This window comes from Notoacmeibacter marinus (genome assembly GCF_002238045.1).
Taxonomy (GTDB): domain Bacteria; phylum Pseudomonadota; class Alphaproteobacteria; order Rhizobiales; family Rhizobiaceae; genus Notoacmeibacter; species Notoacmeibacter marinus.
The window spans coordinates 396,841-451,622 of the sequence record NZ_NBYO01000003.1; the positions used below are offsets into that span (position 1 = coordinate 396,841).

A 54,782-nucleotide genomic window follows, 5' to 3' on the forward strand; every position below is an offset into this window, starting at 1 on the left:
CCCAGATCGTCCTGGAGAGCGATTCGCCAAGCGCCTCGTCCACCTCGTCGAAGACGGCGCGCGCTTCGGGCACTGCGTCGGCCAGGTCCTTGCCCATGCCAACAGTCTGGCTTCCCTGACCGGGAAAGATAAAAGCTGTGCCCATGGTGACGCCATCTCCGCAAACTGGTCTGCAATCTGTTGTTGCGGATTGCCGAAAGGTGAAGCAAAGGTCAAGCGAAAGGCCGTGGCAGCCATCGTCGCGCCAAAGCTTCCATCCCATTCCGCCGGCGAAATGGGGCGAGTGGGACAAATCGGCGATGATCCGTCACCGCCTCTTGCTCATTGGCCGGTCTTTCTGTATGGAGCCGCACTTCAGCCGGTCCTGTGCCGGGGGTTAATCGAAGGGCTGCCCTTTGTGGCGGCAGGTGACGGAATGTCCACCGACCTTCGCTCCCGTCTCCGCTCTCGACCGCTTCGTGCAGCGCCTTTCCCGCCGATTTCTCGGCATTCCGAAAGGTCGCAGAGGCTTTAGCCGCGCGGGTCCGGTGGTGTGAAACGAAGGAAAGGCAAAGCCGATAATGGCCCTTTACGAACATGTATTCCTGGCCCGCCAGGACCTTAGCCAGAGCCAGGTCGACGACCTCGTTCAGCAATATACCGGCATCATCGAGAATGCCGGCGGCTCGGTCAGCAAGACCGAAAGCTGGGGACTGAAGTCCCTGGCCTACCGGATGGATAAGAACCGCAAGGCGCACTACACCCTGCTCAATATCGACGCGCCCGCCGAAGCCGTCCAGGAAGTCGAGCGCCAGCAGCGCCTGTCGGAAGAAATTCTCCGTTCGCTCACCCTCAAGGTCGACGAATTGGAAGAAGGCCAGTCCGCGATGCTTCGCAAGGACGATCGCAACGATCGCCGTGGTGGGCGTGGTGGCGGACGCGACCGCGATCGTGACCGCGGCCCGCGCCGCTAAGACGCCGACGAAAGGAATTTAAGACATGGTCGATATCAACCAGCTTCCGACGCGCCGGCCGTTCCATCGCCGTCGCAAGACCTGCCCGTTCTCCGGCGCCAATGCGCCGAAGATCGACTACAAGGACGTTCGCCTCCTGCAGCGCTACATTTCAGAGCGCGGCAAGATCGTGCCGTCCCGCATCACGGCGGTCTCCGCCAAGAAGCAGCGCGAACTGGCCAAGGCCATCAAGCGCGCACGCTTTCTGGGCCTTCTGCCCTACGTGGTGAAGTAAGACGATACACCGCGCCGGTTCGCCGGCGCGGTCTTCCGCCTGCGGCGACCGGCGCCGTGGGTCTTTCAAACCAAACCCGAAGTTGGGACCGGGCGCGTTCCGTTCCCTAACTGCCAGAGGCAGGACAGCGATCTCGTGAAAACGATACTTGCCAATCCGCATCTTGTCGGCGCACTTGCCGGCCTGACGTCCGCGCTCGTCGCGGCATCGCCCTTTGGCGGAATGGCCTTCCTTACCCTGCTGTCTCCGTTTCCGCTCATGGTCGCGACCCTCGGCTACGGTTTTGTCGCCGGGTTGAGCGGATCGGCCGTCGCGATTTTCGGCATCGCCGCCTTCTCCGGCGTTACGCCGGCCATCGGCATCGGTCTTCTGGTCTGCCTGCCCTGTGTCCTTGCCGGAACGCTCGGTGCGCTGGCCCGCCCGGCGAACGAGCTTGGCGGCCCGGACGAAACACTGGTCTGGTTTCCGCTGGCCGATATTCTGATGGCGATCTGCGGCAGCGCGGCCCTTGCGTTCGTTGGCCTTTCGCTGATGGACGGCCTTGGACTGGAGTTGGCCGACGAGGTTGCCGCAGCGCTTGCGGAAAGCTACCGCCAGGGCGATGTAGCGCTGCCGGAAGGCTTCGAAGCGCAACTGGCCGCGCTATTGCGAAACATGCTGCCCATCGTTCAGCCCTGGGGTTGGGTGCTCGTGCTGCTGTCCAATTTCTACGTAGCGCTTCAAGTGGCGCGGCGGGCCGGTCTACTGATGCGTCCGAAGGATGACTGGCCGACCTCGCTGCGCCTGCCGCGCATCGCGCTTGTTCCCTTCCTGATCGCGCTCCTTGCCAGCTTCATGCCGGGATTGACCGGTTTTCTGGCGGCAGGCGTCGCCGGAGCCTTCGGCGCGGGCTTCGCCGTCGGCGGGTTTGCCATGCTTCACCAGTGGAGCCGGCAACATAGCGCCCGCTTCTTCATCCTCTTCGGCACCTATCTCTCGGTGCTGCTTTTCGCTCCGCTTCTGGCGGGCTTCGTCATTGCCGGTCTGTTCGATACGAAACGCGCTTCGCCGCTTTCTCCGCGGCCGGTGGATTAAACACAAACGAAAAACGACCTTACGAAAGGAAACTCAAATGGAAGTCATTCTTCTGGAACGCGTCAACAAGCTGGGCGGCATCGGCGACACCGTCACCGTCAAGCCGGGCTTTGCGCGCAACTATCTTATCCCGACCGGTCGCGCGCTACGTGCGAACGAAGTCAACAAGGCGCGTTTCGAAGCCGAACGCGCACAAATCGAGGCGCGTAACGAAGACCGCAAGTCCGAAGCGCAGAAGGTTGCCGACGAGCTGGACGGCAAGACGCTGGTCGTCATTCGCTCCGCGGCCGAGACCGGACAGCTCTACGGTTCGGTTTCCTCGCGCGACATTTCCGAACTTCTCAAGGAAGAAGGCTTCAAGGTCGGTCGCAGCCAGGTCGATCTGAACCAGGCGATCAAGGCCATCGGCCTGACCGATGTGCCGGTCGAGCTGCATCCGGAAGTGCGTGTCGCCATCACGCTGAACATCGCCCGTACGACGGACGAGGCCGAGCGCCAGGCGCGCGGCGAAGACCTCACCAGCGCCGAGGCGATCTATGGCGAAGACATCAACGATGCGGCGCAGCCGGACGAGTTCTTCGAGGAAGACGCCGACTACGACGACGAAGCCGTGGCGGATGCCGAGGCGTCGGATGAAGGCGAAACCGACGACGCCAGCTGAATTCGCTTTTGCTGTTCAAACATGGAAAACCCCGGCATCGGCCGGGGTTTTCTGCTTTCTGGGCGCCGATATTGATTCCGCCGCCAGCACGAACATAATAATTGCCTTAAGTATCAATCGGCATGACCGGACGGTCCGGAGCGGAATGATGAAGGGTCCAGTCCACGGAATAGTGGAAAGAAATATCGTCAGGCTGGTCGACGGGATGATCGGGACCGGCACACTGATCGCTACGCTGCCCGGCGGAAAGACATTCCGTTTCGGACCCGGCGGCGAGCCGACGGTCGCGCTGACTATTCACGATCGTCGCGCTCTGATGTCCATCATCGTCCATCCGGACCCCGCTTTTCCGGAAGCTTATATGGATGGGCGCGTGACCATCGAGCATGGCGATCTTCTCGACTTCTTCCAGCTCCTCGCCCCAATCGAACGGCCCGCAACCTACCCGATCCCCGCACGCATGATGCGCTACGCCCGGTTTGCGGCGCGGCGTCTGTCGCAATGGAACGGTTTGTCCGCTTCGCTACGCAATGTGAAGAAGCATTACGATCTGTCGCCGGCGATGTATCGGCGCTTTCTCGACGCCGACATGCAGTATTCCTGCGCCTATTTTCAGAACCCGGACCTGTCGCTGGAAGAGGCGCAGATTGCCAAGAAGCGTCACATCGCCGCCAAGCTGATGATCGAGCCGTCGATGAACGTGCTCGACATTGGCTGCGGCTGGGGCGGCATGGCGCTGACGCTCGCCGATGAATGCGGGGCGAACGTCACGGGCGTTACCCTGTCGGAAGAACAGCTCGCCGTTGCCAAGACGCGGGGCGCGGGGCGCGACGACGTCCGTTTCGAACTACGCGACTACCGGACGCTGGACCGGACCTATGACCGTATCGTCTCGGTCGGCATGTTCGAGCATGTCGGCATCCGCAATTACGGGACGTTCTTCCGAAAGGCGCACGATCTGCTGGCGCGGGACGGGGTGATGCTGCTGCATACGATCGGCCGTAGCGAACCGCCGAACGTGACCTCCGGCTTCATCCACAAATACATCTTTCCCGGCGGCTATATTCCGGCGTTGTCGGAAGTGTCGTCCGCCATCGAACGCGCCGGGTTGACCATAACCGATGTCGAAATTCTCACCACACATTATGGGGATACGCTGGCCGAATGGCGCAAGCGCTTCCACGCGGCGCGCGACGCGGTGCTCGATGAGTATGACGAGCGCTTCTTCCGAATGTGGGATCTTTATCTGGCCGCTTCCGAAGCGGCGTTCCGCTTCTACAATATGGTCGTGTTCCAGATTCAGATCGTTCGCGACAAGACGGTCGTACCGATGAGCCGCGATTATATCGGGCAGCGTGAACGGGAACTGACCCGCGCAGCCGGGGCGCGATCGCGGTACGACGTATCGAGCGCCGCGGAGTAAAAGGGCCGACGGGTTTATCCCCGTTGTTCCCGCTGTTTTCCTATCGCGCATTTCTCCGGTCGCCAGATCTCGTTAACGACGCGCTCACTGCCAGCGCATGCTAGACGACTCACCTCCGATCGGAGAGAATCGACAACTTACGTGACGAGTAGGAGAAACGACCGATGGCCGAAGCGGCGCGGCATCTTCAGCCTGTGGACGGCGGCGGAGCCGATGGCGGTTACCGCCAGGCGCCGAACAATATCGAAGCCGAGCAGGCGCTGCTGGGCGCCGTTATGGTCAACAACGACGCCTTCTACCGCGTCTCCGACTTTTTGAAGCCCGTCCATTTTCACGATCCGCTTCATCGCAAGATCTACGAGGTGGCCGGCGAACTGATCCGCATGGGCAAGAGCGCCAATCCGGTGACGCTGAAAACGTTTCTGCCCGCCGATCAGACCGTTGGCGAGATGACTGTCAACCAGTATCTTGCCCGACTTGCGGCCGAAGCCGTCACCATCATCAACGCCGAGGATTACGGGCGCGGCATCTACGATCTGGCCACACGGCGGGCCCTGATCGGCATTGGCGAGGAGATGGTCAATGTGGCCTTCGACGCGCCAGTCGACGCACCGCCGCAACAGCAGATCGAGGACGCGGAACGGCGGCTGTTCGAACTGGCCGAGACCGGGCGCTACGATGGCGGTTTCGAAGCCTTTTCCGATGCGCTGGCAAGCGCCATCGACATGGCCGGCGCGGCCTATCAGCGAGACGGGCATCTATCCGGCATTTCCACCGGCTTCATCGACATCGACCGAAAGCTCGGCGGCCTGCAACCGTCCGACCTCGTGATCCTGGCCGGGCGTCCCGCAATGGGCAAAACCACGCTCGCCACCAATATCGCCCACAATGTCGCCGCCGCTTATGAGCCGGCACCGCAGGCGGATGGTTCGGTCAAACCGGCGCAGGGCGGCGTGGTCGGCTTTTTCAGTCTGGAAATGAGCGCCGAACAGCTGGCCACGCGTATCATCTCCGAGCAGGCGCGCATCTCGTCGTCCAAGATTCGGCGCGGCGAGATCACGGAGGCCGATTTCGACAAGCTCATCGCCTGTTCGCAAATGATGCAGCGGACACCGCTCTTCATCGACCAGACCGGCGGCATCTCCATTGCCGCCCTTGCTGCCAGAGCCCGTCGGCTGAAACGGCAGCGTGGTCTCGATGTCATCGTGATCGACTATCTTCAGCTGATGCAGGGCTCCAGCAAGAGCCAGGGCAACCGGGTGCAGGAACTGACCGAAATCACAACCGGGCTGAAAGCGCTCGCCAAGGAGCTGAACACGCCCATCATCGCGCTTTCCCAGCTGTCGCGTCAGGTGGAATCGCGCGACGACAAGCGCCCGCAACTCTCCGATCTCCGCGAATCCGGCTCGATCGAGCAGGACGCCGACGTGGTGCTGTTCGTCTATCGCGACGAATATTACCTGCAGAACCGCGAACCCGAATTCGGCACGCCGGAACATGAGGAATGGCAGCAGAAATTCGACCGCGTGCGCGGCAAGGCGGAACTGATCATCGCCAAGCAGCGCCATGGCCCGACAGGTACGGTCGATCTGGCATTCGAGGGCGAGTTCACGAAATTCTCCGATCTGGCGGATGACGACCGGCTGCCGGAACGGTTCGAATAGCGAACATCGGAGCGTGCCCTTCCCCGCCGAGATACCCGATCTGGAAGGCACCCGCCTCGTCATCGACCGTTCGGCGATCCGCCGAAACTGGCAGACATTGCGGGACTGCGCACCCGGAAGCGAATGCGCCGCGGTCGTCAAAGCCGACGCCTATGGTCTCGGACTAAGCGAGATCGTTCCGCATCTGCCCGAATGCCGGATCTTCTTCGTCGCCACGCCGCAGGAAGGGCTCGCACTTCGCCCGACCCGTCCAGACGCGACGATCTACGTTCTTTCCGGTCCATGGAGCGCCGCCGTTGCTACGGCCATGGCCGAGGCGAAGCTTCGTCCTGTCATCAATACGCATGAGCAGTTGAAGCGTTGGAGCGAGACCGGGCAGCCTTTCGCGCTCCATTTCGACACCGGTATGAACCGGCTGGGCTTTTCGATCCAAGATGCCGGGAGACTGGCCGGATCGAGCGGTCCTGATCTGGTTCTGAGCCATTTGGCATGCGCCGACGAGCCGGAGCATCCCGCCAATACCGAACAGAGAAAACGATTCAACGCGATCCGCGAACACTTTGAAGATGTTCCGCTTTCTTTGGCCAATTCCGCCGGCGTCTTTCTTGGCTCCGACTATCACTACGACCTGACCCGACCCGGCATTGCGCTTTATGGCGGATCGGCCGGACCGAGAATGACGGGTATCGAACGTGTCGTGGATCTGACAGCGCGGATCATTCAGGTTCGTCAGGCCCGAAGGGGCGAACATGTCTCCTACGGCCAGACACACCGCCTGACCCGCAACAGCCGTCTCGCCGTGGCCGCCATCGGTTATGCGGACGGTTATTTTCGCTCCGGTTCCGGCAGCGGCGTGCCGCTGCGCGATGCCCTGCCCGATGGCGCAATGGCAGCTATCGATGGCGTCGCTGCGCCGCTTATCGGCCGCACGACGATGGACCTCAGCATTTTCGACGTCACCGACCTGCCCCCGGGTTGCTGCAAAGAAGGCGACTGGCTTGAGATTATTGGGACCACGATTTCTCTGGAAGACATCGCCCGGCGTACCGGTACGATCGGCTACGAGGTGCTGACTGCCCTCGGCCAGCGACATCGGCGGAGCTATATCTGATCGTCGGACGGCAGCGTGAGCCGGTTGCCATGGGGCCGTGTCCAGATGAAGAGAAGGACGCAAAGCAATGTCAGCCCCTGAACGGCCAGGAGCCTGATATCCAGATCCATCACGATCGACAGGGCGAAGACGGCGGCGATGGAAACCGTCGCCAGTCGCTTGGCGCGCAATGAAATAGCGCCTTCGCGCCGCCAGTCCGCGATGGGCGGACCGAAACGCGGATGGGCGACCAGCCAGTCATGCAGGCGCGGAGACGAGCGGGCAAAGCAGAACGCCGCCAGAATCAAGAAAGGCACGGTCGGCAGAAGCGGCAATACGACGCCTACGAGGCCGAACGCCAAGGCCAGCAATCCCGCACATCTCCAGAACCAGCGCATCCGCCCTCGCCTCACCAAAAACCGGACCGTCAGACCCAATTTAACAATGCTATCTGCCATGCAGCGTCGGCTTTTCAACACGCGACAGAAAAGTCCGCATATCCGGACTGGCGAAACGCGCTCCGTTCGGCTATGAACGAAAGAGGAACATTCGAGGGATTCATGGCTCGTCAGAAGATCAGCTTCATTTGTGCGCAATGCGGCACGACCCATACGCGCTGGCAGGGCAAATGCGACGGTTGCGGCGAATGGAACACGCTGGCCGAGGAGCAGGCCGGAGGCGGTGTTGGCGGCGGGCATCAACGCGCGCCCAAAAAGGGCCGACCGGTCGAACTGGTCCCGCTCGATGGCGAACAGGAACAGGCGCCGCGCATTCAGACGGGAATCGACGAACTGGACCGGGTGACCGGCGGTGGGTTCGTGCGTGGATCCGCCCTCCTTCTCGGTGGCGATCCGGGGATCGGCAAGTCCACCCTTCTGATGCAGGCGGCGGCGGCGCTCGCGCGGCGCAAGCACCGCGTCATCTACGTATCCGGCGAAGAGGCGACGGGCCAGGTACGGCTGCGGGCGCATCGCCTCGGGGCCGCCGACAGCGAAGTCATGCTGGCCGCCGAGACAAATGTGGAAAACATTCTGGCGACGCTGGCGGATGGCCCGCGACCCGATTTCGTCATTCTGGATTCGGTCCAGACGCTCTGGACGGACAGTGTGGAAAGCGCGCCCGGCACAGTCACGCAGGTGCGCGCAAGCGCCTCGGCCATGATTCGCTACGCCAAACAGAGCGGCGCGGCCATCGTGCTGGTCGGTCATGTCACCAAGGATGGGCAGATTGCCGGACCCCGCGTTGTCGAACACATGGTCGACGGCGTTCTTTATTTTGAAGGCGATGGCGGGCAGGCCTACCGGATCCTCCGAACCGTGAAGAACCGCTTCGGCGCGACCGACGAGATCGGCGTGTTCGCCATGGGCGATCGCGGTCTTGCCGAAGTGCCAAACCCCTCGGAACTGTTTCTTGGAGAACGCAAAGGCAATACGCCCGGCGCGGCGGTCTTTGCCGGAATGGAAGGCAGCCGACCGCTTCTGGTGGAAATCCAGGCGCTTGTCGCGCCCTCGCCGTTGGGCACGCCCCGCCGCTCGGTGATCGGCTGGGACAGCGGTCGGCTTTCCATGATCCTGGCCGTGCTCGAAGCGCATTGCGGCGTCCGCTTCTCCCAGCACGACGTCTATCTGAATGTCGCCGGTGGTTACCGCATCAGCGAACCGGCGGCCGACATGGCTGCGGCGGCGGCCCTCGTCTCCTCACTGGCCGGACTTGCTCTGCCTGCCGATTGCGTCTATTTCGGCGAAATCAGTCTCTCCGGGGCGGTGCGGCCGGTCGGCCATTCCGTTCAACGGTTGAAAGAGGCGCGCAAGCTGGGTTTTGAAAGGGCTGTCCTTCCGGCGGGGACCGAAGAGATCGGAAATCAGGCGTTGCGGCTCTCGCAGCCCGAAACGCTGGTCGATCTGGTCGCTTCCATCGCGGGATCGTCGCCAATTTCGGCACGTGAGGAAGCCGCGTAACCTGTCGGCCTTGATGCGGTCACGGTTGCGATGCTGAAGAGAGCGGCCGAAACAAAGACAGATAGACGGGTAACATGACGCTTCTGGACGGCATCTTTATCGTATTCACGCTGGTTTCGGCGTTGCTTGCCATGGTTCGTGGCTTTTCCCGCGAGGTCCTGTCGATCGTCTCGTGGCTGGTGGCTGGCCTCGCCGCCTGGATCGCCTATCCGCTCCTGTCGCCCTATCTGGTCGAACCGCTCGGCAAACAGCTTTACGCCGATCTGGCAGCGGCTGCGATCATCTTTCTGATCGTGCTCGTTATCGTGACCGTCATCACCATGCGGATCGCCGATTTCATCATCGACAGCCGGGCCGGTGCTCTGGATCGGACCCTCGGCTTCATCTATGGCGCGGCGCGCGGCGTGGTTGTTGCAGCCGTCGCTCTGCTTTTCTTTCAATGGCTCGTTGCCGGCAATCCGCCGGAATGGGTCGTCAACGCCAAAAGCCGGGCCATTCTCGATCCGGTCGGCGAAGAGATCGCGGCCCTTCTGCCAGAAGATCCGGAGCGTGATCTTTTCGATCGCTTTTTGAACGATGACGAGGCGGATCCCGCTCCTGCCGATGGCGAAACATCCGGCAATTGATGGCGGTCAGCGGCTCCCGGCGCTTTCTCCGGGCCAACGCGACAGAAAAAGGCGGGATGGCACGATGACAGGCATGCAGGAATGGGACGGCCTGGACAGCGAGGCGGACGCGTTTCGCGACGAATGCGGCGTGTTCGGCATTTACGGCCGGCAGGACGCCGCGCCGATCGTGACGCTCGGCCTTCACGCCTTGCAGCATCGTGGGCAAGAGGCCGCCGGCATCGTCTCGTTCGACGGCGCGCAATTCCATGTCGAGCGGCATATCGGACTGATCGGCGACACGTTCACCAAGCCGAGCGTGATGGACCGCCTGCCGGGCCATCGCGCCATCGGGCACACCCGCTATTCGACGACTGGCGAATCGAGCCTCCGAAACGTGCAGCCGCTGTTTGCGGAACTGGCCGATGGTGGCTTCGCCGTGGCGCATAACGGCAATATCACCAATGCGATGACCATCCAGCGTGTGTTGCAAAAACGCGGCGCGATCATCTCGTCGACCTCCGACACCGAAGCGCTGCTGCATCTCGTCGCCACGAGCGAAAAAACCAATTTCAACGACCGATTCGTCGATGCTGTCCGGCAGCTCGAGGGTGCGTTCTCGCTGGTGGCTCTTTCTTCAAAGAAGATGATCGGTTGCCGCGACCCTCTGGGCATTCGTCCGCTCGTCCTTGGCGATTTGGACGGGTCCTACATCTTGGCGTCCGAAAGCTGCGCGCTCGATATTATCGGTGCGCGCTATGTTCGCGACATCAAGCCCGGCGAAATGGTCGTGATCACGGAAAGAGGCATTCAAAGCCATTTCCCGTTCGACAGCGTCGACAGCCGTTTCTGTATCTTCGAGTATGTGTATTTCGCACGCCCGGATTCCGTTATTGAAGGGCGCGACGTCTACGCCATCCGCAAGAATATCGGCGTGGAACTGGCGCGCGAAGAAGCGATCGAAGCGGATATGGTGGTGCCGGTTCCCGATAGTGGCACGCCCGCCGCGATCGGATACGCGCAGGAAGCGAACCTGCCTTTCGAACTGGGCATCATCCGCAACCATTATGTAGGCCGCACCTTCATCCAGCCGGGCGATTCCATCCGCCATATGGGCGTTAAGCTGAAGCACAACGCCAATCGCCGCACCATCGAGGGCAAGCGTGTGGTGCTGGTCGACGATTCCATCGTGCGCGGGACGACCAGCCAGAAGATCGTTCAGATGGTGCGCGATGCCGGCGCCAAAGAGGTGCATATGCGCATTGCTTCGCCGCCGACCCGCGCTTCCTGTTTCTATGGCGTCGATACGCCGGAGACCGCCAAGCTGCTGGCCAGCCGAATGTCCGTGGAGGAGATGGCGGACTTCATTCGCGTCGACAGCCTGGCATTTCTTTCGACCGACGGGCTCTACCGCGCCGTCGGCGAAGAGGGGCGCCACGACGACAAGCCGCAATTCTGCGACGCCTGTTTCACCCGCGAATATCCAACGCCGCTGACCGATCTGGTCGGCGCCGACAATGTTCGCCGCCTCTCCGTCCTGTCATCGAAGGGCTAGAGCCTGTCATGAGCGATCTGATCGGAACGAGCCCGGATCTCACAGGGCGTGTGACCCTGGTCACGGGCGCCTCGCGTGGCATCGGCTATTTTCTGGCAAAGGAGCTCGCTGGGTGCGGTGCGCACGTCGTCGCCGTGGCGCGAACCGTAGGCGGGCTGGAAGAGCTCGACGATGAGATCAAAGGTGCCGGCGGCAGCGCCACGCTCGTGCCGCTCGATCTGACCGACATGGCCGGCATCGACAGGCTCGGCGGCGCTATTCACGAGCGCTGGGGCAAGCTCGACGTTCTGGTCGCCAATGCCGGGGTGCTCGGCACCATCTCTCCTATCGGCCATGTCGAGGCGAAGGTTTTCGAAAAGGTCATGGCGGTCAACGTCACGAGCCAGTGGCGACTGATACGCTCCGTCGATCCGCTTCTGCGCCTCTCCGATGCCGGGCGCGCCATTCTGATGAGCTCCGGCGCCGCCTCTTCTGCGAAAGCCTATTGGGGGCCCTACGCCGCATCCAAGGCGGCGCTCGAGGCGCTGGGTCGCTCATGGGCTCATGAAACGCAGAATATGAGTGTGCGGGTCAATATGGTGAACCCCGGCGCGACACGGACAGCCATGCGCGCTCAGGCCATGCCGGGTGAAGACCCGAATACTCTGCCGCATCCTTCTGAGATCGCGCGTCGCCTTCTCTTTCTGGCGTCACCCGATCTACAGGTCACGGGCAAGCGCTTCGAAGCGCAGGAACAGCACTTCGTCGATCTGCCTGCCCCCGGCTAGAGCGACACATCCTCATTGATCGTTTCGCGGCGCCGGTCAGCCTGCGCTTCATCGTCTGTGGGGTCGGTTCCGTTCTGCGCCTGCCAGGCCTTGAGCCGCAAATTATAGCGATAGGCGGAGATCGGTATCGATGCCAGCAGCAGCACAGAAGCGATCACGAGCGTCACGAAAGTGTAGAAGTATAGCAACATCGCGAAGATGACGACGGTCAGAAGGATCGGCACCACTGCATCGCGCGGCACTTTCGCGCCAAGGGCCTTGCCCGACCAGACCGGCAGGCGGCTGACCATCAGGATGGCGATAAGAAGCGCGTAGGCCGTCGTCAGAACGGCCAAGGTCTGGCTGGGCTCCACGCCGAGAACGCCCAGATAGACCGGTACCAGCAACAGCACTGCGGCAGAGGGCGCCGGCACGCCAACGAAATATTCGCCCTGCCAGGGCGCCCGGCCCGGATTCTCGCTCATCACGTTGAAGCGCGCCAATCTCAGCCCACAGGCGACCGCGAAGATCAGCGCTGCGATCCAGCCGAACGGCTTGGTCAGATGAAGCAGGTCGCTATAGAGAAGAATTGCCGGCACCACGCCGAAATTGACGATGTCCGCCAGCGAATCCATCTGCGCGCCGAACCGGCTCGTCGCTTTGAGCATTCGCGCCAGCCGACCGTCGATCCCGTCGAGGACGGCGGCCACGAGAACGAGATAGACGGCGCGCTCCATATCGCCTTCGATCGCAAAGCGCATACCGGTCAGACCGAAACAGAGCGCCAGCACGGTCACCAGATTCGGCCAAATCAACCGAAGAGGAATTTCCCGCAAGCGCGGGCCACGATCGGACGAGGCTGGCTTGTCTTGAGCGGGCTGCGGGTTGGGCGCGGGTTCCATAGACCGATCCTACCGCCGAACCGCATGGGCTGCATCCTGCCGTTCGTCGAAGACGGCGAGAACCGTTTCGCCGGAAATGGCCGTCTGGCCTGTTGCGACACGCGGCACGGCCCCTTCCGGCAAATAGACGTCGACACGGCTGCCAAAGCGGATCATGCCGAACCGCTCGCCCGCCATCAGCGCTTCGCCTTCCTCCGCCCAGCAGAGAATACGCCGCGCCACGAGGCCTGCGATCTGAACACAGCCGATCGAACCGTGCGGGCCGTCGATCACGAGGCCGTTGCGTTCGTTTTCACGGCTGGCCTTGTCGAGATCGGCGTTGAGGAATTTGCCGGGCGTATAGGCAATGCGGGAAATGCGGCCGCGCATCGGCGCGCGGTTCACATGGCAGGAGAACACATCCATGAAAACGGAGATTCGCAGCATCGGATCGGTGCCGAGCATCAGCTCTTCCGGCGGAACGGCCGGACCGACCGCGGACACTTCGCCATCCGCAGGCGAAATGACCAGCCCGTCATCGACCGGCACGTAGCGATCCGGATCGCGGAAGAAATAAGCGCACCAGGCGGTCAGCGCCAGACCAATCCAGAACAGGCCGGACCACACAAAACCGAGCAGGACAGACGCCGCGAGGAAGGCCGCGATGAACGGATAACCTTCCGGTCGAACCGGCACCAGCGTCTTGCGTATGGTATCCGTCAAACTCATCGATCGCTCCCGGAGGCTTCACGCGGCAAATGCGCCGTGCGGATCACATAAGTCACCGCGCCTGCATTGCAAAGCGCTTGTCGTCGTTCCTCCACCCTTTGCCTTGGACGGAGCCGCTCTAACTCGGACTCGTTATCATAGAAGGGTTCGTTCCATGACCGATATTTACGAAGCGATCAAAGCCGACCACGACAAGCACCGCGCTCTACTGGATTCGATCGAGAAGACCAGCGGCGACAGCGACGACCGGCGCCAGGCGTGGGAAGAATTCTACTACGAGGTGAAAAGTCACGCTGCCGCCGAAGAGGAAACCTTCTATTCGCAGCTTATCGCCGATCCCGATGGGCAGGACGATGCCCGCCATTCGGTCTCCGAACACAAGGAGCTCGATGATCTGATGGAAGAGCTCAACACTGTCGACATGAGTTCGCCGGCCTGGCTGCAGAAATTCAAGCAGCTTCGCCATGATTACGAGCACCATATCGACGAAGAAGAAGACGAGATCTTCGCCAAGGCGAAAGAGGTGTTCTCCAACGAGGAAGCGGAGAGATTCGCCCCGCGTTTCGAGGAGCGAAAGACGGCCGAACGCAAGCTTGTCGATGAAAAAGCCGAGCAATCGCTCGACGAATGAGCGGCTATTGCCGCCGTGGCCTCGATGCGCCCGTCGCATTGGCGGGCGCTTTCCATTGCGGGTTCAGAAATGGACGCCCAGACGGAATGGCCCATGCCGTGTGGATGCCGCCACCAGATAAGCGGTGGACCAGCCGATCAGCAGAAACCCGTTAATGCCTTCGAGGGAGCCAAGAAGTCGCCACTCTTCACCCAGCACCATGTCGCCGTAGCCCAGGGTGGAAAAGGTGGTGGTTGAGAAATAGAGCGCCGCCTCGAAGGTCTCGCTGACGCCGATCGTCAAATAGACCGCAGCCCACAGCCACACCTCGACCGTATGGATCGCAAACAGGCCGAGCACGATGAAGAGCATGGCGCTCGTTCGCCCGAAGCGGCGCTGGTGAAACGGCAGCCAGCGTAGAATTGCGGTCATGGAGCGCGTCAGCACGATCAGTCCCACCGTGTGGATCAGCACCGTTCCGGCGATGACTGCCGTTCCGAGCGAGAGAGTGGCCAGCATTTTCCGTCTTCCCTGAACCGTCTAATCGATGGAGGACCAGACCCCTATCACTGCCAGATGCCACCACATGTCCACAAGATCGCAGCAGGCGCACCGTCAGTGTGCGGGCGACTTCCGAACGATCACGCCCATCTCGTCCTTCTCCTGCGCGCGGCGCAGCCGCTCTTCTGCCTCGCTGGCTTCCTGCTGGCGGTTCCACATATCGGCGTACAGGCCGCCTTGCGACATGAGGTCACGGTGGGTGCCGCGTTCGGCGATCCGCCCGTCGCGCAGTACGATGATCTCGTCCGCATCGACGATTGTCGAAAGCCGGTGTGCGATGATCAGCGTGGTGCGATCCTTCGACACCATATCGAGCGAGGTCTGGATCTCCTGCTCGGTATGGGTGTCGAGCGCGCTGGTCGCCTCGTCGAGGATAAGGATCGGCGGGCTCTTCAGAATGGTTCGGGCGATGGCGACGCGTTGCTTCTCACCGCCGGAGAGCTTCAGGCCACGTTCGCCGACCATCGTGTCGAACCCGTCCGGCAGGCCGCGAACGAAGTCCGCGATCTGCGCCAGTTCGGCGGCGCGGACGACTTCGGCCTCCGTTGCCGCAATGCGCCCGTAACGGATGTTGTAGGCAATGGTGTCGTTGAAGAGAACCGTGTCCTGCGGCACCATGCCGACCGCTGCACGCAGGCTGCGCTGGGTCACGTCGCGAATATCCTGACCGTCGATGGTGATCGCCCCAGACTGGATATCGTAGAAGCGGTAGAGCAGACGGCTGATCGTGCTTTTGCCGGCACCCGACGGTCCCACAATGGCGATGGTCCGGCCTGCCGGTACCTCGAAGCTGATGCCCTGCAGGATCGGCCGGTTGGCGTCATAAGCGAAATGCACATCGTCGAAGCGGATCGCGCCGTTCTGAACCTCCAAAGGGGTGGCATCGGGCGCATCGGTAATCTCTTCCGTGACGTCCATCAGGCCGAACATCTGCTCCAGATCAGCCAGGCCCTGGCGAATTTCGCGATAGACGAAGCCGATGAAGTTGAGCGGCACAGCCAGTTGCATCAGGATCGTGTTGATGAAGACGAAATCGCCGACGCTTTGGGTGCCCTCACGCACGGCAAGCGCGCTCATGACCATGACAACCGCCATGCCGATGCCGAAAATCAGCGCCTGGCCGAAATTGAGCCATCCGAGCGAGGTCCAGATACGCGTAGCGGCGACCTCATAGCGCGCCATGGAGCGGTCGAACCGGGCCGCCTCCATATCCTCATTGCCGAAATATTTGACGGTCTCGAAATTCAGCAGACTGTCGATGGCCTTGGTGTTCGCATCGTTGTCGGAATCGTTCATGTCGCGGCGGATTGCGATCCGCCAGTCGGAGGCGCGAACGGTGAACCATGTATAGGCGCAGATGGTCAGGCCGATCACCACGACATACCAGACGCCATAGGCCAAGCCGAAAATAGCGGCCACGATGGCGAATTCCAGAATGGTCGGCAGTGTGTTCAGAATGGTGAAGCGGACGATGGTCTCGATGCCCTTGGTGCCGCGCTCGATAATACGCGACAGCCCGCCCGTCCGCCGTTCCAGATGGTAGCGCAGGGACAGTTTGTGCATGTGGACGAAAGTCTTGTAGGCCAGTTGCCGGACCGCGTGCTGGCCGACGCGGGCAAACAGGGCATCGCGCAACTGGTTGAACCCCTGCTGGGCGATCCGCGCAATATTGTAGCCGAGCACGAGCGCTACGGGACCGGCCACTGCGAGCGGCAGCCAACCGGGCGCGCCATCGCCATCGGCGGCCAGTTCATCGGTCGCCCATTTGAAGAAATAAGGCACGGCGATCAGAACCAGCTTGGCGATGACCAGAAAGACCGTGGCCCAAGCCACCCGCCATTTCAGGTCGGCGCGATCTGACGGCCACATATAGGGCCACAGATTTTTCAGCGTCTGGAGGGTCGATCCGCGATCGGCCGATACGGTCGTGCTCATTCAGTAGCGCTTTCTGTTTTGTTCGCCAGCGACGCCGTCGTTCCGGAGGGAGCAAGGTCGATGATCGCCGCGCCAGTTTGGCGCAGCACATCGGCGGCCGTGTCGGACAGGCGATACTGGCTTGCCGTGCCGGCATGCCGGCGCTCGATCAGCCCCGCTTCGAGAAGAACGCGCAGATGCTGCGATGTCGTGCTTTGGGCCAATCCGGTCAGATCGGTCATCTCACCGCAACAGGCGCAGTCGCACCCGCACAGCTGACGGAGAATCTCCAGGCGGGCGGGATGCGCCAACGCCGCCAGTGTCTTGCTGATATCGGCGATCGCTGATCCCATCTTCATCGTCTTTATACGATGAAGATGGGATTGCAAACCATCGGTCGACTTTGCGACCGAGAGGTCGTCTTACTTGTCGGTGTCCGAAATCAACCGCGATCCGAGCCCGTCGAGATCGGCAGTGCGTCCATCCGGCCCTTCCTCCGGAAGGCGAAGACGCATTCCGGCTCGCAGATCGTCCGGGCGGACAACTTTTCCCGTCTCGACATTGACGAAGTCGGCGTCTTTCGCGTCCGGCCCGTAGAGGCGGCGGGAGAGCGAACGGACCGTATCGCCGGGACGCACCTCGAAGACGGGAGGCATCGCGGGCAACATCACATCGGGCTCCGCTTCCGCACTATCCAGACGGTCGCCGTCTTCCGTATCGGTCGCGACCCCTGACGAAGCATCCGAGGAGGCCGGATCTGCCGCTTCGTCCGCTGCGTCGTTTCGATCGATCGCCGACGCGGCGTCGGATGAGGGCGCCTCCGCATCGGCCATGTCGGTCTCAGCCGCGTTCGATTCTGTATCCTGCGCCGCCGCCCCTTCGGGTTCATCTGCTTCTTCATCGGCCATCATGCCACGCAGGGCACTGCCGGCGCGTTCCACGGCGGACCGCGCGCGTTCGAAGGCCGAATCGGACGCAGCCGGATCGTCCTCGCCGGAAGCGGTTTCCGCGCTCATAGCGTCAGCGGTGCTATCGTCGGCCGCGCGGCCGTCCTCACCGCCCATTTGCGAATCGGAAGACAATGCCGTTTCCGGCTGTTGGTTCTCGCGGGCTGCAGAGGCCGAACTTTCATCCGTGTCGGCCGTATCCGAAGGTGCCGTTTCGCCGCCCGGACCATCTTCCGAAGAGGTCGCCGGATCCATCGGTTCAGATGGTTCGGTTTCCGCCGGCGTCTCGTCCGTTGTTGCGGCAGGGGACGCATCATCAGCACCTTTCCCCGCCGGTGTCTGCTTCGCGGTCACCGCCTCTTCCTGCAACGGAGCTGGCGCGGGTGTCTCGTCCGGGTCCGTTGCCTGTGTTTCCTCCGGCACTGGGGCGGTGGCTTCGCTTTCGCGGTCGGCCTTCGCGCCATCGGACGCATTGACCATGACTTCCGCGGCATCGGAGGCCGTCCGGTTCGCCATTTCGGGATCAGTGGAGGGCAGTTCCGCAATGGCGGTCATCCGTTCGCCGGCAGTCCGCTCGAACGAGGAAACGAGCGTCTGCTCGACCGCGCCCCCCTCATCGAGCATCTCGATACGAAGCGGCACCTTGCCGACAGGAATTTCAGCCTCGACCTCCATGAGGAAGCGGCCGCTCTCATTGACCTGGACCTCTCCGATCTCCGTCTCGCCGACAAAAACACGCAACCGTGTCTGCGGCGCGGCGGAGCCGGTCACGAAGACCGAACCACCGTCGATTTCGACAGCCTCCACCAGAGGGGTCGCCGGTGAGGACATCGCTTCGGCCGGTTCATCAGTTGTTTCCGCGGGCGTCGTCACCGGCTCGGCTGTTTTGTTCTGCGCCCCATCCTCGGCGGTCGCGGCCGTATCCGCCGAAGCCATATCCGTCGACTGCGACGGGGTCAGCGTCTCATCGGGCACCGGTTGTTCCGCTGGCATGCTCTCCGAGACGGACACCTCGGTGCCGGATGCCTCTTCGTCCTTCTCTTCGCTGGCGACCGGGGCGTCTTCAATTTCCGTAGGCCGATCGGCATCGGTTGCAGGCGCATTATCGGCACTGTCCGTTGGGGTCGTGTCGGCGGCCTCAATATCCGCCGGAGCAACTGCAACCTCTTCACTATCCACTTCGGAACTGTCGGGCGACATCGTCGATTGCTGTTCGTCAGCCGCGCCAGCGGTGTCGGAGCCCTCGGTCGACGACCGATCCGCATCACCTTCGCGCGGGTCTGCTCCAGCAAGGTCGCCTTCGACCGCCGCGTTCACATCGGGCGCTGGCGAAACATCCCGCCGACCGGTCGCCGCCTCTTCCTCCTGTGTCGAGGCCGGCTCGGACCCGGCATCAGATGCCGCCGCAATTTCAGCGTTGGCACCGACATTGTCACCGGGCGTTTGGCCGTCATCAGGAACAGTCGCAGGCGGATCAGATAGATCGGGCTTAGCCAGGACATCGCGGCTTTCGTCCGTGATGCTGTTCGTCGCCTCCGCCCGCCATGCACCGTCGGTCTCTTCGGGCACGTTCACAACGGTTGTTTCCGGCGAAACGACCAGCGTGCCGCCTTCCGTCTGCGAGCGCAACGTCAGGCTGGTCTCACCATCCGTCATCGGCTTGTCGGTCTCGATCGAAAAACGACCATCGGCATCGGCATCGCCCGTGGCGAGAACCGCGTCGCCGGCCAGCAATTCCACCGGCGTCTCGGCCGGTGCGCTGCCCGATACGACGATGCGACCGTCATCTTGGGGCGCAATCGCCTCGAATGCGAAACCCTCAATGATGTCGGAGTCGCCATCGCTCGTCGAGGCCACTTCCTGTTTGTCCGAAGCCTCAGCGGGTTTGTCGGGTGATTCGCCGTCCGTCGCTGCGCGGCCCGCATCGGCGCTGGTGTCGACGACGGGCCCGGCATCGGCGAGAACTGTCGTATCGTTCCCCGGCTCCGCAGCCTTGTCCTGTTGCGCCGATCCCGCCTCGTCATCACCGTCAGGCGTGGCGGCGGCGCCAGCGCCTTCCTCGTCAGAAACCCCGTTTTTCTGGGTATCCAGGGCGATTTCTTCGCCACTGAGAAGCTGGCGCAGCGTATTCTGGCTCAGCAGGTCGCCGATCTTCCGGTCTGTCGAAACGGCCGTTAGCCATACCGCCCCGAGAAAGCCAATGGCAAACAAGACAATGGCAAAGAGTAGCCGGCCCATCGATTCGTCTCCCGCCCCTTGAAGGCTTAACGTTTCGTCACTACGAGGCTTAGCCTGCCAGGCGCGCCGAGAAAAGGTTTGGGCACGGTTCGTGCCGCAAGAGGGTGGGGAAAAGGAAAACGCAATGAATCGATCAATTTGCGTCTATTGTGGATCGAGCGACGGCATCGATCCCCGGTTTCTCGATTCCGCCTATGCGCTGGGCGAGCAGATGGCCGATCGTGGTTACGGCCTCGTTTTTGGCGGCGGCATGCGCGGTCTGATGGGCGCCGTGGCACAGGGTGTGAAGGCAAAAAACGGACATGTCACCGGAATCATTCCGGAATTTCTTTTGAACCGGGAAAAGGGCGACGGCGACGCCTCGCTCTTCGATGCCTATCACGTCGTCCAGACCATGCATGAACGCAAGCACATGCTGTTCGATAAGAGCGACGCTTTCGTCGCGCTGCCCGGCGGCATCGGCACGCTGGAAGAGATCGTCGAGATCATGACCTGGGCGCAGCTCGGCCATCACGAAAAACCGATGGTTTTCGCCTCAATCCAGAATTTCTGGTCGCCGATGGAGCGCCTTTTATCGCATATGTCGACCGCCGGTTTCATCCATTCAGCCGACAGGCTGCAGCCCATCACGGTGCCGACGGTGGACGAGATTCTTCCCGCAATCGAGGCGGGCTGGTCCGAAACAGCCCGCCGAAAGGGGCGCGACGCCGCACCGATCGAAAAGCTCTGAGCGCAGCGACTTGCCGGCGAAGCCACCGGCTTTATCTGCGCTGCCACCATCATCCAAAAAGTGCAAGACCATGAAATCCACCAAGGCGAAGCTCGAAATCCGCAATGCGACGGCGGAGGATATCGACGAGATCGTCGATCTGTCGCGGCGGGTCTATCCCGTGGAAACGCCTTATACGCGCGGAATGATCCGCGGCCATATCAACGCCTTCGGGCGAGGCCAGTTCGTCGCGACCTATGAGGGCAAGGTGGTCGGCTATGCGGCAACGCTGCGCGTCAAGGAACGCAAGGCGTTCGGCCAGCACGACTGGATTCAGATCACCGGCGGCGGCTATGCCTCGACGCATGACGGCAATGGCGACTGGATGTACGGTTTCGAGGTCATGGTCGATCCGGCGCGGCGACGCCTGCGTATCGGCAAGCGCCTCTATGACGCACGCCAGGCGCTTTGCGTCGAACTGGATCTGAAGGGCATCGCATTCGGCGGGCGGCTCGCCGGCTATGCCAGAAAGCGCAAGGCCTTTCCCGATCCGGACCAGTATCTCATCGCCGTTGCCAAGCGCGAAGCGAAGGACCCGACGCTCGATTTCCAGATCCGTGCGGGTTTCGAACCCGAGCGTGTGCTGCGTCTCTATAATCGGGAGGACAAGGCGTCCGATGGGCACGCCGCGCTGATGATCTGGCGCAACCCCTATTACGATCCGAAGCTCGACAACCAGCCGGTGACCCGCCTCGATCCGGAAGTCGTTCGCGTCGTTTCGGTGCAGATGGAGGCGCGGACACTGAAGGACACGGAGGAATTCTACCAGGCGGTGGATTACTTCGTCGATGTCGCGTCGGAATATGAAGGCGATTTCGTCGTCTTTCCAGAGCTTTTCACGCTGCAGCTTCTATCCTGCGAACCGGAGGAGCTGGCGCCCGATGCCGCGATTCAGCGGCTGACCGAGCATACCGAAGAGTTCACCACCCGGCTGCGCGACATGGCGGTCAAACGCAACATCAACATTATCGGCGGCAGCCACCCGACAATCGTGGAAGATGGCGACATTCACAACATCGCCTATGTTTTTCTTCGCGATGGCTCTGTCCATTCGCAGGAAAAGATCCACCCGACGCCGGACGAACGGACCTACTGGAACATTCATGGCGGCGATTCGGTGGAAGCCATCGAGACCGATTGCGGGCCGATCGGCGTGATGATCTGCTACGACAGCGAATTCCCGGAACTGGCGCGGCGGCTGGCCGATCAGGGCGCGCGTATCCTTTTCGTGCCCTACAACACCGATACGCGCCACGGCTATTGGCGCGTGCGCTATTGCTGCCAGGCCCGCACCATCGAGAACCAGTGCTACGTCGTGACCTCCGGGATGACGGGCAACCTCGCCAATGTCTCCAATCTCGACATTCAATGGGCCGAAAGCGGCATCTTCACGCCGTCGGATTTCCCATTCGCGCGGGACGGCATCGCCGCGCTCGCCAGCGAGAATGTCGAGCAGGTCTCAGTAGCCGATCTCAACCTCAACTCGGTGACATGGGCGCGCGCCAAGGGCTCGGTTCGCAATATGCGCGACCGGCGTTTCGATCTCTACCGCACCATCTGGAGCGATGGCGGCTGACGGCAGAAAGCACGTCTGCGTCACCCAACCGTCATCGAACCGCAAAGCGGCCGTCATCATCGGCATTCTAGATTGAAGCCGGACGGGCATGATCCCGTCCCTTTTTCTTAGAGGGAGCCTGATATGACCGCATTGCGCACCGCGCTTGCCGCCGCAACCATTCTTGCCGCCGGCCCGGCCTTCGCACAGACCGACGATGCGAAGACCGACACGACCAAGACAACGATCGAAGCGCCGGCCGTCGGCACCATCACCTATGGCGTCCGCCCGGCCTATCTGGTCGACATCATGGATGAAGGCGAGTTGAAGACGAAGCTTCAGACCTGCCTTTCCAACACACCCAAGCAATCGGACTGGTCCATCGGCCATCGCGGCGCGATGCTGGCCTTCCCCGAACACACCGCCGAGAGCTATATCGCCGCGGCGCGCATGGGCGCCGGTATCGTCGAATGCGACGTGACCTTCACCAAGGATCACGAACTGGTCTGCCGCCATGCGCAGAACGATCTTCACACCACCACGAACATCCTGGCCACCGACCTTGCCGAAAAGTGCACCACCGGCTTCACGCCCGCTTCGGGCGATGCGGACGCTTCCGCCGAGTGCCGCGCCTCCGATCTGACGCTGGCCGAGTTCAGGACGCTGGCGCCGAAACAGGATGCGGCCAACAAGAAGGCGACCACCACCGAAGAGTATCTGGACGGCACGCCGAATTACCGCACCGATCTCTACACGCCCGGCGCGCGCCTCGTGACCTTCGCCGAATCGGTCGAACTGATGAAGCAGCTCGGCGTGAAGATGACGCCGGAACTGAAGAAGCCGTCTGTCGAGATGCCGTTCGATGGCTTCAGCCAGGAACAATATGCCCAGAAGATGATCGACGAACTGAAGGCCGCCGGGATGAACCCGTCCGATGTGTGGCCGCAATCCTTCGAGATCGAGGACATCCGCTACTGGATCGCGAACGAGCCGGAATTCGGCAAGCAGGCCGTCTATCTGGACGACCAGTACGACAATGAAGGCTTCGACATTGCCGACCCGTCGACCTGGGAACACAAGTTCGAAGACCTGAAAGCCGAGGGCATCAATTATATCGCGCCGCCGATGTGGATGCTGGTCAAGGCCGAGGGCGACAAGATCGTAGCCAGCGAATACGCCAGGATGGCCAAGGATGCCGGCCTCACCATCATCACCTGGACGGCCGAACGGTCCGGCAATCTGAACGAGGGCGGCGGCTGGTACTTCCAGACCATCGCCGAGGCGACCAATGACGATGGCGACGTCATGAAGCTGATCGACGTTCTCTACAACGAAGTGGATGTTGCCGGGCTCTTCTCCGACTGGCCGGCGACCACCACCTTCTTCGCCAATTGCATGGAACAGGCCAGCAACTGAGGTCTATCCGTTTCGTGTCGGCGCGACCAATCGTTGCGCCGACACGCCGATTCGTCCCACCCAAGGCCGCCGCTTGTCGCTGCTGCGGCCTTCGGATCATGAGCGAAGACGCTCGTCCAGTTCCGCCATACGGGTTTCCGGCCACACTTCGATCCCGGCGGCACGCAAGGCGGCAGTCGTCACGCCCATCCCGTCAATGCGGGTTCCGCTGAACGTTCCGTCATAGATGAAGGTCGAGCCGCAGGATGGCGACCCATCCGTCAGAACGGCGTATCGGCAGCCCATTCGCTGCGCCATCGCTACCGTATCCCTTGCCGCTTTGACGTAGAGCGCCGTCACATCGCGCCCGGTCTTCTCGACAACGGCAATGGTCTCGCTTGAAACCGCCTCGGGGTCCATGGCGCCGGCGGCCGGGCGGGGGCCATCTGCCGGCGGTGGCACAATTTCCGCCGGTGGACGCGGCGTCGGAAAGCCGACCGCCACTTCGGGACAGATCGAAACCACCCTGCCCTCTCCCTGCCATCGCGAAAGAATGGCGTTGCCGGAAAGCTTGTCCTTACCATTGTAGCGAACCGGGCGGCCGAGCAGGCAGGCTGAAACGAGAATGCGATCCATGCGGCATAGATTAGCCCTTGCTCGATTGCCGCACCAGGGCCGGACAAACGAACACGTTCAAAGACAACCGCCTTACGTTTTCGTGCCGGGCTCGACGAGCGGCAGATCGGCGCGGAGACGACGACGCTCGCTCAGAATCGAAACGACGTAGAGCGCCAGCGCCAGCCAGATAAAGGAGAACGCCACGAGACGCGCCCAGCCGAACGGCTCCTTGAAGACGAAAACCGCGATCAGGAAGATCATGGTCGGCGCGATGTACTGCATGACGCCGATGGTGGAGAGGCGCAGCAGCTTGGCGCCATTGGCATAGAGGATCAAAGGAATGGCCGTCGCCACGCCGGCAAAGAGCAGCAGCCCTGTGTCCGCCATGGTGCCGCTGCCGAAGAACGGCTTGTCCCCACCGCTCCAGGTCAACCACATCAGATAGCCAAGCGCGATCGGCGACAGAATCAGGACTTCGAGAAAAAAGCCCTGATTGGGGCCGACCGGCAACGTCTTGCGGAAATAGGCATAACCGCCCCACGAAAAGACAAGGCCGAGCGAGACCAGCGGCAGGCCGCCGCTCTCCCAAGTGAGGATCGCGACGGCGACCACAGCGGAGACGATGGCAGCGAGCTGCAGCCGGGTCATCTTCTCGCGCAGCACGATGGCGCCCAGCGCGATGGTGAAAAGCGGATTGACGTAATAGCCGAGCGAGGTTTCCAGCGCGCGGTCGTTGGCAATGGCCCAGACATAGATCGACCAGTTGATGCTGATGAGCGCGGCCGTAACCGCCGCCATGCCGATAATCCGCCAGTCGCCGAGCGCACGCTTCAGATCGTCGGTCCGGCGGAGCCACAAAATCCACGCCCCGGCGATGGGAATCGACCAGAGAATGCGATGCGCGACCACTTCAACGGGCGCGATATGGGCGACCGCTTTCATGTAAAAGGGCAGGAACCCCCAAAGCAGATAAGCCGAGAGCGCAAACAGGAATCCCGGCAGCGTATCGCCGGTATCGGTCGGGACCGGCATCGGGTTTGATCGGGCCATCAGGCAGCCTTTTGTGCTTTCAGCCGCTCGAAGAGGCAATAGACGATGGAATCCATCATCGCTTCAAAAGAGGCGTCGATGACATTGTCTGACACGCCGATGGTGGTCCAGTGGCGGCCCTGCCCGTCGCGCGTTTCGATCATGACGCGCGTGACGGCCTCGGTGCCGCCATTCAGAATGCGGACCTTATAGTCGACCAGTTCGATATCCTCGATCAGCGTCTGATACTTGCCGAGGTCCTTGCGGAGAGCCACATCGAGTGCGTTGACCGGACCCTTGCCTTCGGCAACGCTCATTTTCTCTTCGCCGTCGATCTCGACCTTCACCACCGCCTCGGCCAGATCGATCTTCTCTCCGACGGCGTTGATGCGGCGCTCCACCACGCAGCGATAGGAGGTGACGTTGAAATAGGCCGGCACCGCGCCGAGATGGCGGCGCGCCAGCATTTCGAACGAGGCGTCGGCATCCTCATAGGCGTAGCCCTCGGCCTCGCGCTCCTTGACCAGTGCAATCAGCGTATCGAGGCGCGGATCGTCTTTCCGGACAGAGATGCCGCGCCGCGCCAGACCCTCGATGAAATTGGCCTTACCGCCCTGATCGGACACCATGACCCTGCGGGCATTGCCGACACTTTCCGGCGCCACATGCTCATAGGTTTCCGGCTCCTTCAGAAGGGCGGAGGCGTGAATGCCCGCCTTCGTCGCGAAGGCGGACGCGCCGACATAGGGCGCCTGCGGGTCGGGCATCCGGTTCAGCAGATCGTCAAACATGCGCGACAGGCGCGTCAGACCCTTCAGCTTTTCTTGCGTGATACCGGTTTCGAAACGCGCGGCGAAGCTCTCCTTCAGCAGCAAAGTCGGGATGATCGAGGTGAGGTTCGCATTGCCGCAGCGCTCGCCGATGCCGTTCAGCGTGCCCTGGATCTGACGAACGCCGGCATTGACAGCGGCGAGGCTGTTGGCCACCGCCTGGCCGGTATCGTCATGGGCGTGGATGCCGAGCCGCTCACCGGGAATGCCCGCTTCGCCAATCACATGCTCGACGATGGCGCACACATCGATGGGCTGCGTGCCGCCATTGGTGTCGCACAGCACGACCCATCGCGCGCCGGCGTCAAAGGCGGTTTTCGCGCAGTCCAGCGCGTAGTCCTTGTTGGCCTTGTAGCCATCGAAGAAATGCTCGCAATCGATCAGCGCCTCACGGCCCGACTCCACAATGGCTTCGACGGACTGGCGGATGTTCTCCAGATTTTCGTCAAGCGTGCAGCCGAGCGCCACGCGAACATGATAATCCCAGCTCTTCGCAACGAGGCAAACGGCGTCCGCCTTGCTGGCGAGCGTGCCGGCGAGCCCCGGATCGTTCGACGCCGAAACCCCGGCCCGCTTCGTCATGCCGAAGGCGGTGAAGGTCGCGGATTTCGTTGCCTTGTTCGAAAAGAACGCCGTATCGGTCGGGTTCGCGCCGGGATAGCCACCCTCCACATAATCGATGCCGAAATCGTCCAGCCATGCCGCAATCTGGCGCTTTTCCTCCAGCGCGAAATCGACGCCCGGCGTCTGCTGGCCGTCGCGGAGAGTCGTATCGAAGAGATAGAGGCGTTCCTTGGTCATGATCCGCCCTTACACCCCGAGCGCCTTCGGGGGAAGCATGTCAGACCTTCGGCCAGTTCTTGTCATCGTCCGTCGGATGGTCGGGATGCAGATTGCTGACGATACTGCCGTAGAAATCCTGCATCTTCGCAGCGTCAGCGGCTCCACGGTCCGGGACCTGATGGAGCGTGGCGAAGAAGGACAGCCGGTTTTCCGGATTGACCTGAACGGCAGGCGGCGCAAGCTCCGGATCGTCCAACGCACCGATGGCGACTTCCACGATTGGTTCGTCGTCCCAGTCGTATTCATATGTCAGCGGCGTGCCACAATGGCCGCAAAAGCCGCGTCGCGCCTTGTTGGACGACGCGAAGCGCTTCGGCTCGCCGCGCGTCCATTTCAGGCCGTGCGTCGTGACGAGCGGGCCGAAAAAGGAGCCGAACGCCTTCTGGCACATCCGGCAATGGCAGATCGAGGCGCCTCCGAGACTTTTCACCTCGAACCGCGCGGCACCGCATTGGCAGCCGCCTGTGATGGTCATGGCTGGGGTTCTCCATTTGGCGACAGCGCCACTCCCTCCCCCTCGAGGGGAGGGTGGACGGGCGTGTCAGCGGCCGGACGGGTGGGGTCGGACGCCATCGAACAGCAACGCTCTGCAATTTCCTGCGCAACCTGCCAGGCATTGACCCGAACGTCCGGCTCATCGATCCGAACGACCCGATAATTCAGAGATGCCAGATAGGCGTCGCGAACCGCATCGTGGTGCCGGCCCGCCGGCGTCTCATGCGTATCGCCATCCACCTCCACCAAGAGTTTCGAGCGAAGACATGCGAAGTCGACAATGTACGGACCGACAGGCACTTGCCGCCGAAAATGCAGGCCAGTGGCTTTCAGATCGCGCAATTCCTTCCAGAGTTCGATTTCGGCGCGCGTCATTCGGTGGCGCAGCGTCCTTGCCTTCTGGCGGGTCTCGGCGGCGATACGGGTGCGGGGCATGACTTTCTCCCGGTTTTGGCAGGACGATAGTGGCGGTCGAGACCTCGTTCAACAACCCCACCCGTCTCGTGGCTGCGCCACGATCCACCCTCCCCTCAAGTGGGAGGGACTGGCGATTGTCATTCGCCACAGGCGAAATCGTTTAGTTTCCTCACCCGGATCGCAAGAGAGCGACATTTCAGAGCGTTCGTGTCGCACGGTTGCAGTGGAGGTTCCGCATCGAAAGCGGCACCATCCCTCCCCCTCGGGGAGAGGGTGGACGGGCGCGTCAACAACCGGACGGGTGGGGTCGCACTGTCATCGAATACGACCCTACCGCTTCACCTCCCAAGTGGTCACACGTTCGCCGGTTTCGGAATCCTTTGAATCCTTTAGCTGGATTCCCTGAGTCAGAAGTTCATCGCGGATACGGTCCGCCTCGGCCCAGTTCTTTTCGCGGATGAAAGCAAGGCGTTGGTCGATCATGCATTGAATATGATCTTCGTTAAATGCAATCAGTTGAGCTGCTTCTTCGACCGACAGACTGATTATGTGATCGAATGACATCAACCCAACAGTCCGCAGCGCTGCAAATGCAGCCAATGCGCTCTCACCCCGATCAACTTGGTCCACAAGTTCGTTAATGCGCCGAAAAAAACGTGAAAAATCGATGTCATCGTAGAGCGAAGCTAAAGCTTCGACATCTTCAAATGGATGATTTTCCCAAATCTCGCGACGATCTGATGTAGTGTTCCAGGCCGTCTTTGCTGGTATCAACCTGCACCATTTCTCGAAGATATTTGAGGCCTCCTCCAACCTACGCACACTGAAGTCGATCGGCTCGCGATAGTGCGTCATCAGCATGGCGAGGCGCAGCACCTCGCCCGGCCATTTGCGGCCACCGAATTTGTCCGTTTCCAGCAGATCGGCGATGGTGACGAAATTGCCCTCGCTCTTGCTCATTTTTCGGCCTTCAACCTGCAGGAAGCCATTGTGCATCCAATATCGGGCCATGGCCTCTGAACCATGGGCGCAGCGGCTCTGGGCGATCTCGTTTTCGTGATGCGGGAAGATCAGGTCGAGCCCGCCGCCATGAATGTCGAACGTCTCGCCGAGATAGGCGGCGCTCATCGCCGAGCATTCGATGTGCCAGCCGGGGCGCCCATGGATGGTGCGTTCCGCGCCTTCCGAACGAAACACCGCATCCCAGCCGGGCTGATCGGCCGCGCTTTCCTTCCACAGTACGAAATCGGCCGGGTTCTTCTTGTGGCCCTCGACAGCGATGCGCGCGCCAGCCTGCTGCTCATCCAGATTGCGCTTCGACAGGCGCCCATAATCGGTCATGGACGCGGTATCAAAGAGCACTTCGGCGCCCTCCCCGCCCTGCGCGATATAGGCGTTGCCGCGGTCGAGCAGCGTCTGGATCAGGCTCGCCATATCGGTCTTGCCGTCGGCGCGCGGCAGGACGAACTCCGTCGCGCGGGGCTGGACGGTCGGCGGCAGGCAACCAAGGGCCGCGACGTCCTTCTGATACTGCGCGAAGGTGGTTTCGGTGACCTGCCGGATCGCCGCGTTCAGCGTCAGTTCGCCGGCGTCGATCTTCGGGCCGAAATCGCGCAGCGCCCGCGCATTAATCTTGTCGTCGACATCCGTGATGTTGCGGACATAGGCGATACGGGAACCGTCCGGCGCATTTCCCTCTCCCGGATAAAGGTGGCGCAGCAGCCTAAACAGCACATCGAAGACGATGGCCGGGCGCGCATTGCCGATATGGGCGTAATCGTAGACCGTCGGCCCGCAGACATACATCTTCACATTGTCGTGATCGGCCGGTTCGAAGACCTCCTTCTGGCGGGTCATCGTGTTATAGAGGCGCAGTTCGGTCATGTCGGCTTTCCGGGTTTTCGGCGCGGCAGAAAAGGGCCGCCCTTTTGCGCCCAGCGACAGGAAAGCGTCAAGCGGCGGAGCCGTGACACGAGGAGAATGTGAAGGCCAGCTTCGATGCTATTCTTGTGGCGCTCAGGCAACAACGATGGCCAAACCGTCCATTTACCATGATGAAACACCATGGAACCGGCAAAGCCGACTTGAGTTAGCCAATTGTAAAGCAGATCGTTTCATTGTGATGCATAAGCGTAAAAAGGCGGCCCAAAGCCTTTGACGGCCGCTAGCAAGGAAGAGCCAATGGCACTGGAAATCGTCGAAGCCGTTCAAGCCGCCAAGCGTTGCGAAGACGCCGCTCGCCAGAAAGAACGGCGCTTCGCGTCGAGCAAGCAGGACGGGCAGCTCACGCCGAAATACAAGTCGATCGCCCATCCCGCCGTGTCCGGAGCGGTGGCGGGGCGGTGCGGCAACGGCTCCGGTCGCTCCAACTAAGCGATTCCGCCGACCTTCAGCTTTTCATCGATGCCGTTCGCGACATGCGAGCGGCATTGTGCGTTTCACAGTGTCGATTTTGTTGCGCGATGGCGGGTTCTTCGGCATTCTGCGGTCGAGGGACACGTATTGGAGGATCCAATTATGGCCCGCCCGTACCATCATTTGCTCGGCCTTCTCGCTGCTCTTTCGCTTGTCGCTACAACGCTACCGGCACAGGCGACGTCCGGCCCCGGCTGTCTCTATGTGGTGAATGTCGCACCCTATGACGTGCTCAACATGCGCGCACGGCCCAGCGCGCGTTCGGCCATCGTCGACCAGTTGCCTCCACGACGGCATGGCATCATCCACCTCGATGCGAAATGCCGTCCGCTCAGCCGGCCGTGGGGTTCGCGCTGGTGTCCCGTCACCCATTACGATGGCAACCGGGTGACCAAAGGTTACGTCAAAGCTCGCTATATCCGTGACTCCGACTGCCCGTGATCGGCAGGCTTTTCAGAGCTGCATCAGCAGCTTGGCGCCAATCGCCGCCATCACGATTCCGATCAGCACGTCGAGCACGCGCCATGCATTCGGTTTGGCGAAAAGCGGCGCCAGAAGCCGCGCGCCATAGCCGAGGCTGAAGAACCAGGCGAAGGACGCGATCACCGCGCCCGCGCCATAGGCGATGCGGGCCGCACCCTCATAGCGGGACGAAAGTGAGCCGAGCAGCAGCACCGTATCGAGATAGACATGCGGGTTGAGGAAGGTGAAGGCAAGGCAGGTGGCAATGGCGGCCGTAAGGCTGCCGGACTTCTCCGGCGCGTTCGCTGGCGTCATCGCAGCCGGTCGCCAGGCCCGGTGGAATGCAATGGCGGCATAAGTGAAGAGAAAGGCCGCGCCGCCAAGCGTGACCCAGAAGATCAGCGATGGCGAGCCGCCGATCAGCGCGCCGAGACCGGCAACGCCGGCAACGATCAGCAGTGCGTCGGACAATGCGCAGATCAGACAGAGGATGAAGACATGCTGGCGCAAAAGCCCCTGCCGTAGAATGAAGGCGTTCTGCGCGCCGATCGCGATGATCAGCGTCGCGCCGAGCGCGAAGCCCGTGCCGAACGGTGCGAAGAAGGCGGGCGTCATTTCCATCACCGCTATTGGCCGAAGAGGTTCATCTGCGAGGGTGGATCGGCTTCGGCCATCTCGTTCTGCGCAACGGCCTCCTGCAAATCCGGTCCCATATTCGCCACCTTGTTCACACGCTCCGACACCGGCACGGCCTGCCAGAAATCCTCTGCCACCGGCTGTAGCAGATCGCTCACATGGCGCGGCTCGTATCGTCTTCCATCGAGCCAGCGGTCGAATGCGGCCTGCGGGATCGTGACCGGCATTCGGTGGTGGATCGGCCTCAATGTCGCGTTCGCCGAGGTGGTCAGGATCGCCGCCGTTTCGACTTCCGAGCCGTCCGGCGCCAGAAAGAGGCTGTAGAGGCCGGCAAAGGCCACCAGTCCGCCAGCGGCCGGACTGACCCAGAACGGTTGCGGCTTGCCGCCACCATCGCGCCGCCACTCATAAAATCCGGTGGCGGGGATCAGAACGCGACCATGGCGCATAGCGCCGCGAAAGGCCGGTTTTTCGGCGGCTGTCTCGCTGCGCGCATTGATCATCAGCGGCAGGTCAGCCGGATTTTTCGCCCAGGACGGCACAAATCCCCACCGCACCAGCCGCGCCTGCCTTTCGCGCAGGTTCGAGCCCGCCGGGCGATCCGTATCTCGCATGACGATCACGATCGGCTGGGTCGGCGCGATATTGTAGCGCGGGGGAAACGGTTCGACCGGATCGAGGTCGAAATAGTCTTCGACCGCCTCTGCCGGGCTGGTAAGGGAAAAGCGTCCGCACATGCGGGCCAACCTTTCCGCCGCTTCGGGCGGCGTCAAGTGGAGTTCGAGCATGGTCGAAGCGATTCAGGGCGTGTCCGTCATCGTATGCCGCGGCGACCGGTTCCTGCTCGTCCGCCGCGCCCGACCGCCGCTTCAGGGCCAACTGGCCTTTCCTGGCGGACGCGTAAGGGAGGGAGAACCACTGGAAGAAGCGGCCCAACGCGAACTCATGGAAGAAACCGGCCTCGCCACCGGCGCCATGAAGGCTGTGGACAATTTTTCGATCGATACGGACATGGCATCATTCCACCTCCATGTCTTTTGTGCCGAAGCCGAGGGTGAGGCTCGCGCCGGCAGCGATGCGGCCTCGATCCACTGGCTCACCCTGGCACAGATGAACGCCATGGACGGTTCGATCACCGCCGATACGCTGCGCCTGGCGCGGAAAATGGCTTGCTGATGAGCGGATCGCCCACGGTCGAAGCCTTGAATGCGCCGCGCTTTGCCGGCAGAGGAAGAGCATGATGTGCCACCGCTCCGCCCTCCTCGCCCTTCTCGTCGCGCTGTCCCTCGCCGTGCCGTCGGTTGTGTCGGCACAGACGGATGAGACGACGGAAACGGAGACCGAGCAGCCGGAACAGCCGGAACAGCCGACCGTAACGGTGGAAAGCGCTGAGTCGACCTATCTGCCCGATCTCCTGCGCCTCACTGAAATAACCGGTTCGATGCAGTATCTGCGCGATCTTTGTGGCGACACGGACGACCGCTGGCGGCAGGCGGTTGGGCAGATCATCGCCAATAGCGGCGACAACGAAGCCATCGAACGCCGTCTGACCGCTGCCTATAATCGCGGTTTCCGGCGCTATGCGAGCTATCATCGGCAATGCACGGAAGCCTCGGTCAATGCGGCGGAGCGGTTCCGGGTCGAAGGACAGCTTCTGGCGAAGAGTCTCGTCGACCGGTTCGGCGATTAGCCGTCTCGTTCCGGCACGACTTTCCACCGCTAACCCCGTCTGGATTAACCAATTCCACGCATGGATGGTGCGGTCGACCATGGCTGTGCTACACCGCTTAAGACTTGCTTAATGAACGATGAAGTCGGGACAGTTTCGATGCAGGATGTGCCAAGCGACGTTGAAAGCCGGATTCTGGAAGAGATGCGCCTTTGCGCCATCGAATCCCATGATGAGGCCTGGGCCGAAGGGCGATTCGCCGGTATCGACGTGGAAATCCTGGCCGAAACGGCGATTGCCACGGCGCTCTGCGCCCTCCAGGACGAAGCTGGCGAGGAAGCAGCTTCCGACATGCTCAACCGAATGCGCGACCGGCTGACGGCAGGTGAATTCGACAGCACTGCGCGCCATCACTGAACGCATGTCGCCATGGACGCGACACCCCCATTGACGCCTGCGCCGAAGACGACAATCTATGGCGCATGATGCGCCCTCTATCCGTTCCCGCTCTCGCCGGCATCCTGCTTTCCGGAGCCCTCGCCTCTACCCCTTTTTCCGCGTTCGCTCTCAGCGAACTGACAACCGATGACGGCGCGGCCACGGCCGGTCCGATCGCGCCGCCGAACGGCGCCGCAACTGAACCGGTTGTCTCGGATGACGCCTCTCCGCCATCCGAATTGCCGCCATTGGATGATTCGCAAGCACCGGCGCCCACCGGCGAACCGGGGCCGGTGGAGACAGCCCCGCTACCGCCACCAAGCGCCCCGGGCGACGACGGTCCCGATGCGTCGGAAGCTCCCACCCCATCGAATGATCCCGTTCCTGACGCTTCTGCGCCCATACCGGCCCCCGAAGCCTCGGAGACGCCGCTGATCGAAGCGCCGGTGGCGGAGGGGCAGGAATTGCCTGTCGAGACTCCGCCCCTCGGTGGCGACGCCGTGGCTGAACCTGCGCCAGAAATAGCGCCGCCACCGCCGGTGAGCCACGACATTTCCGCCCTGCCGGAGCCGGTGGCGCGGATGCGCCAGCTCATCCTCGAAGCGGCCCGTTCTGGCGACGTGGAACGACTGCGCCCGCTTCTCGGTATGGGAGAGGGGCAGACCACCCTATCTCTTGGCGGTGTCGACGGAGATGTCATCGCCTTTCTGAAAGAGGTAAGCGGGGACGAGGAAGGTCAGGAAATACTAGCTATTCTCTCCGAGGTTCTCGAAGCAGGCTACGTTCATTTCGACGAGGGCGAAAAAACCGAACTCTATGTGTGGCCCTATTTCTTCGGCCGTTCGCTGGAGACACTGACGCCGGAACAGAAGGTCGAATTGTTCCGAATCGTCACGGCGGGCGATTATGCCGATATGCTGCAGATCGGCGCTTATGTGTTCTACCGCGTCGGCATCACGCCCGATGGCGAGTGGGCGTTCTTCGTGGCGGGAGACTGATCGTGGCCCGCTATGTCGTTGCCGAACGCGCGTTGATTGCGATCACGGGAGAAGATGCCACGCATTTCCTCCAGAACCTCATCACGCTCGATCTTTCCGATTTGACGGGAGACGAGGTCCGACCGGCCGCCCTTCTGACGCCGCAGGGCAAGGTGGCCTATCCTTTCCTTATCAGCCGGATCGAAAGCGGATACCGCATCGATACCGAGGCCGGGCGGAGCGAGGATCTGTCGACGCGGTTCAATCTTTACCGGATGCGGGCGAAGGTAAGGGTGGAGAAATTAGGCGATACGCCGGTCGCGATGATCATTGGCGAAGAGACTGGCCTGATCGACTGTCGCTTCCCGCGGCAGGCCAATATTCGCCGCCTCTATGGCAATCCTGCCGGAACCGCCGAACAGAACGCTAACGCCATTACCGAATTGCGCCTTCGTTACTGCGTGCCGGAGGCCGACACGGATTATGCCGTAGGTGACGCCTTCGCCTTCGACATCCTGCTCGACCAGTTGGGCGGGCTTTCGGTCCGAAAGGGCTGCTTCGTCGGGCAGGAGGTCGTCTCGCGCATGTATCATCGCGGCACTGCGCGCCGGCGGATCGTGCAGATAAGAGGAAATTCGGATTTGCCGGAGCGCGGAACACCGCTGCTGGCCGATGGCAAACCGTTGGGAGAACTCGGCACCGTGGCAGGCCGAAAGGGCCTCGCTATGGTGCGGATCGACCGCGTAGCCGCGGCCATCAGCAAGGGCGCGCCGATCCTCGCAGGCGAGTCGCCCGTCCAGGTCGCCGTGCCGGACCGCTTCTCCTTTTCGATCGCGTCGTCCGAGCCGAACGGAGCGGACGAAGTGTGAGCCAGCAAAAGGAACAACGCGCCTGGCAGCGAATGCTGTCCGGGCGGCGTCTCGATCTTCTCGACCCTTCCCCACTCGACGTCGAACTTTCCGACCTCGCCCATGGACTGGCGCGAGTGGCACGATGGAACGGCCAAACGAAGGGCGATCACGCTTTCTCGGTGGCGCAGCACAGTCTTTTGGTTACCGACATCGTCGAGCGGCTGAAGCCGGACGCTTCCGTCGCTCTCAGGCTGGCGGCCCTTCTGCACGATGGACCGGAATATGTGATCGGCGACATGATCTCGCCCTTAAAGGCCGTGATCGGCGGCAATTACAAGCGCGTCGAAAAGCGGCTGCAGGAAGCGGTTCATCTTCGTTTTGGACTGCCAGCCGCCCTGCCTGTAGCCTGGACGCGCTGCATCAAACGTGCCGATACGATCGCGGCCTGGCACGAGGCCATTACACTTGCCGGCTTTTCGGAAAAGGAAGCCGGGCAGACATTCGCCCGTCCTCGTGGCTTCGACCCGACCGGACTCGATCTGACGCCCCTTCCTGCCGCCGAGATCGAGCGCTCCTTTGAGGAGCGGGTCCGTTCGTTCGAACGGGCCGGCAGTCCCACCGTACCGGCAAAAGCGAAGCAGGCTTCCGACAGCGAGAGCTTGCGGTAGGCGACGAAAATTGCGAATGGCCGTAGAAGTTTGGGCCAAAGCCCTTCGCCATCATGATCGTGGAATGAACCTATGGAAGATCTGACCCAGCAGGTCGCAAGCGAGGTGACCAGCGCTATCGACGACGCGACGGGTGAACTGACGACGCTCGTGGCCGAATACGCCTTCTCCGTCGTCGGCGCGATTCTCATCCTCATCTTCGGCTGGATCTTCGCCAAGGTGCTGGAGCGCTGGACGCGCAGCGGCCTGTCCGCGTTCAAGCATATGGATGCGACACTGACGCGTTTTCTGTCGAAGACGGTCCGGTATGTCGTGCTGGCCTTCGTCATCACCACCGTGCTCAGCCAGTTCGGGGTGCAGACGACATCCATTATCGCCGCTCTCGGCGCGGCAGGTCTTGCCATCGGTCTGGCCTTGCAGGGAACGCTGCAGAACGTGGCGGCGGGAATCATGCTTCTCGTTCTGCGCCCGCTCAAGGTGGGCGAACTGGTCGAGGTCGGCGATGTGACCGGCGTGGTCGAGGAGATCGGCCTGTTCACCACCGAGATGAAACGGCTCGACGGGCTCTATCTGATGGTGCCCAATAGCGAGATCTGGAACAAGCCGATCACCAATTTCCATCGCAACAATATCCGGCGCGGCGATCTGAACATCGGTATCGCCTATACCGACAGCGCCGACACGGCGATCGCCATCATGCGCGGTGTTATCGAGCGGGACGATCGTGTGCTCTCCGATCCGGAGCCCTATTACTATGTGCACTCCCTCGGCGACAACGCCGTGGCCGTGGAGGCGCGGTACTGGACGCTGACGCCTGATTATTGGGACACGCTGAACGAAATGCGCAAGCTGGTGAAAGAACGGTTCGACGCGGAAGGCATAAGCATTCCCTTCCCACAACGCGATCTTCATCTCATTACCGGCCAGAACGGCGCAACGCTGCCAATAGCCGGCGGTCGAGAAGCTTTGCCAGACGAAAGCCGGAGCTAAAGCGGCCGGCCGCCCGTTTTGCGTCGGTGACACGATTTCAGTACGGCCAAGCTTGTCCGCCCTTGCACCATCGGCTCTCATGGTTCGCTCTGATCGTCTGAAGGAGCAGTGTGATCATGATGGATGGCAAGGCGCGAGCTAGGGCAGTGAAAAGCAGGCCCGCGCATCCCGGTTTTCCGGTCCTGATCGTTGCCTGCGGCTGCGTGATTGCGGCTCTGACGTTCGGCCCCCGTTCGGCTATGGGCTTCTTCCAGCTTCCCATGCTGGAGGACCGCCCTTTCGACCGCAACGCCTTTGCGCTTGCGCTGGCTATCCAGAACATCTTCTGGGGTCTCGGCCAGCCGCTATTCGGCGCCGTGGCCGACCGTTACGGCACCTGGCGGGTGCTGATGATGTCCGGCCTGACCTATGCCGCCGGCCTCGCCTTGATGGCGACGGCCGAGACGACGGGGCTCCTCTATCTCGGCGCCGGCGTCCTGGTCGGCCTCGGTGTCGCGGCGGGGAGTTTCGGGATCGTTTTGGCGGCGTTCGCGCGCAACGTCTCGGAAGAGCAGCGCAGCCTGGTCTTCGGTATCGGTACAGCGGCCGGCAGCGCCGGCATGTTCATCTTTGCCCCGCTCAGCCAACAATTCATTGAGATGTTCGGCTGGACTGACGCGCTCTTCTGGATGGCGGCGATGATGCTGGTCATTCCGTTGCTGGCGATCCCGCTCAAGGGTACGTCGTCTACGGGGCGCATAGCGCCGGTCGCCGACGATCAGACAATTGGTGAGGCGCTTCGGCAAGCCTTCGGCCACCGGTCCTATCTTCTGCTCACCACCGGGTTCTTCGTCTGTGGTTTTCAGGTTGCCTTCATCACCGCCCATTTCCCCGCCTATCTTGCCGATATCGGCATTGATGCGGACTATGCGGTCGTCGGACTGGCGCTGATCGGACTGTTCAACATTATCGGCTCGCTCGCTTCCGGCGTGATCGGCCAACGCGCAAGCAAGCCGGCGCTTCTCACCCTGATCTATATCGCCCGGTCCATTGCGGTGACGGCGTTCCTCCTCCTGCCGCAAACCCCAACGACCGTAATCGTGTTTTCCGTCGCGATGGGCCTTCTGTGGCTGTCAACCGTGGCGCCCACCAACGCGCTGGTCGCGGTCATGTTCGGCACGAAATATCTCGGCATGCTGGGCGGGATCGTCTTCCTGTCCCACCAGATCGGCTCTTTTCTCGGCGTCTGGCTCGGCGGGTATCTTCGGCAGACCATGGGTTCCTACGATCCGGTCTGGTGGATCGGCGTCATTCTCGGGCTGATCGCCGCTATCCTACATTGGCCGATCAGCGAGCAGCGCGCCGAACGTCCGATTGCGGCGCCCGCCGAATAACAGGACAGCTTAAAGGGTCGCGTGAACGTTGAGCGCGCGGAACGCCGCTTCCAAAAACGATTGCCGTTCCGGTCCGGGTGGTTTGCCGCGCGGTCCATGAACGTCGCGTTCGAAGAAATGGATCAAAAGCCGTGCTGCATCCTGCATGGAGGCGCGATCCGCCCGTTGCTTCGATTCCCGAAGAAAAGCCGGCAGAGGCAGGAGCTTGTCGGCCCACGGCTCGCCCGCTTCTCTGTTCACCGCACGGCCGCTCTTCGGCGAAACGTAGATCAGTTCGTCCGTCGTGCCCGTGGCCGCGCATTGCCGCAGATCGAGGCCAAATCCCATCTCGTCCAGGAGCATCAGTTCGAAGCGCAAAAAGAGTTCGAGCGCCCTTTCCGGCTCTTCGAAATGCTCCACCAACAGCGCTGTCATGTCGAACAGGCGAGGATGGGAATCGCGCTCCGGCAGAAGACGAAGATGGGCGGCCAGGGCCTGTAGCCCGTAAAGACCGACCGCACTGCCATAAAGCCGCGCGGCGTGGTGCCGAAGCGGCTCCACGGTGTAGGTGCCAAGATGTTCGTCGAGGCGGGCTCGCCATTCGGCGGCGACACGGTTGCCCGGCTGCAGGACCGGCTGCATGCGCCGTGAGCGCCCACCGCGCACAAGTCCAAGATGTCGGCCGTGTTGGACCGTCATCAGTTCCAGCACGACCGCGCTTTCGGAGTGGCGGCGGACGCCGAGGACTATGCCTTCATCGGTCCACTGCATCGCATCCTCGCTTTACCGGCCAAGATCAGAGTCGGCGCCTACTGCGAATAATCCAGGCCAATCTCGCGATACCGGTCCGGATCGTCCGACCAGTTCTGCCGCACTTTGACGAATAGGAAAAGATGAACCGGCTCGTCCAGAAGCGACGAAAGCTCCTTGCGGGCCGCCGTACCGATGGCCTTGATGGTCTGGCCCTTATGGCCGAGCACGATCTTCTTCTGGCTGTCGCGCTCGACATAGATGACCTGCTCGACGCGAACGCCCTTCTTGCCACGTTCCCAACGTTCGGTTTCGACATGGGAGGAATAGGGCAATTCCTGATGAAGCCGCAGATAAAGCTTTTCGCGGGTGATCTCGGCGGCCAGAAGCTGCAACGGCGCATCGGCGACCTGATCTTCAGGATAATACCACGGGCCTAGACTGGCCTGCTTGGCCAACCAGTCCATCACATCGTCCGTACCCGAGCCATTCAGAGCCGAGACCATAAAGGTCTGATCGAAGGCGACGACCTCATTGGCTTTGGCCGCAAGCTGTAGGATCTGCTCAGGCTTGACGCGATCGACCTTGTTCAGAACGAGGGCCTTGGACTGCCGCGTTTCGGCGAGGCGCTCCAAGATCGTCCCAGCGTCGCCTTCGAGGCCACGTTCGGCATCGACCACGAACAGAACGATATCGGCGTCGCGCGCGCCGCTCCATGCACTGGCGACCATAGCGCGGTCCAACCGGCGGCGCGGCTTGAAGATGCCGGGCGTATCGATAAAGACGATCTGCGCGTTCTCATGGATGGCGATGCCGCGCATGGTTGTGCGCGTCGTCTGCACCTTGTGGGTTACGATGGACACTTTCGAACCGACGAAGCGGTTGAGCAAGGTGGATTTGCCGGCATTGGTCGCGCCGAGCAGGGTCACGAAGGCCGAACGGGTTTCCACGCCCTTTCCGATGTCGCCGTTTTCTTTCGATTCCGCCATCAACCGGCCGCTCCATCAGCCTGCCAAACCTTCTCGGAGATCAGCATCCTCTCTGCTGCAAGGCGCTCGGCCTCGCGCTTGGATGGCCCCTTAGCCTCCTGGGACGTAAACCCTTCGACCTCGACACGAACCGTGAAAATCGGATCGTGGTCCGGCCCGCTGCGGTCCAGAATATTATAAACCGGCGGCGCGCCGATCTGCTGATGAGACCATTCCTGCAGCTCGGTCTTGGCGTCGCGGCGTCCCGCTGTTTTCGACAGCGCGCGGCTTTGCCAGTGTTTTTCGATAAAGGGACGCGCGGCCGACAAGCCACCATCCAGATAAATCGTCGCGATGACGCTCTCCATAACATCGGCTCGCAGCGACTGGCGCTTGCGTCCGGCAAGGCTCCGGATTTCGGATCCGGTGCGGATCAACTCATGGAGACCGATCTCCTCGGCCACCTCGGCGCAGGTCGTGGCGTCCACGAGTTGATTGAGGCGAACGGACAGTTCGCCCTCATCGGCCTTCGGAAAGGCGGTGAACAGCATTTCCGCGATGACCAGACCGAGAACGCGGTCGCCCAGAAATTCCAGCCGCTCGTAATTGCTGGTATTGGCATTTCGGGCACTGGAATGGGTCAGCGCCCGGTCCAGCCGTTCGACATCCCGAAAATCATGGCCCGTCAGTTCGCCGGCGCGCTTGGCCAGCGCTTCCGGGCTTGTTTTGCCGCGCCCCATCCTCAGTCGATCGTGTTCAGCAGGCGGCTGCCGCGAAGCGTCGATGGCCAGCGCCACACAGCCAGCGGACTTGCGCTTTCGGCAACCGAGAAGAAAATGATCTGCGCCTTTCCGACCAGATTCTCGTACGGCACGAAGCCGACTGCTCCACGGCTGTCATTGGAGTTGTCGCGATTGTCGCCGATCATGAAATAATGGCCTTCCGGCACGACGAACTCGCGCGTGGAATCGTAAATGCCGTTTGGCGTGATGTCGAGCGTTTCATAAGCCACACCATTCGGCATGGTCTCGCGATAGACATCGACGGGACGGTCCATCTCGGTGATGTCCTCATTGTCAATCGTGCCGATCTTCTCGCGCTCGACAGGTTCGCCATTGATGGAGAGGCTGCCATTCTGCATCTGAATGCGATCGCCCGGCAATCCGATGACGCGCTTGATGTAATCCACCGACGGGTCAGGCGGGAACTTGAAGACGGCGACATCGCCGCGCTCCGGTTCACTGCCCAGAATCCGTCCCTCGAAGAGATCAAGACCCAGCGGCAGCGAGTAACGCGAATAGCCATAGGACCATTTGCTGACGAACAGATAATCGCCTTCCAGCAGGGTCGGCCGCATCGAACCGGACGGAATCGAAAAAGGCTGGAACAGGACGGTTCGCAGCACCAGCGCCAGAATAAGCGCCTGTACGATGACGGAAACCGTTTCTGAAAGACCGCCCTTGCCGGACTTTTCGGCCTTGGCCTTGCTATCGCTCTGTTCTGCCACGCCGTCCTCGTTTTCGCCGGCCCCAGGGGCGGGGTTCTGGCCCTGGACGGCGCTGCGTCAGCGTATTTCGTCCATTCGGATTCGTCTTTACAGTTCCAAAGCGCGGGCCGCAATGCGGCAGGCCACTGTATCGAACCTTGCGATACTCGCCGAAACCGCGCCAGTCATCGGCCCATGGCCTGGGCCTCGGGCAAGGCTTCGATGATGACAAAGGCCTGCGCAAGAGGAAAATCATCGGTTATGGTCAAATGAATGGCAGGCCTGTGGCCTTGCGGCATCATGGCCAGCAATCTTTCCTGCGCGCCGTTGGTCAGCGCCATGGTCGGTTGACCGGACGGAAGATTGACCACGCCCATATCGCGCCAGAAGACCCCTTGCCGAAGGCCCGTTCCAAGCGCCTTGGAGCAGGCTTCCTTCGCCGCAAACCGCTTGGCGTAGGATGCCGCCCGCTCCGCGCGCCGGTCCGATTTTCGGCGCTCCACCTCGGTGAAGACCCGCGCCTCGAAACGGCCCCCGTGCCGGTTCAACGCCTTCTCGATCCGGCGAATATCGATAAGATCCGATCCGAGGCCGATAATCATGTCGCGGCTGTACTCTTTTGGCGTGAGAGCGTTTCGCCCTGGAGCCGCGCCCTCGCCTTTGCCCGTTCCAGCAAACGTCGGCGGCGCTGTTGCTGGAAGGCAGCGATCGAACCGCGCAGCAGGGCATAGGTGGTGAGCGCTGCGACAACGCCCCAGAGCAACCCGCCAACCGTCATCGGTTTTAGAAGAGGCTGCCAAAGCGCGTCGAATTCCATATGCATCAGCCGACGTCCGATCCACCTGTCCGAGGGCGCTGCGCTATAGCCGAGCAGATAGCGCCCGGTTTCCAATGTGGTCGCCCAGATGAGCGGAAATGTCAGCGGATTGCCCGCGAAAGTGCCCAGTGCCGACGCGATGATATTGCCGCCAATCAGCCACGCCACGGCGGCCGCGCCGATGATGTGAAAGCCGAGATAGGGCGTGAAGGATGCGAAGACGCCGGCCGCCACACCTGCGGCGATCGCATGAGGGCTGCCGCTCAGCCGCAATACGCGTTTGGCGAAGTAGGATGTCGAACGAGACCAGGACCGCCGCGGCCAAACGGCGATGCGAAACCGCTTCCACCCCGTTTCTGCGCGACGTCGTCTGAACAGCATCTCTCTAAATATTCCTGACGCACCGAAATGCTGTCTGCTTCGAAGGTTTGCCCTGCGAACATTTCCTTCCGAGAACCCGAACGGGCCGGTCGAGACGGCCGACAGGGCGCCAGTTAACCGATATTGCGGCTACCCGGTTTAACAGGCGGTATTGCGGCGAGTTCAGCGGGCAGTTCGTCTGGTGAATAGGCCGGGACTTCATATTCCGCAAGGGCAATGAGCGGCACGCCCACATCGGCCTTACCGGCCGAGCGGTCGATGATGCAGGCCGCGGCGGCCACTTCGATGCCGATGGCCTGAAGAGCTTCGATGGTCTCGCGAATGGACAGGCCGGTCGTCACGATATCCTCGACAATCACAACCCGTGAACCAGGCTCCACCTCGAAGCGCCTCAGGCGGAACCGACCATCTTCCCGCTCGACCCAAACCGCCGGGACGCCGAGGTGCCGCGATGTTTCATAGGCTGGGATCAGCCCTCCGATCGCCGGACCGACGACGTAATCGATCTTGCCTTCCACCGCCTCGCCGATCCGCTCGGCCAGGGCGCGGCAAAGGGTCTCGGTCTTGTCGGCATGCATGAAGACCCGCGCCTTCTGCAGGAAAACAGGGCTGCGCAGACCGGATGTCAGGATGAAATGACCTTCCAGGACCGCCCCGGCCTGGCGGAAAACGTCCAGCACTTCGTCGACTGTCATACCCATCGCTGTCCTCCTGCTGCCAACGCGTCCGCGCTAGCCGAAAAGTCTGCGAATGTCACTGACCATGTCGCATTCGCGCAGAGCTTGCTGCAGGCGCGTCAAATGTTTCAGGTCCCAGACCTCCAGGTCGATCCGCATCTCCGTGAAGTCGGTCGCGGTGCGGGTCATCGAGAGCTCGTGAATATTGGCGTCCAGATCGGCGATGATATTGGCGATCGTCGCCAGCGAGCCCGGCTGGTTGATGAGCGTCACGGCAATCCGCGCCGGGAAGCGTTCGCCCAGCGCAGAGTCGATATCCCAGCGCACATCCACCCACCGCTCCGGCTGATCCTCGAAGGCGATCAGCGCGTCGGATTGGATGGGATAGATGGTAATCAACCGGCCTGGCGTCAGAATGCCGACGATCCGGTCGCCCGGCACCGCACCGGCCGCGCCGAAACTGACCGGCAAATCGCCGGTCACGCCACGGATGGGAAGCGCGTCGCGCCCCTCCGCTTCGCCCTCGGTCCCGGCCTCGTGGCTCTCTTCGCCCTGGCCGTTTCGCGGCATGTGGAACAGCATGCCCGGCCCGGCGGACAGGCCGAACCAGCCTTGGCGATCGCGGGGACGCGCATGATCTCTCGCGCTGCTGTCCAGATGCGCGGCGCGGTCTCCCTGCCAGTCTGGGTAAACCAGCTTCATGACATCGTTGGAGGAAATCTCACCACGACCGACCGCCGCCAGAACGTCCAGCGGGTCGCGCTGACCGAAGCGATGAACATGCGGCGTCAGAAGTTCAATGGAGAACTCCTTGCCGGCATAGCCGAAGGCTCGTTCGATGATCCGCCGGCCAAGGCCGGAATACTGCTTGCGGATGGCCATACGGGTGGCGCGGCGAATGGCCGCACGCGCCTTACCTGTCACGACCATGTTCTCCCAAGCGGCAGGTGGCGTCTGCGTTTCGGAGGTGATGATCTCCACCTCATCCCCATTGACCAGTTCGGTCATCAGTGGGGAGATGGCGCCGTTGATCTTGCAGGAAACCGTCGTGTCGCCGATCTGCGTATGCACGGCATAGGCGAAATCGATCGGCGTGGCGCCACGCGGCAGCGCGATCACCCGGCCCTTCGGCGTGAAGCAGAAGACCTGATCGTGAAACAGCTCCAGTTTGGTGTTTTCGAGAAATTCTTCGGGCGCTTCGCCCTGCACCAGCGTCTCGATGGTCCGCCGTAGATTGGCGAAGGCATGACTCTGGCCCAGCGGATCTTTGCGGCCCTCCTTATAGGCCGCATGCGCGGCCACGCCATATTCGGCGATCTGGTCCATATCCTCGGTGCGAATCTGCAACTCGATGCGCTGGCGCGACGGGCCGACAATGGTGGTGTGGATCGATTGGTAGCCGTTCTGCTTGGGCGTCGAGATGTAGTCCTTGAAACGGCCCGGCACCATCGACCATTCGCGGTGAATCGCCCCGAGCGCCCGATAGCAGTCGTTTTCGTCGTAGACGACGACGCGGAAACCGAAAATATCCGACAGCTGCTCGAAGGAGAGCGTCTTGCGCTCCATCTTTCGAAAGATGGACCAGGCCGTCTTCTGGCGGCTCTTCACCCTGGCGTGGATATGCGCCGCTTCGAAGCGTTCGCCGAGCTGGCTCTCGATGGTTTCGATCAGATCGGCGTTGCGGGCAACGTAATCGGTCAGCCGGTCGGTCACCATTCTGTATGCAACCGGGTTGATATAGCGAAACGAGAGGGCCTCAAGCTCGTCACGAAGGTCCTGCATGCCCATGCGTCCGGCGAGCGGCGCGTAGATCTCCATGGTCTCTTCGGAGATACGGATCTGCTTGTCCGCCCGCATCGCCTCCATCGTGCGCATATTGTGTAGCCGGTCGGCCAGCTTGACGAGAAGAACGCGGACATCGTCCGAGATCGCCAGCAGCAGTTTGCGCAGGTTCTCGGCCTGCTCGGCCTTCTTGGAATGCAGTTCCAGCTTTTTGAGCTTGGTCAGTCCCTCCACCAGCTTGCCGATGTCGGGGCCGAAGATCTGGTCGATTTCCTGGCGGGTTGCGTCGGTGTCCTCGATGGTGTCGTGGAGCAGAGCGACGGCTATCGCGGCTTCGTCCAGGTGAAGATCGGTCAGGATCGCGGCGACTTCGAGAGGATGGGAAAAATAGGGATCGCCAGACGCGCGCTTCTGGTGGCCATGCTTCTGCATCGCATAGACATAGGCCTTGTTGAGCAGCGCCTCGTTCACATCCGGCTTGTAGCGCTGAACGCGCTCCACAAGCTCGTACTGGCGCATCATGGTTTCACCGCTCCCTGAACGCTCATCGACATACGCGCCTTTTTAGCAGACCCCAACGCAAAACGCGCCCGACCAATGGGCCGGACGCGCTTCAGTAAAGGCCGACGGCAGGCGTTCGTCGTTCAATAATCGTCGCTCTTTTCCGGCGCAACAAGACCTTCGATACCGGCCAGAAGATCTTCCTCGTTCATCCGGTCGAAGGTGGCGGGCTCATCCACCTCGTCACGGCTCACATCGGGGCCGGCCTCTTCGTCCGCCATCTCGCGGGCAGGCTCGATCAGCGCGTCGGAGGCAGCATGCTCGTGCTCGTCCACCTCGACATGCTTCTGAAGCGAGTGAATCATATCCTCGCGCAGATCTTCCGGCGACAGCGTCTCTTCGGCAATCTCGCGCAGCGAGACCACGGCGTTCTTGTCGTTGTCGCGGTCGACGGTGATCGGAGCCCCCTGGCTGATCAACCGCGCACGGTGGGCTGAGAGAAGAACGAGGTCGAACCGGTTGGAGACCTTGTCAATGCAATCTTCGACGGTCACGCGGGCCATGCCGGGTTCCTTTCAGTGACGGTGCCTGTCTGCTGATGAAGCGCTGCCTTAGCCGAACAGTGCGGCGAACGCAAGGCATTCCAAGGCGGCAGGCGCGCCGAAGAAGAGATGTGACAAATGCAACGTTTTGTGAGGAGGGCCGTTCATTCTCAGTGATTTTAGATTTTTCGGCCGTTTTGGCCTTCAGCCTTTTCAGGACGTATTCAAATGTTCGACCAAAGAGAGAAGATCGGCCTTTTTATCGATGGCGCCAATGTCTACGCGACCAGCAAGGCCCTGGGATTCGATATCGACTATCGTCGCCTTCTGGCGCATTTCAAGTCGCTCGGCTATGTGCTGCGCGCCTATTATTACACCGCCCTTGTCGAGGATCAGGAATACTCATCGATCCGTCCGCTGATCGACTGGCTGGACTATAATGGCTACACCGTGGTGACGAAGCCGGCCAAGGAGTTCACCGATTCCATGGGCCGCCGAAAAATCAAAGGCAATATGGACATCGAACTGACGATCGATGCCCTGGAGCTGGTGCCCTCGCTCGATCACTACGTCATTTTCTCAGGCGACGGCGATTTCCGCAGTCTGGTCGAAGCGCTTCAGCGCAGGGGTCGCAAGGTCTCAATCATTTCCACATTGTCCAGCCAGCCGCCCATGATCGCCGATGACCTTCGGCGCCAGGCCGACCACTTTCTCGACATTGCCGATTTGAAGAACGAGATCGGAAGGGACAGCAGCGGAGACCGGTTGCCGCGACGCTATGCTCCCGATCCTGTCGAGGAAGACGCCGACGATTACGAATATGACGACCAGTAGGCGACAGGCAGTGGAGCGTCTTTGCGATCCGCGGTTCTAAAACCGCTCATCCATGCTCCTTCATCAGCCGCCGCTTCTGGCGGTTCCAATCGCGTTCCTTGCTGGTCTGGCGCTTGTCGGCCACGTTTTTGCCCTTCGCAATACCCAACAGGAGCTTGGCGACGCCGCGCTCATTGAAATAGAGCTTCAGAGGAATCGCCGTCATGCCCTGACGGTCGATCTCCTTGGCCAGGCGCGCCATTTCACGCTTGTTCAGAAGCAGTTTGCGCAGACGACGCGGCTCGTGGTTGAAACGATTGCCCTGCGTGTATTCGGGAATATAGCTGTTGATCAGCCAATACTCGCCATTCTCCTCGGACGCATAGCTTTCTGCGATATTTGCTTCGCCATTGCGCAGGCTCTTGACCTCGGTGCCTGTCAAAACCAGGCCCGCCTCGATCGTATCTTCGATCTGATAGTTGAACCGCGCCTTGCGGTTTTCCGCAATGGTCCGGCTGTTGGGGTCGCTCTTTTTTGCCATGCCTCTAGGTCTGGTCGCCCGGCGCTCAGTTCAAGAGGCCGGCGTGGCGCATGGCCGCATCGAGGGTGGTTGCTGTATCCTCGTCCACCGTCACAAGCGGCGAACGCACGACATTCTGCATCCGGCCAAGCCGGGAAAGGCAATACTTCGCGCCGGTCGGATTGGGCTCGATAAAGAGCGATTTGTGGAGCGGCATCAGCCGATCCTGCAATTCGATCGCTCTGTTCCGGTCGCCGGCAAGCGTTGCCTTCTGGAATTCGGCACAGAGGGCCGGGGCGACATTGGCCGTCACCGAAATGCAGCCGACGCCGCCATGGGCGTTGAAACCAAGCGCAGTGGAATCCTCGCCGGAGAGCTGAATGAAATCCTTGCCGCAGGCGGCTCGCTGCTCGCTCACCCGGTCCACCTTTGCTGTCGCATCCTTCACACCAATGAAGTTACTGAAATTGTGGACGAGACGGCCCATCGTCTCCGGCGTCATGTCGACGATCGACCGGCCCGGAATGTTGTAGATCACGATCGGAATGGAAACCGCTTCGGCAATAGCCGCAAAATGGGCGTAGAGGCCCCGCTGGTTCGGCTTGTTATAATAAGGCGTCACGACGAGAACGGCGTCGGCTTTGACGCTCTCGGCAAATCGCGCGAAATCAATAGCCTCGGCTGTGTTGTTGGACCCGGCGCCGGCAACCACGGGCACACGGCCATTGGCGATCTCGACGGCCATCTCGATCACGCGCTTGTGTTCGTCATGGGTCAGCGTCGGGCTTTCGCCGCTAGTGCCGACCGGCACCAGACCATCGCTTCCTTCGCCGATCTGCCATTCGACGAACTCGCCAAACGCTTTCTCGTCGACCGCTCCATCGCGCGTGAATGGGGTGACGAGCGCGGGCAGCGATCCTCTCAACATGATCATCTCCAGATGGCGGGGCGGGCGCGAGGGGTTCGCGCCTCGGTCAGAAGCGGCGCACCATAATTTGCAGCCCTTGGCGCGGCAAGCCTCCTGCGATGCGGAAAGTGATGCTGTCCATTGGATCGAATTGGATCGGCCGGCGCAAGATTTCATTAACCCGGACTTCACTGTCGCACCGTATTGTTGTGCGCTAATGTAGGCTGGTTGACATGCGCCATCGCGCGGAGGCCGGCTCGAGTCCCCCTGTTCCGCTTAACTGGAGCGATCATGCGTTTGCGTTCTCTTCTCTCCGCCAGTGTTGTTCTGTCCGTCCTGTTCGCCGCAGCGCCATCGGGGCCGCTGGCGCAGGAAACCTCGGCCATTCCTCCGCGAACCGAAGCCCCCTCCGCTTACAATCCCGCGCGGCTGAAGGCCGGGCTCGACGCGATCACGGCGGACCGGTGGGACCAGGCGCGCGCCATCCGCGACAGCCTTACGGGGCTCGACCGAGAGATCATGAGCTGGGCCGTCGCTTTCTATGGCGGCAAGAACATTCCGTCGGGCGAGATCGCGGCGGCTGCCGCCACACTGCCGGACTGGCCCGGCATGAAGACACTTCGCCAAAATTCCGAACGGGCGCTTGCTTCCGAGAACCATCCCCCGCGTTCCATCGTAGCCGCTTTTGGCAACAGCCAGCCGGAGACGATCGAAGGCGCGCGTGCGCTGGCCAATGCGCAACTGGCGCTCGGCAACAAATCCGGAGCAGCCGCCGCCATAACGCCGCTATGGCGGACGGCAAAGCTCGATGCCGCGGACGAGGCCGCTATTTTGCGCCGATACGGTGCGATCATTCCCCGGGGCGCTCACTGCGACCGGATGGAAGCCATGCTCTACAAAGATCGCATCCGCAGCGCGGAACGAGTGGCCGGGCCGTGCGGACGGGCGCGCCTTCATGCCGCCTTCGCAGCCGTGACCCGCAAGCAAAAGGATACGTGGGGCCGGCTGTCGGCCGTTCCGAAGAGCGAGCGCAGCGACGCGTTCTATTTCGCCAAGGCCCGGCATCTGCGCTGGCAAGGCAAATATCACGAGGCCGCTAAAACCCTGCTCGCCGCACCGGAGAAATCCGGCCGTATCGACCCGGAAGCCTGGTGGTTCGAGCGGCGCGTGCTTTCGCGCGAACTGCTCGATATCAAACAGCCTGCCCTCGCCTATCGCGTGGTGTCGGAGCATGGCGGCGGCAAGCCACGCACCCGTATCGACGCATCCTTCCACGCCGGTTGGTATGCACTACGTTTTCTGCAGGAGCCGAAACGGGCCGCGAGCCATTTCCGCAACATCCTGCTGCGCGCCGAAGGACCGATCTCGCGGGCGCGTGGCTATTACTGGATGGGCCGCGCCTCGGAAGCCGGCGGCGGCGGTACCCCGCAGGAATATTACGCCCAAGCTGCCCGTTACGATGTGGCATTTTACGGCCAGCTCGCAGCAGCCAAGCTCGGCCGAAACCGCCTGAGCGTCGATTTCCCGAAACCATCGAACGCCGACCGGGCACGCTTTTCCCAACGCCACGCCGTGCAGGCCATTCAACGTCTGGAGGCCGCCGGGCACGAGCACCGCGCTCGCCAACTCTATTTCGATCTGGCGCGCGAACTGACCAGCCCGGGCGAGCTTGCTCTTCTCGCCGTCAAGGCCGAGCGCAGCAAGGGCCATTATATGGGCCTCAAGGTCGGCAAGATTGCTGCATCGCGCGGGCTCGATATCGGTGCGCTCGCTCATCCCATCGGCGCGATCCCAGCCCAGGCGCAGATCGGCGGCTCGGACAAGGCTCTTGCCTACGCCATTGCGCGCCAGGAGAGCGAGTTCAACGCCGGCGCGGTCTCCCATGCCGGAGCGCGCGGCCTTCTGCAACTAATGCCCGGCACGGCCAAGCAGATGGCCCGCAAGGCCGGCCTTGCCTATAATTCGCGACGGCTGACGAGCGACCCGGCTTACAACGCCATTCTCGGGACGCATTATCTCGGCGAACAGCTCGACCGATTCGACGGTTCGATGATCCTGACCTTCGCCGGTTACAATGCCGGTCCGCGCCGGGCTGCCGAATGGGTGCAGAGATATGGCGATCCGCGCGGCAAGAGTGTGGAGGCTGTCATCGACTGGGTCGAACGCATTCCCTATACGGAGACGCGAGGCTACGTGCAGCGCGTGATGGAAAACTACCAGGTCTATCGCATGCGGCTGACCGGAACGGTGAACCCGGCCGCCGATCTCACCCGGTAGCGCTGGAATTTCCCGTGTTCACGCCTATCCTCTGATCGGAACAAACCGAAAAGGGATAGCGGCGATGATCGATGATGAAGCCCTCGGCCACGAAGGCGAAGTGCGCCGATTCGGCGCACCGGACGGCACCGAGATTGCCGTTCGTATCTTCGGCGCGCCAGTTCCCGGCCGCCTGCCGGTGGTGTGTTTACCGGGCCTGACCCGCAACAGCCGCGATTTCACCGCGCTTGCGAAAATCCTGATGGAAACCGGCGAGGGCCGGCAGATCTTTGCCTTCGATTTTCGCGGACGCGGCCTATCCCGGCCCAGCGAGAACTGGGAAGACTACAATATCATCGTGGAAGCCGGCGACGTTCTGGCCGGCATGACGGCGCTTGGGCTTCCCGACGCGCTTTTTATCGGCACCTCGCGCGGCGGGATGGTCATGCACGTTCTTGCCGCCATGCGGCCGACCGCCATGGTGGCCGGCGTGCTGAACGATGTCGGCCCGGTGATCGGACTGAAAGGCCTTGCCCATATCAAGAACTATCTGTCCCGCGCCGGACGGGAAGTGGACGAGGACGCCGTTCTGCCTGGAATGCGCAAGGCGCTTGGCGATGCGTTTTCTGCGGTGCCCGACGATGATTTCAGGCGTTTCGGCCTCGCCGGAATGCGGTGGACGGAGGACGACAAGCTCGTTTCCGATTTCGACCTCGACCTGCTCAAGACCCTCGAAGCGTGGGAACCCGGCAAACCGCTTCCGCCCTTGTGGGACCAGTTCGAAAGCCTCGCTGCGATGCCGCTAATGGTCATCCGTGGCGGGAATTCGGAATTGCTGGAGGCTACGACGCTGGAGCAGATGCAGGAGGCCGACCCCGACATGACAACTATTACCGTATCAGGACAAGGACACCCGGTTCTGTTGGAAACCGGCGACCTGCCTCAGCGGATCGCCGCCTTTTTCGACGAGGCGGAGACCCGCCACAACGAGACGGTCGGCGCACTCTGACATTGGTTTCAGATCGAGCGGTTCAGCCCTGGTCGCTTCCCTCGTTCATCAATTCGCGCGCCAGTTCGATCCAGTTCTCCCGTTCCACGCGACCAGGGAAAAAAAGCTGCTCGCCGAACCACGCCGCCTCATCCGGCCCCCAGGCCGCAATCTGCGCGTAGCTCGTCACGCCGAGTTCATGCAGGCGCTGCTCTGTCGCCGGGCCTACGCCCCTGATGCGGCTGAGATCATCCGACCCATGCGGATGCGCCGACCCCGCGGGAGGATCGGACGGCACCGCCTCATTGGTCCTATCGACCGGCGGCGGCATATCAAGCCATTCCGATCCGTCGACCGGCTGCCCCGATCCGACAGGCGCGGCACCTCGATCATGACTGTCCCGGAGGATCGGCTCGAACCCATCCTCGATAGAGGTTTCATCATCCTCGTCGCTCGGTCCGGGTGACAGGACCGTCTTACTTTGAGAAGAAGCCTGGTTGTCATCAGAAAGGGCCTCATCCTCCGATGCGACCCGCCGCATTTCGCTCTCCTCGATCCGCGGGACCGGCCGATCTTCCTCGGCCGGCTCGCTTTCTTCGGCAAGTTTTTCGACTGCCCCGGCAAGACGCTCAGGTCGCGCCTCATCATCCATACCGATTGCGAAGGCGGTTCCATCAGCCTGGAATGCAGAAGGATCGCCGGAATCGAAATCCTCGATCACCTCTCCGTGCGAAGGCGAACCGGCACTTCGGCCCAATGCTTGAGCAGCGACGGCAGACGGCAGGGGCATCGCGACAGCTGGGCCCCATAGTCGCCCCTTCGGAATCTCATGGTCCATATTCAGGATCGGGTCGTCTTTACTGTCTTCAGTCACGCTCTTATCCAATGTCCCGGAAGATGGAGGCGAGACGCCCCATTTTGTTCGCACCAACGCATCAACATCGCCAATCGGGCGAAACGGCGGCCTCACTTCCGAACGCGCCTCGCTTCTTTTCGAAGGACGCCAGCTCTCCGCACCCTTGGATGCGGTCAGGCTCGCCGGATCGCTCGCATAAATGTCGCTCGACGGACTGTCTTCAACAGTTCGCGGCCGAATTTGGAGCCGCATCGCTTCATCCGTGGCTGATGGCGGAAGTGAAGGAGCGGCCTTGCCCTCGGTCGCGGCGCGACCACGCCACAGTGCGGTGTTCAACGCAGGCAGATCGAGCGGCTCACGTGCGTTTGTCGCTTCGTTCACAGCAGCCGCATCAGAAGACGGCGAGGTATCGCGCGTCGTTCCGGAAGGCACGATGCTGACGACAGCGGGCCGTTGACCGTCGTCGGGCAGCGCCTGGGCACCGAGAACGGCACCCGCGATCGCCGGGTCGAGCGGTCGGAATACCCGTGCCTCAGTGGATGACGGCGCATAATCTCCATGGGCAGGGCGTTTGGCCCGCCAATCGGTCGCGTTTGGACCTTGATCGTCAGTCGCCCTTGCCGGCCAGCCTTCTACAGCCTCGACCGGGGGCATGGACGCGACCTGCAACCGCCAACGCTCATCGGACGTCAGCGGCGGCAAGGACGGCGGTGGACCATTTGCAGCACTTGCCATGGCCAGCGCGCTGGCCGAGCGCGCCATATCCGCCAGACGATCCTCGGTGAGGCGGAGACGGACCGGAAGGCGCGGATCAGACCGCTCGAATGCGGCACCCTTTCTATCGGCACCATCAATCTCGCCTTGCGCCGAGCCATTTTCCACCACCTCATCTTTGACCGACCTGGCGGGGCTCGATGTCTCGACCTCGGTCGAACACGATACCGCATCAACCGTCGGCCTCGGCGCGGTACGTCGCTGGAACAGGGCGAAGAACCGTCTAAGAATCCAGCCCAAAACGATGCCGAGCAGCGTGACCCAGACAAACAGAATCAGCGCTTGCAGAAAGGGTAAACTGACGTTCACCGTCCCCTCCCCGGCGCGCCGAGCCTCCAGCCGATTGCAAGTGAGAAGAGAAAGACGATGAGAAGCAGCCACCAGATCTGCCCGACAAGACCGGCCACCGGAGCAGGCAAGATGGTCGTGGCCCGATCAGCTACCATAACGCCGATATCGTCCAGTCCGGTCGACCAACGCTCACCCAGCACTCTTTCCATCGCGCCGCCTCCTCGCGCTCCAACATGGGCAGCAAGGTTCTTCTCTCAACGCCGAGAATGCAAGTGCGATACGCCGATACCGGCCTGACAGAAGCTCAGCCCGCAGCGCGTTCCGGTTCGACGATCTCCTGCGCAAACCGCCGAAGCAACACCGGCCAGTCGCACGGCTTCTGCCAGACAGTTACATCCGCCAAAACGCCTGTCGTCACATCGCTGTCCATGCCGCCGGTACAGAAAACGAAGGGCTTGCCCCTGTCGTGCAGGGCCAGGCCGATAGCCTTGCTGGTGCCGTCCGACAATTTGTGATCGAGGATCGCCGCATCGAACTGGATCGTCTCCAGCGCCTTTTCGGCCGCCGCAACCGAACGCAGATCGGCCACGACCTGCCCGCCGAGGCTTTCGATCTCCGTGGCGATATCGAGCGCGATCAGCGGTTCGTCCTCAAGAACGAGAAATCGTTTTCCCTGGAACATCGCTTCGATCCGCTACCCTCACGATACAGCATCGGAAGCTGCATCTTCGCCTCTCACGTACGGGCTTACGACTGGGCGAGCTACAATCGAAATTGAAATTTATCATTATACAATATCAACATACGCCAAACTGGGTCTTCACAGTCTAGTATTCCGGGAACCAGCTCGTATCGAGGGCCCGGTGATAATTTTCGTAGTCGACGATCCGCTCCATTGCGGCCTCGTTCAGGATCTCCAGCCGGTAGCCATCCGAGCGGGCGATCAGACCTTCGCGCTCAAGCCGGATCAGCGTCTTAGAGACGTGCACATTGGTCAGGCCGACATAGTCGCCAATCTCCGTCTGCGAGAGCGGTATCGTGAACGGCCATTTGACGTCCGCATCGGTGAGACGGATCTGGTTGATTGTGTCGAGCAGCATCTGAATGAGGCGTTCGCGCGCATCCATACGGCCAATGGCGCGCAGACGGCTCACCATGCTCTCCTGATCGCGGCACGACAT

At 61.8% G+C, this 54,782-nt stretch carries 59 protein-coding genes (2 of these 59 only partly in view); 28 read left to right on the forward strand and 31 right to left on the reverse strand.

What is annotated here, in order from left to right:
* Positions 1–145, reverse strand: partial view of an ACP S-malonyltransferase gene (fabD, locus tag B7H23_RS14245; protein ID WP_094078104.1) — the beginning only. It extends 797 nt beyond the left edge of the window; 145 of the gene's 942 nt are visible here — the first part of the coding sequence; the start codon lies at positions 143–145; its stop codon lies beyond the left edge, outside the window.
* 415 nt (positions 146–560) lie between these two features.
* Between fabD and rpsF the strand changes: the two genes are divergently transcribed.
* The 7 genes from rpsF (at position 561) to alr (ending at position 7,160) form a co-directional block, all read left to right on the forward strand.
* Positions 561–953, forward strand: coding sequence for a 30S ribosomal protein S6 (gene rpsF / locus B7H23_RS14250; RefSeq protein ID WP_094078105.1), 393 nt, complete (start codon positions 561–563; stop codon positions 951–953).
* Positions 954–978: 25 nt separating this feature from the next.
* Complete coding sequence (rpsR, locus tag B7H23_RS14255) at positions 979–1,227, forward strand: 30S ribosomal protein S18 (RefSeq protein ID WP_094078106.1); 249 nt, start codon at positions 979–981, stop codon at positions 1,225–1,227.
* A 135-nt stretch (positions 1,228–1,362) separates the two neighbouring features.
* A complete protein-coding gene (locus B7H23_RS14260) occupies positions 1,363–2,301 on the forward strand; it encodes a DUF2232 domain-containing protein (protein ID WP_094078107.1) in 939 nt (312 codons plus the stop codon).
* A gap of 37 nt (positions 2,302–2,338) precedes the next feature.
* On the forward strand, positions 2,339–2,962 hold the full coding sequence (gene rplI / locus B7H23_RS14265; protein ID WP_094078108.1) for a 50S ribosomal protein L9: 624 nt from the start codon (positions 2,339–2,341) through the stop codon (positions 2,960–2,962).
* A gap of 148 nt (positions 2,963–3,110) precedes the next feature.
* Positions 3,111–4,385 carry an SAM-dependent methyltransferase gene (locus B7H23_RS14270; protein ID WP_476703829.1) on the forward strand — a complete coding sequence of 425 codons (1,275 nt, stop codon included), beginning with the start codon at positions 3,111–3,113 and terminating at the stop codon, positions 4,383–4,385.
* 164 nt (positions 4,386–4,549) lie between these two features.
* Positions 4,550–6,049, forward strand: coding sequence for a replicative DNA helicase (locus B7H23_RS14275; protein WP_094078109.1), 1,500 nt, complete (start codon positions 4,550–4,552; stop codon positions 6,047–6,049).
* Between the two features lie 13 nt (positions 6,050–6,062).
* Complete coding sequence (gene alr, locus B7H23_RS14280) at positions 6,063–7,160, forward strand: alanine racemase (RefSeq protein ID WP_240535123.1); 1,098 nt, start codon at positions 6,063–6,065, stop codon at positions 7,158–7,160.
* On the opposite strand, the gene B7H23_RS14285 is transcribed toward alr, so the two are convergent.
* On the reverse strand, positions 7,151–7,597 hold the full coding sequence (locus B7H23_RS14285) for a YbaN family protein (protein ID WP_240535124.1): 447 nt from the start codon (positions 7,595–7,597) through the stop codon (positions 7,151–7,153). The genes alr and B7H23_RS14285 overlap by 10 nt on opposite strands.
* A gap of 102 nt (positions 7,598–7,699) precedes the next feature.
* Here B7H23_RS14285 and radA point away from each other — a divergent pair, with 102 nt between their 5' ends.
* The 4 genes from radA (at position 7,700) to B7H23_RS14305 (ending at position 12,024) form a co-directional block, all read left to right on the forward strand.
* On the forward strand, positions 7,700–9,097 hold the full coding sequence (radA, locus tag B7H23_RS14290; RefSeq protein WP_094078416.1) for a DNA repair protein RadA: 1,398 nt from the start codon (positions 7,700–7,702) through the stop codon (positions 9,095–9,097).
* Between the two features lie 74 nt (positions 9,098–9,171).
* Entirely contained in the window at positions 9,172–9,723 is a 552-nt protein-coding gene (locus tag B7H23_RS14295; RefSeq protein ID WP_094078112.1) for a CvpA family protein, read from the forward strand.
* A gap of 64 nt (positions 9,724–9,787) precedes the next feature.
* A complete protein-coding gene (purF, locus tag B7H23_RS14300; RefSeq protein ID WP_162787182.1) occupies positions 9,788–11,257 on the forward strand; it encodes an amidophosphoribosyltransferase in 1,470 nt (489 codons plus the stop codon).
* 8 nt (positions 11,258–11,265) lie between these two features.
* Positions 11,266–12,024 (forward strand): SDR family NAD(P)-dependent oxidoreductase, encoded by a 759-nt coding sequence (locus B7H23_RS14305; RefSeq protein WP_094078113.1) that lies wholly within the window; start codon positions 11,266–11,268, stop codon positions 12,022–12,024.
* Here the strand turns inward: B7H23_RS14305 and pssA are convergent.
* On the reverse strand, positions 12,021–12,905 hold the full coding sequence (pssA, locus tag B7H23_RS14310) for a CDP-diacylglycerol--serine O-phosphatidyltransferase (RefSeq protein ID WP_094078114.1): 885 nt from the start codon (positions 12,903–12,905) through the stop codon (positions 12,021–12,023). The genes B7H23_RS14305 and pssA overlap by 4 nt on opposite strands.
* A gap of 9 nt (positions 12,906–12,914) precedes the next feature.
* Entirely contained in the window at positions 12,915–13,613 is a 699-nt protein-coding gene (locus B7H23_RS14315; protein WP_094078115.1) for a phosphatidylserine decarboxylase, read from the reverse strand.
* A 154-nt stretch (positions 13,614–13,767) separates the two neighbouring features.
* On the opposite strand from B7H23_RS14315, the gene B7H23_RS14320 reads away from it, so the two are divergent.
* Complete coding sequence (locus B7H23_RS14320; RefSeq protein ID WP_094078116.1) at positions 13,768–14,244, forward strand: hemerythrin domain-containing protein; 477 nt, start codon at positions 13,768–13,770, stop codon at positions 14,242–14,244.
* A gap of 63 nt (positions 14,245–14,307) precedes the next feature.
* On the opposite strand, the gene B7H23_RS14325 is transcribed toward B7H23_RS14320, so the two are convergent.
* The 4 genes from B7H23_RS14325 to B7H23_RS14340 form a co-directional block, all read right to left on the reverse strand.
* The gene (locus tag B7H23_RS14325) at positions 14,308–14,742 is read right to left on the reverse strand and encodes a potassium channel family protein (protein WP_094078117.1); all 435 of its coding nucleotides are present in this window, start codon (positions 14,740–14,742) and stop codon (positions 14,308–14,310) included.
* Between the two features lie 96 nt (positions 14,743–14,838).
* Complete coding sequence (locus B7H23_RS14330; RefSeq protein WP_094078118.1) at positions 14,839–16,719, reverse strand: ABCB family ABC transporter ATP-binding protein/permease; 1,881 nt, start codon at positions 16,717–16,719, stop codon at positions 14,839–14,841.
* Entirely contained in the window at positions 16,716–17,051 is a 336-nt protein-coding gene (locus B7H23_RS14335) for an ArsR/SmtB family transcription factor (RefSeq protein ID WP_240535126.1), read from the reverse strand. The genes B7H23_RS14330 and B7H23_RS14335 overlap by 4 nt, the downstream gene beginning before the upstream one ends.
* A 69-nt stretch (positions 17,052–17,120) precedes the next feature.
* Entirely contained in the window at positions 17,121–19,883 is a 2,763-nt protein-coding gene (locus B7H23_RS14340; protein ID WP_094078119.1) for a hypothetical protein, read from the reverse strand.
* A gap of 124 nt (positions 19,884–20,007) precedes the next feature.
* Between B7H23_RS14340 and B7H23_RS14345 the strand changes: the two genes are divergently transcribed.
* From B7H23_RS14345 to B7H23_RS14355, 3 genes are all read left to right on the forward strand, one after another.
* Positions 20,008–20,613, forward strand: a complete 606-nt coding sequence (locus tag B7H23_RS14345) for an LOG family protein (protein ID WP_094078120.1) — start codon at positions 20,008–20,010, stop codon at positions 20,611–20,613.
* Between the two features lie 70 nt (positions 20,614–20,683).
* Complete coding sequence (locus B7H23_RS14350; RefSeq protein WP_094078121.1) at positions 20,684–22,228, forward strand: bifunctional GNAT family N-acetyltransferase/carbon-nitrogen hydrolase family protein; 1,545 nt, start codon at positions 20,684–20,686, stop codon at positions 22,226–22,228.
* Between the two features lie 123 nt (positions 22,229–22,351).
* On the forward strand, positions 22,352–23,623 hold the full coding sequence (locus tag B7H23_RS14355; RefSeq protein WP_094078122.1) for a glycerophosphodiester phosphodiesterase family protein: 1,272 nt from the start codon (positions 22,352–22,354) through the stop codon (positions 23,621–23,623).
* Between the two features lie 96 nt (positions 23,624–23,719).
* Here the strand turns inward: B7H23_RS14355 and B7H23_RS14360 are convergent, their stop codons facing one another.
* The 6 genes from B7H23_RS14360 to cysS form a co-directional block, all read right to left on the reverse strand.
* Positions 23,720–24,238, reverse strand: coding sequence for a 2-thiouracil desulfurase family protein (locus B7H23_RS14360; protein ID WP_094078123.1), 519 nt, complete (start codon positions 24,236–24,238; stop codon positions 23,720–23,722).
* Between the two features lie 72 nt (positions 24,239–24,310).
* Complete coding sequence (rarD, locus tag B7H23_RS14365; RefSeq protein ID WP_173861921.1) at positions 24,311–25,270, reverse strand: EamA family transporter RarD; 960 nt, start codon at positions 25,268–25,270, stop codon at positions 24,311–24,313.
* Entirely contained in the window at positions 25,270–26,880 is a 1,611-nt protein-coding gene (cimA, locus tag B7H23_RS14370) for a citramalate synthase (protein WP_094078125.1), read from the reverse strand. The genes rarD and cimA overlap by 1 nt, the downstream gene beginning before the upstream one ends.
* 40 nt (positions 26,881–26,920) lie before the next feature.
* The gene (locus tag B7H23_RS14375; RefSeq protein WP_094078126.1) at positions 26,921–27,397 is read right to left on the reverse strand and encodes a GFA family protein; all 477 of its coding nucleotides are present in this window, start codon (positions 27,395–27,397) and stop codon (positions 26,921–26,923) included.
* A complete protein-coding gene (locus tag B7H23_RS14380; protein ID WP_094078127.1) occupies positions 27,394–27,852 on the reverse strand; it encodes an endonuclease domain-containing protein in 459 nt (152 codons plus the stop codon). The genes B7H23_RS14375 and B7H23_RS14380 overlap by 4 nt, the downstream gene beginning before the upstream one ends.
* Positions 27,853–28,164: 312 nt before the next feature.
* Positions 28,165–29,718 (reverse strand): cysteine--tRNA ligase, encoded by a 1,554-nt coding sequence (gene cysS / locus B7H23_RS14385; protein WP_094078128.1) that lies wholly within the window; start codon positions 29,716–29,718, stop codon positions 28,165–28,167.
* Positions 29,719–30,015: 297 nt separating this feature from the next.
* On the opposite strand from cysS, the gene B7H23_RS14390 reads away from it, so the two are divergent.
* Positions 30,016–30,207 carry a hypothetical protein gene (locus B7H23_RS14390; protein WP_094078129.1) on the forward strand — a complete coding sequence of 64 codons (192 nt, stop codon included), beginning with the start codon at positions 30,016–30,018 and terminating at the stop codon, positions 30,205–30,207.
* 144 nt (positions 30,208–30,351) lie between these two features.
* The gene (locus B7H23_RS14395; RefSeq protein ID WP_094078130.1) at positions 30,352–30,690 is read left to right on the forward strand and encodes an SH3 domain-containing protein; all 339 of its coding nucleotides are present in this window, start codon (positions 30,352–30,354) and stop codon (positions 30,688–30,690) included.
* A 12-nt stretch (positions 30,691–30,702) separates the two neighbouring features.
* Here the strand turns inward: B7H23_RS14395 and B7H23_RS14400 are convergent, their stop codons facing one another.
* A complete protein-coding gene (locus tag B7H23_RS14400; protein ID WP_206608915.1) occupies positions 30,703–31,326 on the reverse strand; it encodes a LysE/ArgO family amino acid transporter in 624 nt (207 codons plus the stop codon).
* Between the two features lie 11 nt (positions 31,327–31,337).
* Positions 31,338–32,084, reverse strand: a complete 747-nt coding sequence (locus B7H23_RS14405; protein WP_094078132.1) for an SOS response-associated peptidase — start codon at positions 32,082–32,084, stop codon at positions 31,338–31,340.
* A gap of 49 nt (positions 32,085–32,133) precedes the next feature.
* Between B7H23_RS14405 and B7H23_RS14410 the strand changes: the two genes are divergently transcribed.
* The 8 genes from B7H23_RS14410 (at position 32,134) to B7H23_RS14445 (ending at position 38,313) form a co-directional block, all read left to right on the forward strand.
* Entirely contained in the window at positions 32,134–32,523 is a 390-nt protein-coding gene (locus B7H23_RS14410) for an NUDIX hydrolase (RefSeq protein WP_094078419.1), read from the forward strand.
* A gap of 61 nt (positions 32,524–32,584) precedes the next feature.
* The gene (locus tag B7H23_RS14415) at positions 32,585–33,037 is read left to right on the forward strand and encodes a TIGR02301 family protein (protein WP_094078133.1); all 453 of its coding nucleotides are present in this window, start codon (positions 32,585–32,587) and stop codon (positions 33,035–33,037) included.
* A 111-nt stretch (positions 33,038–33,148) separates the two neighbouring features.
* Positions 33,149–33,433 carry a hypothetical protein gene (locus B7H23_RS14420; protein WP_240535128.1) on the forward strand — a complete coding sequence of 95 codons (285 nt, stop codon included), beginning with the start codon at positions 33,149–33,151 and terminating at the stop codon, positions 33,431–33,433.
* A gap of 65 nt (positions 33,434–33,498) precedes the next feature.
* Entirely contained in the window at positions 33,499–34,452 is a 954-nt protein-coding gene (locus B7H23_RS14425; RefSeq protein ID WP_094078134.1) for a hypothetical protein, read from the forward strand.
* Positions 34,453–34,454: 2 nt separating this feature from the next.
* The gene (gene ygfZ / locus B7H23_RS14430; protein ID WP_240535129.1) at positions 34,455–35,300 is read left to right on the forward strand and encodes a CAF17-like 4Fe-4S cluster assembly/insertion protein YgfZ; all 846 of its coding nucleotides are present in this window, start codon (positions 34,455–34,457) and stop codon (positions 35,298–35,300) included.
* Between the two features lie 32 nt (positions 35,301–35,332).
* The gene (locus tag B7H23_RS14435; RefSeq protein WP_094078422.1) at positions 35,333–35,950 is read left to right on the forward strand and encodes a YfbR-like 5'-deoxynucleotidase; all 618 of its coding nucleotides are present in this window, start codon (positions 35,333–35,335) and stop codon (positions 35,948–35,950) included.
* 72 nt (positions 35,951–36,022) lie between these two features.
* Positions 36,023–36,940: a mechanosensitive ion channel family protein gene (locus B7H23_RS14440; protein WP_094078135.1), complete on the forward strand. Its 918-nt coding sequence runs from the start codon at positions 36,023–36,025 to the stop codon at positions 36,938–36,940.
* A gap of 116 nt (positions 36,941–37,056) precedes the next feature.
* Positions 37,057–38,313 (forward strand): MFS transporter, encoded by a 1,257-nt coding sequence (locus B7H23_RS14445; protein ID WP_240535153.1) that lies wholly within the window; start codon positions 37,057–37,059, stop codon positions 38,311–38,313.
* A gap of 9 nt (positions 38,314–38,322) precedes the next feature.
* On the opposite strand, the gene recO is transcribed toward B7H23_RS14445, so the two are convergent.
* From recO to rpoZ, 9 genes are all read right to left on the reverse strand, one after another.
* Positions 38,323–39,063 (reverse strand): DNA repair protein RecO, encoded by a 741-nt coding sequence (gene recO, locus B7H23_RS14450; RefSeq protein ID WP_094078136.1) that lies wholly within the window; start codon positions 39,061–39,063, stop codon positions 38,323–38,325.
* A gap of 38 nt (positions 39,064–39,101) precedes the next feature.
* A complete protein-coding gene (gene era / locus B7H23_RS14455; protein ID WP_094078137.1) occupies positions 39,102–40,031 on the reverse strand; it encodes a GTPase Era in 930 nt (309 codons plus the stop codon).
* Positions 40,031–40,750, reverse strand: coding sequence for a ribonuclease III (rnc, locus tag B7H23_RS14460; RefSeq protein ID WP_094078138.1), 720 nt, complete (start codon positions 40,748–40,750; stop codon positions 40,031–40,033). Before rnc ends, era begins: the two co-directional genes overlap by 1 nt.
* Positions 40,751–40,752: 2 nt before the next feature.
* On the reverse strand, positions 40,753–41,517 hold the full coding sequence (gene lepB / locus B7H23_RS14465) for a signal peptidase I (protein ID WP_094078139.1): 765 nt from the start codon (positions 41,515–41,517) through the stop codon (positions 40,753–40,755).
* A 164-nt stretch (positions 41,518–41,681) separates the two neighbouring features.
* Entirely contained in the window at positions 41,682–42,098 is a 417-nt protein-coding gene (gene acpS, locus B7H23_RS14470) for a holo-ACP synthase (RefSeq protein ID WP_094078140.1), read from the reverse strand.
* Positions 42,095–42,694 carry a DUF2062 domain-containing protein gene (locus B7H23_RS14475; protein WP_094078141.1) on the reverse strand — a complete coding sequence of 200 codons (600 nt, stop codon included), beginning with the start codon at positions 42,692–42,694 and terminating at the stop codon, positions 42,095–42,097. The genes acpS and B7H23_RS14475 overlap by 4 nt, the downstream gene beginning before the upstream one ends.
* A 113-nt stretch (positions 42,695–42,807) precedes the next feature.
* Positions 42,808–43,389, reverse strand: a complete 582-nt coding sequence (pyrE, locus tag B7H23_RS14480) for an orotate phosphoribosyltransferase (protein ID WP_094078424.1) — start codon at positions 43,387–43,389, stop codon at positions 42,808–42,810.
* 36 nt (positions 43,390–43,425) lie between these two features.
* A complete protein-coding gene (locus B7H23_RS14485) occupies positions 43,426–45,675 on the reverse strand; it encodes a RelA/SpoT family protein (protein ID WP_094078142.1) in 2,250 nt (749 codons plus the stop codon).
* A gap of 122 nt (positions 45,676–45,797) precedes the next feature.
* On the reverse strand, positions 45,798–46,217 hold the full coding sequence (gene rpoZ / locus B7H23_RS14490) for a DNA-directed RNA polymerase subunit omega (protein ID WP_094078143.1): 420 nt from the start codon (positions 46,215–46,217) through the stop codon (positions 45,798–45,800).
* 207 nt (positions 46,218–46,424) lie between these two features.
* Between rpoZ and B7H23_RS14495 the strand changes: the two genes are divergently transcribed.
* Positions 46,425–47,030 (forward strand): LabA-like NYN domain-containing protein, encoded by a 606-nt coding sequence (locus B7H23_RS14495; protein WP_094078144.1) that lies wholly within the window; start codon positions 46,425–46,427, stop codon positions 47,028–47,030.
* A 46-nt stretch (positions 47,031–47,076) separates the two neighbouring features.
* Here the strand turns inward: B7H23_RS14495 and smpB are convergent, their stop codons facing one another.
* Both smpB and dapA read right to left on the reverse strand, forming a co-directional pair.
* Positions 47,077–47,550, reverse strand: coding sequence for an SsrA-binding protein SmpB (smpB, locus tag B7H23_RS14500; RefSeq protein WP_094078145.1), 474 nt, complete (start codon positions 47,548–47,550; stop codon positions 47,077–47,079).
* Between the two features lie 25 nt (positions 47,551–47,575).
* A complete protein-coding gene (dapA, locus tag B7H23_RS14505) occupies positions 47,576–48,457 on the reverse strand; it encodes a 4-hydroxy-tetrahydrodipicolinate synthase (protein WP_094078425.1) in 882 nt (293 codons plus the stop codon).
* 270 nt (positions 48,458–48,727) lie between these two features.
* Between dapA and B7H23_RS14510 the strand changes: the two genes are divergently transcribed.
* Positions 48,728–50,713, forward strand: a complete 1,986-nt coding sequence (locus B7H23_RS14510) for a lytic transglycosylase domain-containing protein (RefSeq protein ID WP_094078146.1) — start codon at positions 48,728–48,730, stop codon at positions 50,711–50,713.
* A gap of 64 nt (positions 50,714–50,777) precedes the next feature.
* Complete coding sequence (locus tag B7H23_RS14515; RefSeq protein ID WP_094078147.1) at positions 50,778–51,701, forward strand: alpha/beta fold hydrolase; 924 nt, start codon at positions 50,778–50,780, stop codon at positions 51,699–51,701.
* A gap of 22 nt (positions 51,702–51,723) precedes the next feature.
* Here the strand turns inward: B7H23_RS14515 and B7H23_RS14520 are convergent, their stop codons facing one another.
* The 4 genes from B7H23_RS14520 to B7H23_RS14535 form a co-directional block, all read right to left on the reverse strand.
* Positions 51,724–53,619, reverse strand: coding sequence for a hypothetical protein (locus B7H23_RS14520; RefSeq protein ID WP_094078148.1), 1,896 nt, complete (start codon positions 53,617–53,619; stop codon positions 51,724–51,726).
* On the reverse strand, positions 53,616–53,810 hold the full coding sequence (locus B7H23_RS14525; RefSeq protein WP_094078149.1) for a hypothetical protein: 195 nt from the start codon (positions 53,808–53,810) through the stop codon (positions 53,616–53,618). The genes B7H23_RS14520 and B7H23_RS14525 overlap by 4 nt, the downstream gene beginning before the upstream one ends.
* 95 nt (positions 53,811–53,905) lie before the next feature.
* On the reverse strand, positions 53,906–54,283 hold the full coding sequence (locus tag B7H23_RS14530) for a response regulator (RefSeq protein ID WP_094078150.1): 378 nt from the start codon (positions 54,281–54,283) through the stop codon (positions 53,906–53,908).
* A 145-nt stretch (positions 54,284–54,428) separates the two neighbouring features.
* Positions 54,429–54,782: the 3' portion of a Crp/Fnr family transcriptional regulator gene (locus B7H23_RS14535; RefSeq protein WP_094078151.1), read on the reverse strand. 387 nt of this gene lie beyond the right edge of the window; only the last 354 of its 741 coding nucleotides appear in the window; its start codon lies off the right edge, out of view; its stop codon occupies positions 54,429–54,431.

What these genes read in the sequence shown, in the direction of transcription:
- B7H23_RS14475 (WP_094078141.1), bottom strand. Translation starts at nt 42,694, where the DNA reads ATGCTGTTCAGACGACGTCGCGCAGAAACGGGGTGGAAGCGGTTTCGC.
- B7H23_RS14330 (WP_094078118.1), bottom strand. Translation starts at nt 16,719, where the DNA reads ATGAGCACGACCGTATCGGCCGATCGCGGATCGACCCTCCAGACGCTG.
- B7H23_RS14435 (WP_094078422.1), top strand. Translation starts at nt 35,333, where the DNA reads ATGCTGTCCGGGCGGCGTCTCGATCTTCTCGACCCTTCCCCACTCGAC.
- B7H23_RS14305 (WP_094078113.1), top strand. Translation starts at nt 11,266, where the DNA reads ATGAGCGATCTGATCGGAACGAGCCCGGATCTCACAGGGCGTGTGACC.
- cimA (WP_094078125.1), bottom strand. Translation starts at nt 26,880, where the DNA reads ATGACCAAGGAACGCCTCTATCTCTTCGATACGACTCTCCGCGACGGC.
- B7H23_RS14345 (WP_094078120.1), top strand. Translation starts at nt 20,008, where the DNA reads ATGAATCGATCAATTTGCGTCTATTGTGGATCGAGCGACGGCATCGAT.
- B7H23_RS14335 (WP_240535126.1), bottom strand. Translation starts at nt 17,051, where the DNA reads ATGGGATCAGCGATCGCCGATATCAGCAAGACACTGGCGGCGTTGGCG.
- B7H23_RS14270 (WP_476703829.1), top strand. Translation starts at nt 3,111, where the DNA reads ATGAAGGGTCCAGTCCACGGAATAGTGGAAAGAAATATCGTCAGGCTG.
- smpB (WP_094078145.1), bottom strand. Translation starts at nt 47,550, where the DNA reads ATGGCAAAAAAGAGCGACCCCAACAGCCGGACCATTGCGGAAAACCGC.
- recO (WP_094078136.1), bottom strand. Translation starts at nt 39,063, where the DNA reads ATGCAGTGGACCGATGAAGGCATAGTCCTCGGCGTCCGCCGCCACTCC.
- rplI (WP_094078108.1), top strand. Translation starts at nt 2,339, where the DNA reads ATGGAAGTCATTCTTCTGGAACGCGTCAACAAGCTGGGCGGCATCGGC.
- rnc (WP_094078138.1), bottom strand. Translation starts at nt 40,750, where the DNA reads ATGGGGCGCGGCAAAACAAGCCCGGAAGCGCTGGCCAAGCGCGCCGGC.
- B7H23_RS14295 (WP_094078112.1), top strand. Translation starts at nt 9,172, where the DNA reads ATGACGCTTCTGGACGGCATCTTTATCGTATTCACGCTGGTTTCGGCG.
- B7H23_RS14340 (WP_094078119.1), bottom strand. Translation starts at nt 19,883, where the DNA reads ATGGGCCGGCTACTCTTTGCCATTGTCTTGTTTGCCATTGGCTTTCTC.
- B7H23_RS14515 (WP_094078147.1), top strand. Translation starts at nt 50,778, where the DNA reads ATGATCGATGATGAAGCCCTCGGCCACGAAGGCGAAGTGCGCCGATTC.
- dapA (WP_094078425.1), bottom strand. Translation starts at nt 48,457, where the DNA reads ATGTTGAGAGGATCGCTGCCCGCGCTCGTCACCCCATTCACGCGCGAT.
- pyrE (WP_094078424.1), bottom strand. Translation starts at nt 43,389, where the DNA reads ATGACAGTCGACGAAGTGCTGGACGTTTTCCGCCAGGCCGGGGCGGTC.
- acpS (WP_094078140.1), bottom strand. Translation starts at nt 42,098, where the DNA reads ATGATTATCGGCCTCGGATCGGATCTTATCGATATTCGCCGGATCGAG.
- B7H23_RS14390 (WP_094078129.1), top strand. Translation starts at nt 30,016, where the DNA reads ATGGCACTGGAAATCGTCGAAGCCGTTCAAGCCGCCAAGCGTTGCGAA.
- pssA (WP_094078114.1), bottom strand. Translation starts at nt 12,905, where the DNA reads ATGGAACCCGCGCCCAACCCGCAGCCCGCTCAAGACAAGCCAGCCTCG.
- B7H23_RS14405 (WP_094078132.1), bottom strand. Translation starts at nt 32,084, where the DNA reads ATGTGCGGACGCTTTTCCCTTACCAGCCCGGCAGAGGCGGTCGAAGAC.
- rarD (WP_173861921.1), bottom strand. Translation starts at nt 25,270, where the DNA reads ATGGCCCGATCAAACCCGATGCCGGTCCCGACCGATACCGGCGATACG.
- B7H23_RS14445 (WP_240535153.1), top strand. Translation starts at nt 37,057, where the DNA reads ATGATGGATGGCAAGGCGCGAGCTAGGGCAGTGAAAAGCAGGCCCGCG.
- B7H23_RS14315 (WP_094078115.1), bottom strand. Translation starts at nt 13,613, where the DNA reads ATGAGTTTGACGGATACCATACGCAAGACGCTGGTGCCGGTTCGACCG.
- B7H23_RS14495 (WP_094078144.1), top strand. Translation starts at nt 46,425, where the DNA reads ATGTTCGACCAAAGAGAGAAGATCGGCCTTTTTATCGATGGCGCCAAT.
- B7H23_RS14355 (WP_094078122.1), top strand. Translation starts at nt 22,352, where the DNA reads ATGACCGCATTGCGCACCGCGCTTGCCGCCGCAACCATTCTTGCCGCC.
- B7H23_RS14410 (WP_094078419.1), top strand. Translation starts at nt 32,134, where the DNA reads ATGGTCGAAGCGATTCAGGGCGTGTCCGTCATCGTATGCCGCGGCGAC.
- rpoZ (WP_094078143.1), bottom strand. Translation starts at nt 46,217, where the DNA reads ATGGCCCGCGTGACCGTCGAAGATTGCATTGACAAGGTCTCCAACCGG.
- B7H23_RS14395 (WP_094078130.1), top strand. Translation starts at nt 30,352, where the DNA reads ATGGCCCGCCCGTACCATCATTTGCTCGGCCTTCTCGCTGCTCTTTCG.
- B7H23_RS14440 (WP_094078135.1), top strand. Translation starts at nt 36,023, where the DNA reads ATGGAAGATCTGACCCAGCAGGTCGCAAGCGAGGTGACCAGCGCTATC.
- B7H23_RS14275 (WP_094078109.1), top strand. Translation starts at nt 4,550, where the DNA reads ATGGCCGAAGCGGCGCGGCATCTTCAGCCTGTGGACGGCGGCGGAGCC.
- B7H23_RS14350 (WP_094078121.1), top strand. Translation starts at nt 20,684, where the DNA reads ATGAAATCCACCAAGGCGAAGCTCGAAATCCGCAATGCGACGGCGGAG.
- B7H23_RS14380 (WP_094078127.1), bottom strand. Translation starts at nt 27,852, where the DNA reads ATGCCCCGCACCCGTATCGCCGCCGAGACCCGCCAGAAGGCAAGGACG.
- B7H23_RS14510 (WP_094078146.1), top strand. Translation starts at nt 48,728, where the DNA reads ATGCGTTTGCGTTCTCTTCTCTCCGCCAGTGTTGTTCTGTCCGTCCTG.
- B7H23_RS14320 (WP_094078116.1), top strand. Translation starts at nt 13,768, where the DNA reads ATGACCGATATTTACGAAGCGATCAAAGCCGACCACGACAAGCACCGC.
- B7H23_RS14425 (WP_094078134.1), top strand. Translation starts at nt 33,499, where the DNA reads ATGATGCGCCCTCTATCCGTTCCCGCTCTCGCCGGCATCCTGCTTTCC.
- radA (WP_094078416.1), top strand. Translation starts at nt 7,700, where the DNA reads ATGGCTCGTCAGAAGATCAGCTTCATTTGTGCGCAATGCGGCACGACC.
- purF (WP_162787182.1), top strand. Translation starts at nt 9,788, where the DNA reads ATGACAGGCATGCAGGAATGGGACGGCCTGGACAGCGAGGCGGACGCG.
- B7H23_RS14420 (WP_240535128.1), top strand. Translation starts at nt 33,149, where the DNA reads ATGAACGATGAAGTCGGGACAGTTTCGATGCAGGATGTGCCAAGCGAC.
- era (WP_094078137.1), bottom strand. Translation starts at nt 40,031, where the DNA reads ATGGCGGAATCGAAAGAAAACGGCGACATCGGAAAGGGCGTGGAAACC.
- B7H23_RS14415 (WP_094078133.1), top strand. Translation starts at nt 32,585, where the DNA reads ATGATGTGCCACCGCTCCGCCCTCCTCGCCCTTCTCGTCGCGCTGTCC.
- rpsF (WP_094078105.1), top strand. Translation starts at nt 561, where the DNA reads ATGGCCCTTTACGAACATGTATTCCTGGCCCGCCAGGACCTTAGCCAG.
- B7H23_RS14525 (WP_094078149.1), bottom strand. Translation starts at nt 53,810, where the DNA reads ATGGAAAGAGTGCTGGGTGAGCGTTGGTCGACCGGACTGGACGATATC.
- cysS (WP_094078128.1), bottom strand. Translation starts at nt 29,718, where the DNA reads ATGACCGAACTGCGCCTCTATAACACGATGACCCGCCAGAAGGAGGTC.
- B7H23_RS14400 (WP_206608915.1), bottom strand. Translation starts at nt 31,326, where the DNA reads ATGACGCCCGCCTTCTTCGCACCGTTCGGCACGGGCTTCGCGCTCGGC.
- B7H23_RS14360 (WP_094078123.1), bottom strand. Translation starts at nt 24,238, where the DNA reads ATGGATCGCATTCTCGTTTCAGCCTGCCTGCTCGGCCGCCCGGTTCGC.
- rpsR (WP_094078106.1), top strand. Translation starts at nt 979, where the DNA reads ATGGTCGATATCAACCAGCTTCCGACGCGCCGGCCGTTCCATCGCCGT.
- B7H23_RS14375 (WP_094078126.1), bottom strand. Translation starts at nt 27,397, where the DNA reads ATGACCATCACAGGCGGCTGCCAATGCGGTGCCGCGCGGTTCGAGGTG.
- B7H23_RS14485 (WP_094078142.1), bottom strand. Translation starts at nt 45,675, where the DNA reads ATGATGCGCCAGTACGAGCTTGTGGAGCGCGTTCAGCGCTACAAGCCG.
- B7H23_RS14285 (WP_240535124.1), bottom strand. Translation starts at nt 7,597, where the DNA reads ATGGCAGATAGCATTGTTAAATTGGGTCTGACGGTCCGGTTTTTGGTG.
- B7H23_RS14530 (WP_094078150.1), bottom strand. Translation starts at nt 54,283, where the DNA reads ATGTTCCAGGGAAAACGATTTCTCGTTCTTGAGGACGAACCGCTGATC.
- B7H23_RS14325 (WP_094078117.1), bottom strand. Translation starts at nt 14,742, where the DNA reads ATGCTGGCCACTCTCTCGCTCGGAACGGCAGTCATCGCCGGAACGGTG.